Annotated in this window: 40 protein-coding genes and 1 other RNA gene (1 of these 41 only partly in view); 8 read left to right on the forward strand and 33 right to left on the reverse strand. The window is 60.0% G+C overall.

Features of this window, described 5'->3' with window-relative positions:
- Positions 1-15 precede the first annotated feature (15 nt).
- From AAY81_RS10645 to AAY81_RS08705, 8 genes are all read right to left on the reverse strand, one after another.
- The gene (locus AAY81_RS10645; RefSeq protein ID WP_205630826.1) at positions 16-3,237 is read right to left on the reverse strand and encodes a hypothetical protein; all 3,222 of its coding nucleotides are present in this window, start codon (positions 3,235-3,237) and stop codon (positions 16-18) included.
- Positions 3,238-3,365: 128 nt separating this feature from the next.
- Positions 3,366-11,669 carry a leucine-rich repeat protein gene (locus AAY81_RS08675; protein ID WP_066664061.1) on the reverse strand — a complete coding sequence of 2,768 codons (8,304 nt, stop codon included), beginning with the start codon at positions 11,667-11,669 and terminating at the stop codon, positions 3,366-3,368.
- Between the two features lie 404 nt (positions 11,670-12,073).
- Complete coding sequence (locus tag AAY81_RS10820; protein WP_066664063.1) at positions 12,074-14,401, reverse strand: ATP-binding SpoIIE family protein phosphatase; 2,328 nt, start codon at positions 14,399-14,401, stop codon at positions 12,074-12,076.
- Positions 14,398-14,934 carry a LytS/YhcK type 5TM receptor domain-containing protein gene (locus AAY81_RS10720; protein ID WP_066664065.1) on the reverse strand — a complete coding sequence of 179 codons (537 nt, stop codon included), beginning with the start codon at positions 14,932-14,934 and terminating at the stop codon, positions 14,398-14,400. Before AAY81_RS10720 ends, AAY81_RS10820 begins: the two co-directional genes overlap by 4 nt.
- 204 nt (positions 14,935-15,138) lie before the next feature.
- Positions 15,139-15,684: a glutathione peroxidase gene (locus tag AAY81_RS08690; RefSeq protein ID WP_082867955.1), complete on the reverse strand. Its 546-nt coding sequence runs from the start codon at positions 15,682-15,684 to the stop codon at positions 15,139-15,141.
- A gap of 749 nt (positions 15,685-16,433) precedes the next feature.
- Positions 16,434-17,849, reverse strand: a complete 1,416-nt coding sequence (locus tag AAY81_RS08695; RefSeq protein WP_177168497.1) for a sodium-dependent transporter — start codon at positions 17,847-17,849, stop codon at positions 16,434-16,436.
- Positions 17,850-17,948: 99 nt separating this feature from the next.
- Positions 17,949-19,325: an MFS transporter gene (locus AAY81_RS08700; RefSeq protein WP_066664071.1), complete on the reverse strand. Its 1,377-nt coding sequence runs from the start codon at positions 19,323-19,325 to the stop codon at positions 17,949-17,951.
- 117 nt (positions 19,326-19,442) lie between these two features.
- Positions 19,443-20,999 (reverse strand): helix-turn-helix transcriptional regulator, encoded by a 1,557-nt coding sequence (locus AAY81_RS08705; RefSeq protein WP_240480574.1) that lies wholly within the window; start codon positions 20,997-20,999, stop codon positions 19,443-19,445.
- Positions 21,000-21,270: 271 nt separating this feature from the next.
- Here AAY81_RS08705 and AAY81_RS08710 point away from each other — a divergent pair, with 271 nt between their 5' ends.
- The gene (locus tag AAY81_RS08710) at positions 21,271-22,917 is read left to right on the forward strand and encodes an FAD-dependent oxidoreductase (protein ID WP_066664073.1); all 1,647 of its coding nucleotides are present in this window, start codon (positions 21,271-21,273) and stop codon (positions 22,915-22,917) included.
- Between the two features lie 186 nt (positions 22,918-23,103).
- Here AAY81_RS08710 and AAY81_RS08715 read toward each other — a convergent pair whose 3' ends face one another.
- From AAY81_RS08715 to ffs, 17 genes are all read right to left on the reverse strand, one after another.
- Positions 23,104-24,336, reverse strand: coding sequence for a glycosyltransferase family 4 protein (locus tag AAY81_RS08715; RefSeq protein WP_066665183.1), 1,233 nt, complete (start codon positions 24,334-24,336; stop codon positions 23,104-23,106).
- A 177-nt stretch (positions 24,337-24,513) separates the two neighbouring features.
- Entirely contained in the window at positions 24,514-25,590 is a 1,077-nt protein-coding gene (locus AAY81_RS10565) for a zinc-ribbon domain-containing protein (protein ID WP_066664076.1), read from the reverse strand.
- A gap of 230 nt (positions 25,591-25,820) precedes the next feature.
- A complete protein-coding gene (locus AAY81_RS08725) occupies positions 25,821-27,110 on the reverse strand; it encodes a homoserine dehydrogenase (RefSeq protein WP_066664079.1) in 1,290 nt (429 codons plus the stop codon).
- A gap of 40 nt (positions 27,111-27,150) precedes the next feature.
- Positions 27,151-28,509 carry a diaminopimelate decarboxylase gene (gene lysA, locus AAY81_RS08730; protein ID WP_066664082.1) on the reverse strand — a complete coding sequence of 453 codons (1,359 nt, stop codon included), beginning with the start codon at positions 28,507-28,509 and terminating at the stop codon, positions 27,151-27,153.
- Positions 28,510-28,655: 146 nt separating this feature from the next.
- Entirely contained in the window at positions 28,656-30,311 is a 1,656-nt protein-coding gene (locus AAY81_RS08735) for an LCP family protein (protein WP_240480575.1), read from the reverse strand.
- A 108-nt stretch (positions 30,312-30,419) separates the two neighbouring features.
- Positions 30,420-30,869, reverse strand: coding sequence for a 23S rRNA (pseudouridine(1915)-N(3))-methyltransferase RlmH (locus AAY81_RS08740; RefSeq protein ID WP_066664084.1), 450 nt, complete (start codon positions 30,867-30,869; stop codon positions 30,420-30,422).
- A gap of 73 nt (positions 30,870-30,942) precedes the next feature.
- A complete protein-coding gene (locus AAY81_RS08745) occupies positions 30,943-31,338 on the reverse strand; it encodes a molybdopterin biosynthesis protein (RefSeq protein WP_066664086.1) in 396 nt (131 codons plus the stop codon).
- A 29-nt stretch (positions 31,339-31,367) separates the two neighbouring features.
- Positions 31,368-32,798 carry a Sapep family Mn(2+)-dependent dipeptidase gene (locus AAY81_RS08750; protein WP_066664087.1) on the reverse strand — a complete coding sequence of 477 codons (1,431 nt, stop codon included), beginning with the start codon at positions 32,796-32,798 and terminating at the stop codon, positions 31,368-31,370.
- 177 nt (positions 32,799-32,975) lie between these two features.
- Positions 32,976-34,094, reverse strand: a complete 1,119-nt coding sequence (locus AAY81_RS08755) for an aminotransferase (protein ID WP_066664089.1) — start codon at positions 34,092-34,094, stop codon at positions 32,976-32,978.
- 80 nt (positions 34,095-34,174) lie between these two features.
- A complete protein-coding gene (locus AAY81_RS08760; RefSeq protein WP_066664090.1) occupies positions 34,175-35,626 on the reverse strand; it encodes a basic amino acid/polyamine antiporter in 1,452 nt (483 codons plus the stop codon).
- A 178-nt stretch (positions 35,627-35,804) separates the two neighbouring features.
- A complete protein-coding gene (locus AAY81_RS08765; RefSeq protein ID WP_066664092.1) occupies positions 35,805-37,028 on the reverse strand; it encodes an arginine deiminase in 1,224 nt (407 codons plus the stop codon).
- 791 nt (positions 37,029-37,819) lie between these two features.
- Complete coding sequence (locus AAY81_RS08770; RefSeq protein ID WP_066664094.1) at positions 37,820-39,064, reverse strand: deoxyguanosinetriphosphate triphosphohydrolase family protein; 1,245 nt, start codon at positions 39,062-39,064, stop codon at positions 37,820-37,822.
- Between the two features lie 105 nt (positions 39,065-39,169).
- Positions 39,170-39,766, reverse strand: coding sequence for a recombination mediator RecR (gene recR, locus AAY81_RS08775; protein WP_066664096.1), 597 nt, complete (start codon positions 39,764-39,766; stop codon positions 39,170-39,172).
- Between the two features lie 18 nt (positions 39,767-39,784).
- Positions 39,785-40,090, reverse strand: coding sequence for a YbaB/EbfC family nucleoid-associated protein (locus AAY81_RS08780; protein ID WP_066664099.1), 306 nt, complete (start codon positions 40,088-40,090; stop codon positions 39,785-39,787).
- Positions 40,091-40,127: 37 nt separating this feature from the next.
- Positions 40,128-42,251 carry a DNA polymerase III subunit gamma/tau gene (gene dnaX / locus AAY81_RS10805; protein WP_066664101.1) on the reverse strand — a complete coding sequence of 708 codons (2,124 nt, stop codon included), beginning with the start codon at positions 42,249-42,251 and terminating at the stop codon, positions 40,128-40,130.
- Position 42,252: 1 nt separating this feature from the next.
- Positions 42,253-42,921 carry a VTT domain-containing protein gene (locus AAY81_RS08790; RefSeq protein WP_066664103.1) on the reverse strand — a complete coding sequence of 223 codons (669 nt, stop codon included), beginning with the start codon at positions 42,919-42,921 and terminating at the stop codon, positions 42,253-42,255.
- Between the two features lie 90 nt (positions 42,922-43,011).
- Positions 43,012-43,105: signal recognition particle sRNA small type (gene ffs, locus AAY81_RS08795), an RNA gene on the reverse strand.
- 206 nt (positions 43,106-43,311) lie between these two features.
- Between ffs and AAY81_RS08800 the strand changes: the two genes are divergently transcribed.
- Positions 43,312-43,800 carry a phosphatase PAP2 family protein gene (locus AAY81_RS08800; RefSeq protein WP_066664105.1) on the forward strand — a complete coding sequence of 163 codons (489 nt, stop codon included), beginning with the start codon at positions 43,312-43,314 and terminating at the stop codon, positions 43,798-43,800.
- 51 nt (positions 43,801-43,851) lie between these two features.
- Here AAY81_RS08800 and AAY81_RS08805 read toward each other — a convergent pair whose 3' ends face one another.
- From AAY81_RS08805 to alr, 3 genes are read right to left on the reverse strand one after another with little or no spacing between them, the layout of a single operon-like run.
- Positions 43,852-45,198, reverse strand: a complete 1,347-nt coding sequence (locus AAY81_RS08805; RefSeq protein ID WP_240480576.1) for a bifunctional folylpolyglutamate synthase/dihydrofolate synthase — start codon at positions 45,196-45,198, stop codon at positions 43,852-43,854.
- 25 nt (positions 45,199-45,223) lie between these two features.
- Positions 45,224-45,796, reverse strand: a complete 573-nt coding sequence (locus AAY81_RS08810) for a uracil-DNA glycosylase (RefSeq protein WP_066664107.1) — start codon at positions 45,794-45,796, stop codon at positions 45,224-45,226.
- Positions 45,797-45,805: 9 nt separating this feature from the next.
- Complete coding sequence (alr, locus tag AAY81_RS08815; protein ID WP_082867958.1) at positions 45,806-47,083, reverse strand: alanine racemase; 1,278 nt, start codon at positions 47,081-47,083, stop codon at positions 45,806-45,808.
- Positions 47,084-47,264: 181 nt separating this feature from the next.
- Here alr and AAY81_RS08820 point away from each other — a divergent pair, with 181 nt between their 5' ends.
- From AAY81_RS08820 to AAY81_RS08840, 5 genes are all read left to right on the forward strand, one after another.
- Entirely contained in the window at positions 47,265-48,149 is an 885-nt protein-coding gene (locus tag AAY81_RS08820; protein ID WP_066664109.1) for a methionyl aminopeptidase, read from the forward strand.
- A gap of 48 nt (positions 48,150-48,197) precedes the next feature.
- Positions 48,198-49,451, forward strand: coding sequence for a molybdopterin molybdotransferase MoeA (locus tag AAY81_RS08825; RefSeq protein ID WP_066664115.1), 1,254 nt, complete (start codon positions 48,198-48,200; stop codon positions 49,449-49,451).
- Complete coding sequence (locus AAY81_RS08830) at positions 49,451-50,011, forward strand: MogA/MoaB family molybdenum cofactor biosynthesis protein (RefSeq protein WP_082867959.1); 561 nt, start codon at positions 49,451-49,453, stop codon at positions 50,009-50,011. Before AAY81_RS08825 ends, AAY81_RS08830 begins: the two co-directional genes overlap by 1 nt.
- Before the next feature lie 251 nt (positions 50,012-50,262).
- Positions 50,263-50,517, forward strand: a complete 255-nt coding sequence (locus AAY81_RS08835) for a helix-turn-helix domain-containing protein (RefSeq protein ID WP_066664117.1) — start codon at positions 50,263-50,265, stop codon at positions 50,515-50,517.
- Positions 50,517-51,800 carry a HipA domain-containing protein gene (locus tag AAY81_RS08840; RefSeq protein WP_066664119.1) on the forward strand — a complete coding sequence of 428 codons (1,284 nt, stop codon included), beginning with the start codon at positions 50,517-50,519 and terminating at the stop codon, positions 51,798-51,800. Before AAY81_RS08835 ends, AAY81_RS08840 begins: the two co-directional genes overlap by 1 nt.
- 5 nt (positions 51,801-51,805) lie before the next feature.
- Here the strand turns inward: AAY81_RS08840 and AAY81_RS08845 are convergent, their stop codons facing one another.
- Positions 51,806-53,587 (reverse strand): ABC transporter ATP-binding protein, encoded by a 1,782-nt coding sequence (locus AAY81_RS08845; RefSeq protein WP_066664121.1) that lies wholly within the window; start codon positions 53,585-53,587, stop codon positions 51,806-51,808.
- Positions 53,588-53,768: 181 nt separating this feature from the next.
- Here AAY81_RS08845 and AAY81_RS08850 point away from each other — a divergent pair, with 181 nt between their 5' ends.
- Positions 53,769-55,142, forward strand: a complete 1,374-nt coding sequence (locus tag AAY81_RS08850) for a sodium-dependent transporter (RefSeq protein WP_066664124.1) — start codon at positions 53,769-53,771, stop codon at positions 55,140-55,142.
- Here the strand turns inward: AAY81_RS08850 and AAY81_RS08855 are convergent.
- The 4 genes in view from AAY81_RS08855 to AAY81_RS08870 are tightly spaced (at most 4 nt apart) and all read right to left on the reverse strand, a layout consistent with a single transcriptional unit that may run on beyond the window.
- The gene (locus tag AAY81_RS08855; protein WP_066664126.1) at positions 55,139-55,771 is read right to left on the reverse strand and encodes an ABC transporter ATP-binding protein; all 633 of its coding nucleotides are present in this window, start codon (positions 55,769-55,771) and stop codon (positions 55,139-55,141) included. The two genes, AAY81_RS08850 and AAY81_RS08855, sit on opposite strands and share 4 nt — an antisense overlap.
- A complete protein-coding gene (locus AAY81_RS08860) occupies positions 55,761-56,735 on the reverse strand; it encodes an oligopeptide/dipeptide ABC transporter ATP-binding protein (RefSeq protein WP_205630827.1) in 975 nt (324 codons plus the stop codon). The genes AAY81_RS08855 and AAY81_RS08860 overlap by 11 nt, the downstream gene beginning before the upstream one ends.
- Before the next feature lie 4 nt (positions 56,736-56,739).
- On the reverse strand, positions 56,740-57,618 hold the full coding sequence (locus AAY81_RS08865) for an ABC transporter permease (protein ID WP_082867960.1): 879 nt from the start codon (positions 57,616-57,618) through the stop codon (positions 56,740-56,742).
- Positions 57,611-57,671, reverse strand: the 3' portion of a protein-coding gene (locus tag AAY81_RS08870) for an ABC transporter permease (RefSeq protein ID WP_240480577.1). The gene runs 932 nt beyond the window's last position; 61 of the gene's 993 nt are visible here — the last part of the coding sequence; the start codon falls outside the window, past its right edge; its stop codon occupies positions 57,611-57,613. The genes AAY81_RS08865 and AAY81_RS08870 overlap by 8 nt, the downstream gene beginning before the upstream one ends.

The following is a 57,671-nucleotide window of genomic DNA, read 5'->3' on the forward strand; positions in this document are numbered from 1 at the left end:
CCCAGCCCGAGAGGGTTAGCCTGCAGCTACGCCATACCAGGCAGTGCCCTCGTCATGCCAGCCCAGCTTCACGAGGTTCTTGTGCTCCTGGAGGCTGGTGGTGTAGTTGTGCGAGCCCGACTGGGCGTTGGGGTTGTACTCGCGGTAGAGCTTTACCGTCTGGGCGTCGTCGGAGTACCAGCCGATGCCCTCGTAGTTCCAGCCGAGCGAGACCAGCCAGTCACGCTCCTCGGCGCTCATGGTGTAGTGATGGTCACCGCCGTTGGGGTTGTACAGGCGGTAGACCGGCGTGTCGCTCGTCTCGGGGGCTACCCAGCCGGTGCCCTCGTACTGCCAGCCAAGCTTCACCAGGCCATCGCGCTCCTCGTCGCTGGCCGTGTAGAAGTGCTCGCCGCCGTTGGGGTTGTACAGGCGGTTCATGGCAACGGTCGCCACTTCGGGCGCAGGGTCGACAACGTTGAACGTCGTCGTCGCGGAACTGCCCACGTAGCGATTGATGCCCGTCACCGTGGCGGTGGCAGTACCCGCCTTCTCGGTGTCGGCGAACTCGATAACGTAATCGGTGCCAGCAACAAGCTGCTTGCCATCCAGCGTAACCGTGGCGTCGGGCGTAAGGGCCTCACCCGTTGCTGTCTGATCGGCCACGGACACAACGGCCTTGCTCAGGTCGCCAGGATTAACCACCAGATACGCATCCGTGGGGTTCGGCATCATGGTGATGGAGAACGTCACGGGAATGAGCCCATCAATCGAAGAGGAGATCACGCGGAACGTATTCACGCTCGCACCCTCAGCCGCAACGTTCTCGGCGGCAACATGATCGGCGCCATAGGTGATGCCGGCAATGTAGCCATTGCCCTCGTCGGTAGGCGTGATGTCGATGGCATAGCTGCCCGCCGCTTCGGTAATGGTCGCTTCGGCTTCGATGAACTTGCCGGCCATGGAAGCCGTGCCGTCGCTCGTCTTCACGAAGGCGATGGGCGCGGAAGACGTAAACTGAACCACCATATCGGCCGAATCGGTGCGCATGGTGGGGCCAGCCTGATAGGTGAACGCAACCGGGGTCACCGCATGCAGGGCGGATTCGTCCACCATAACGGCCCAATAGCCAGCGGCGACTTCGTCGGCGGCACTGTTGCCAACCGAAAGCCCCTTCATGAGCGAGGCGCCCTTGTCGTTGAACGCAACTACGGCCATAACCTTGCCGTCGGCATCAACTTCGGAAAGCCCCAGCTCACCCGTGGAGAATCCATTGGCCATGGAAACGCTCTGCGAAGAGAGGCCCTCGTAGGTGCCCGTGGTGTACCAGGTGGACTTTGCCGTACCCGTAAGCGCCGTAGCAACCCGCTCAGCCGCCTTCAGGCGCTTATCGGCAGCCACCAGGCTCTCAGCGTCGCGGTTCTCGTCCTCCAGAGCGCTATTGGCTTCAGAAATCGCCTTGGTCAGCAGCGATGCGCCCATAGGCTGCAATTCGCCAGCAGCCAGCTCCTCAGCCGCAGCAATATCCCCCTGAAGCGCCTTGCTAGCCTCAACCTGCTCCTGGCTTGCCACCACGAACGTCTTGACGATCGACCCTGCGGCAAAGTTCTTGCCCGTGGAAACGACCTTCAGCGATCCGCCCGCCTCGTATACTTTCAAGTCGCTCACGGTGTAGTCGACGCCCTCGACAAGCGTGTACGGCTCGCCATTCACCGTTGCGGTGACAACAGGGTGAACCTCGCTAACGCCAGCAACCTGATCGGGAACGGACACGCTTACCGTAGTCTCGTCGAACGAAAGCTGCGCGATGGAAAAGTCAACGGACTTCGTGCCCGTGAAGCCATCGCCGCCCTGCGCCGTTACGACCATCGTGTAGGAGCCCGCATCGACAACCTGGTCAGCAGACACCTCTTCGCCGGCAGCATTGAGGTACGTCGTGGTGGTGAGCACCCCGCGCAGGTCGAACGTGGCGTAAGAGCCATACGTATTGATGTAGGCGTACGTGCAATCGGCCATCGAAAGCGGCTGGGGCTGGCCCGTAAAGCTACGGGACGCAAACCCGCGAAGAACCGCGCCGGAAAGATCGACCGTGTCGGGGGTGATGGTGAAGCCCAGCAACGCTTCGCCTTCGTATCCGCCTATGCCCGTTACCACGACCGTGGGACGCACTGCGGGATCACCCGCAACATCCCCTTCCTTGACCAGCAGATTGTCAGGCAGCCAGGGGTCGACGTTATTGCGATAGGACACAACGTAGTCAACGCCCTCCTGCAGCGTGTAGCCCTCGGAAGTCGCATGCACGGACGGCGTAATCGCCGAACCCGTATACGGATGCGACATCAAGTTGGAAACGCCTCCCAGCGAATCGTACGTGACGACCTTCGAGATATCGCACTTCGCCACCTGGAATTCCGCCGAAGTAGAGCCAGCGTACACGCCCATGCCCGTCACGATGACCTTGGCGGTTCCCACCAGGCAGTTGTTCTCGTAGGAGACCGAATAGTCAACGCCTTCGGTAAGAAGCTCCCCGTTCATGGAAACGGAAAGGTACGGCAGCGTAACGGGGTTGCCGCCGTTATACGAAACCGACTCGTCGACGCCATTGAGCGTGGCATCGGCAATCGAAAGAGGCTCATCCAGAATGGAGAACGTCATCGAAGCGCTATCGGTCACATTGCCCGTAACGGGCGTGCAGGTCACCGTATACGTTCCTGCGTCCACCGGCTCGACTTCCGCACCCGAAGCATCGGTGTAGGAAACCTTGTAGTCCGAAGCGGGAAGGATCTTTCCGCCATCCCACATCTTGAACTGGGGAGTGGGGGTAATGACGGAGCCCGTCTTCAGGAACTTGTTGCCACCCACCAGCGACATATCGACCACGAAGTTATTGGGGTCGAGGCTCGTGGGCGCAATGGTGAACGTTCCACTCACCGTGCCCTCGTACGAACCAATGCCCGTTGCGGTGTACGTTGCCGTACCCGCCTGCACGTTGTTCTCGTAGGAAATCGTGAAATGCGTGCCGGGCGTAAGCACGTTGTAATTCTCGTCGTATACGCCCTCATCGAACGGACGAATCTCCTGACCCGTATACGATGGATCGCTCCACAGCTTGCCATCGAACCAGCTCTGCTGGAGCTGCGTGGCCGCCCACGCCTGCGGGGCGCTTACGAGCAGGGCGAACAGGGCAAGCACGAAGACGGCAACGCCCAGCGCACCGCCCTTCACTCCCCCGTATTTCATTCCCACGTTTGTTTGCATAAGACCTTCCTTTCCCTCGAGGCGCCCACGCGCCTCGCCTTTACGCATATACGGAAGTGGCCCGCGCCTTGCGGCGTGGGCCAGGAGGAACAAGGCGGGGAGCGCATGTGCGCACCCCGCCCGATTCGTTATTTCATGCCATACCAGGCGATGCCTTCATCATTCCAGCCGGCGGCAACGAGCATTTCAGCTTCGCTCTTGCTGACGGTGTAATGATGCGCACCGGAGGAGGCATTCGGGTTATACAAGCGGAACAGCGGCGTACCCTGGGCATCGTCGGAGTACCAGCCAATGCCCTCGTAGTTCCAGCCGAGCGCCACAAGGCCCTTCATCTCTTCCTCGCTCACCGTGTAATGGTGGTCGCCGCCATTGGGGTTATACAGGCGGTAGACCGGCGTATCGCTGGTGACCGGGGCATTCCAGGCGCTACCTTCGAACGTCCAACCAGCCTTCACGAGCGTATCGCGCTCGGAAGGGACGGCCGTGTAGAAGTGCTCGCCCGAATTCGGGTTGTACAGACGCAGCATCTCGCACGTCTCGACCTTCACCGGGGCCGCAGTGCCCGATTCGTTGAAGGCGGCCATCTCGCTTACCAGCATCTCGTCGTGAGCATCCACCTGCGCCTGAGTTGCGCTGGAGCTAGATGCCACCGACTCGGCAGCGGCGATGGCGGCCTGCAGTGCAGCGTATGCGGCATCGGACTTGTCGCCCTGCTGAATAGCGCGCGCTTCCTCGATGTGGCCATTAAGCACGTCCTTGTCGACGCTTGCGGCCTCAGCGGCCTGCAGGGCCTGGAGGCTGGAAGCGGAAACGTACGACTTGGCGTTATCGGACAGCGCTTCGTATGCCGCACGAGCAGCAATGACGTCTGCCTGAGACTGAGCGCCAAGCGTGCTGGACAAGTTGGCGATCAGCTGCGTGGCATACGCAGCGCCTACGGCATCGAGCTTGGCAACGCTGTCAGCGGAAACCGCAGCGCGGGCCTGCTCGGACAGCGAGGCGTAACCATCTTGCGCGGCCTTGACATCGGCGCCGTTCGCAGCGGTTACCGCATCGGCTTCCGGCAGGGCGGCAATGGCGGCCTCTACCGTACCCGACCCAGCAGTCAGCTGGAAGTCGGCAATGGCCTGCTGCAGCGCAGCCTGGGCAGACTTGATGTCGGAGCCCTGCGCATGATCGTTAGCGGCAACAGCCTGGGCATCATCGATGGCCTGCTGCAGCGTCTGGTAGGCGCCCGCACTCGAAGTGCCCTGCTCGATGGCCTGCGCCACTTCAAGATCGGTCTGCAGCGCAGCCAGGTCCTCGCTTGCGGCGGCAGTCATCGCCTTCACGACGCCTGCGGTCTCAACGGTAAGGCACGACGCATCGCGCACTTCCGCGGTAAGCGTCTGGCCCGTAGTAATAGGCGTCCAATTCTCGCACACGTTCGACGTAGACCAATCCTGCACGGTCATGGTCTCGCCATCGGGAAGCGTGCTCACGAAGCGATACTCCTTCGAGCCGGCAACACCACCCGCAACGTCTACGTACACCTTCTGCTTCTTGCCAGGCTTCACGACACCGCCGGCTTCAACGGCATCATCGGACGTAGCAGATGCGACCGTAAGACCCGTCGACAGGGTGCCATTCTGAGAGTCGGAAATCATGTTGGCAACAGCCTGCTGGTCGAATTCGACATCGCAGCTCTGCTTGGTGGTGATGCCGGAGTACGACAGCGAGAAATCGACAACCTGGCGGCTTTGCAGCTGCTCAGCCGTGAGCGTTGCGAAGTAGTTATCGCCATCCTTCTCCATGGGCGCACCGCCGATGCTCATGCCAATGATCATGTCGGCATACATGCTGTTCGGGGCAAAGATTACGGTATAGGTTCCGTCGCCATTCGAGAAGGCGGTCGTAGAGGAGCCAAGATAGGTACCCACCGAAGACGTTTCGTCGGAACCGGTCTTGTACCAGCTCACGCCTACCGCATAGGTCTTCGCATCGCCGGTTTCCTCGCCCGTACCGCTGTTCGAAGGCTCGCCCACATGCAGCGTCGCAGACAGCGGCTGGTAATCCACCAAATGCGTAGTGCTCACGCCCATCGACTTCAGCGTCTTCTCGGCAACCTGCCAACCAGAGGTCACATTGCCCTCAGCGTCGGTCTTGGGCACATACACCTTGAAGGAGAGCATGCTAGACCCCGTGGGGGAAGACAGCTCAAGGGACTCGAGGCTTGCAGGCAGAACAAGCGTGCTCGGCGCCTCGTCATACACGATGGAAACCGTCTTCATACCTTCGCCGAAGTACGCGGAGCGCATACCCTCGAACCCGCTGTAATCCATGCTGTCGAAGAACGCACCCGTCGGGAATTCGCCCTTGGTCAGGAAATTGTCCTCGGTAACAGTCGAACCCGTCTTGCCACTACGGACAACCAGATGTTCGGGCATATTACCCATGAATGAATTGCTCGGGATGTACGCGACGCTGGCCATGTCGACCGTGGTGAGCTTGTCGGTGCTGTAGAAGCCCGTCACATGCTCCAGGCTTTCGGGGAAGTTAATTTCCTCGAGGTTGGAGCAGTTATTGAACGAACCTGTAGCCAGGTTGCGAATGCCTTCGGGCAGCGTAACCTTGCGCAGGGAGCTATTGCCGCGGAACGCCTGCGCGTCAATAGACACCGTGCCCTCTTCCACCGTGTACTCAGTGAAGGTACTGCAGGGCAGGGACAAGATGAGATGCTTGCCAGGATACTGCGGGTCAACCTCAGCGCTCATTTCGCCATACAGCACGTTGTCGACGACATGATAGACCGGGTTGTTCTCGGATACGGTGATCTCGGTCAGGGCGAAGTCACCCGTGAAGGCGCCCGCCATCGAACCGGTCATGCCCGCGCCGATATGAATCTTCTTCAGGTTAGGCATGTTGGCGAAGCAGCCACCGCTGATGGAAGTAAGCGTATCGGGGAAGATGAACTCGGTAAAGCCCGTATCCTCGCCGAAGGAGCCATCTCCGATCGATTCCAGGCGCGTGCCGAAGTCGAAGGACGTGAGGCTCTGGCAGTTGTAGAACACGTACGTGCCAATATGCTTGGTTCCGCCCACCTTTACGCTGGCGAGGAACTGGTTGTTCTGAAATGCGCCATTGCCAATGGTCTCCATGCTGCTCGGCAGGTCAACCTCGTTCAGCGAGCCTTCCACGAAGCAGTCGGCGCCAATCTCGCGCAGGCCTTCGGGGAACGTGACATGCTGCGTCGACGTAGAGGCAAAGGCATAATCGCCCAGACGCTCGGTACCCGCGGGCACATCGTAGCTCGAGCGCTTCGCGCCCTCGTTCACGGTCACGAGCGTCTTGCCGTCACCGCTGAACAGCACGCCGTCTACCACCTTGTAATTAGTCGTAGCAGGGGAAACCTTGTATTCAGCGCAATTGAGGTTGTAGGCAAAGGCTCGCTCCAAGGAATCGGCCGGAACGCCAGCGCCCACGGTGATCGACTTGCAATTGCGCATATTGGAGAATGCGCCTTCTCCCACGCTCGTCACGCTATCGGGAATGACCATCTGGGACGCACCGCACGCCTGGAAGGCCCCCGCGCCAATCGTCTCCAGCCCGTCATTGAGCGTGAAGTTCTTGCTGGATACGCTCGAGAAGGCCATAACGCCCACGCTCTTCACGCCCGAGGGCAAGGTGATGTCCGTATTGCCAAGGCTCGTGCCCGAGAAGGCGCCATCCGCAATAGTGGTCAACGCGGAAGGCAGCTGGCCATTCACTACCGAGCCATCGGCCTTCACCACGCTGATGGATCCCAGGGAACCATCGGAGCTAAGCGCCTTGTCGCCGATCTCCGTTACGGCATCGCTCATGACAACATCCTGAACCGAGCAGTAATACAGCGTCTGAGCAGGAATCTTCGTGAGGCCGTAGGGGAAGGTAACCTTCTTCACGCTCGAGGTATTGAACGTGCCACTGCCCAGGTTTACCAGATTGCGAGGCAGCGTGATTTCGTCCAGCTTCAGATCGTAGTAGAAGACATTGTCTTCCATCGTGGTCAGACGGCTGGGATTGGTGTCGGAGTCTTCGAAGTTTACGGTCGTGAGGTTGGGCATATGCTCAAACGCGCCGTACTCGATCTTCTCCACGCTTGCGGGAACAGTGACGGTCTGGCAGCCCGTTTCGGCAAACGCTTGGGGCCCAATAACCTCAACGTTGTCGGGAATGGTCACGTTCTGCAAGGATCCGCCATAGTACAGCAAACGCGGACCTTCGGGGTACGTTTCGTCGATAACGAAATCGGCGTAGTTGTCCTGACGAACCTTTACGGTCATATTCGCCGTGTACGTGGAGGATTCTCCCGTTGCCGCGTCAACATGAGTCAACGTAGCGGTAAGGGTGGCGTTACCCGTGGTATTGCCAGCGGTGATCGTGCCCGTAGCAACGTTATCGCTACCTGCGGATGCGTCAGAGGAGTCCTTGACCGTCGCAATCGACTCATTGCTGCTGCTCCACACGATGCTATCGGAGGCATACGCAGGGGAAACAACGACCTTGGCGTCGTAATCCGACCCAAAGGACACCGTTGCCTCGTTCGTCTGCATCGCAATGCCCACCGATTCGGGAACCTCGGATACATGCACGGTGACGGTGTCGGACACGGAAGCATCGTACGTCGACGTACCCGTAATGGTAACGTCGCCCTTGGCATGGGCCGTCACAACGCCCTTGCTGTCAACCGAAGCGACGGTGGAATCAGCGCTTTCGTACGTGATGCCCGTTTCCGTTGCATTGCTGGGGGTAAACGCACTGGAAAGCGTCACGCTCTGACCCTCGTACAGCGTGCTCTCATCAGGCGTGATGTCAACAGCGGTAGGAGCGATCTGGTTGATGACAATCGTTTCCGGCGAGCCGCCATTCAGGCCGTAGTCATACGCATACAGCGCAACCGTATCGGGCATCGGGTCGACGAGAGATGCCTCATCGGCAACGCCCTGCCACGCGGAGCGCAGATTGCTGATCGGAATATCGAAATGCCAGGTACGCGTGCCGTCCTCGTTCGTGACGTACTGCTCTTCCGACGCCTCGCTCACCGTGGCGCTGCCATTGCCGTCCTTGTCGTCGGCAAGCTGACGCAGGAAGTAGCCCTGATGCACGGTGTCGTAGAACTGTACGGCGGCAAGCCAGCTATTGTCGGTGACGTCGAAGCTCAACACGCGCTCATCGCCCTGACCGGAATACGAGATGTTGGAAATAACCGGCGCCTGCGTATCGTAATAGAACGAATCGGTCTGCTTCTGAACGGCGCTGCCATCGCCACCGGCGGTGGTAGCCGTCTTCGTCATGGTGTACGTACCCTGCGGCAGGTAATTGCCCGTATCCTCGTCCTGGCCAGAGAATGCGAACGGACCCGTCCACTGCTCGCCATAGGTCATGCCGTAGTTGGAAGCGTAACGCGACTTCACCTGGTATTTCTGATCGAACGAACGCACGACCTCGCCCTGTTCGTTCGTGTATTCCACCGTATACTCGTTCAGGTTGCGGCGCAGGCCCGTCATGGGGCTGGCGCTATTCGGGCTCGAAGAGTACGGCGTGCTCGAAACCACCTGCTTGCCCTGATGTACGAAATTGGAGTAGTCGCCATCAACGGCCAGGCTCGTGCCGCCATCCAGCGGGTTGATGCCCAGAGGCAGGTTGGTCGTGCCACTCGTAAGGGCGGTACCGATTACGTGGGAACCCGTAACTACCTCTTCCCCGTTGATGGTCGTCTTGGAGGTAGAGCTGTAGCTATCGGAGTCAAATGCGGGGACGGCATCCCAATCGCCGTAGAAGCCGCAGAACGGCGTGGACAGATCGGGGTTACCCGAGCCATCGGCAGCCTTCAGCAGGGCAAAGCCCTCAACGAACGTACCGTTCGGCGTATTGGCCGCAGCCCACTCGGTGAATGCGGAACCGCAGGAGATGTTCACCGTGTAGGAGGCGGAGCCATTGGCGGGAACAACCACGGCGCCATCGGTAAGGCCCGTGTAGCTCACGTCGATGCCCTCACCCGTCCAGTCCTTGCTTGCCTGCTGGAACAGGCCATTCGCCACCGTATCGGAAATGGCGTGCGTATCGGGCGTATAGGAAGCTTCCGAATCACTGAAGTTATGCAGCGTAACCTTGAAGCTCCAGGTGCCAGTAGCGCTTTCGCCCAAATCGGCCTTCGGGCGATCGGCCACCTTCGCGCCATCCACGGTTACGTACACGGGAGTAGATACCGCAGCTTCCACGTCCGCCAAGCCAGCACCCTGCTTGCGCGGGGAATAGTAGCTCGCGGAATCCGCACTGTTCACGATGGGGCGTGCGGTGCTCATAAGAAGCTGGCTGACCAGGCTATTCTTTTCGTCCTGAGACTTCCCGGAAAGTGCGGGATTCGCTTCGATGTACTGATGCACCTGAGCGGTAATGCCGGCCATCTGAGGGGTGGCCATGCTCGTGCCGCTCATGTACGCATAGGCATTGCTGCTTCCGCTCACCGAGCTGTAGATGTTACCACCCGGAGCGGTGATTTCGGGCTTGATGTCCATTTCGGGGGTGGTTCCCCAGCTACTGAAATCGCTCATGACGTAGTTTTCGAACGTTGCCGAATCGGCCTTTGCGTCATGTACGACCTTGATCTGGGCAGAGCCCGACTCGATGGCCTGCTTGATGCTCTCGCCAGCTTCCAGGGAAATGCCCACCGAGGGGATTTCCTGGGCGGTGGTAAAGCCGAAGTTCTGGTTCGTGCCAGACGCGTTATCGTAGAAAACGACGGCTACGGGATTCAGCGACGCAACGTTCTTGAGCTTCTGCTCGAACGACAGCTTTTCGCCGTTGTCCTCGCCGCCACGCTGAATGAGAACCATCTTGCCGGCAAGCGTTCCACCCTGCGCTTCGGAAAGCACGGCAACGTCGGCCGCGGAGCCAATGCCGCCGTCGACGATGTCGTAGGAGCCTTCGTCCAGAGCGTTGAACAGGGGAACCTCAGTGCCATCCTTCGCGGTAACGTCGCGATAGGCAACCTTTTCATCGGCGAAATAGAATACCGAGCTACCCTCCGCATTGTTCACACTTGCCACGGCAAAGGAGTTGTCGAACGACGCGGGGCAGGAAATGATCTCGGCATCGGGGTCGGTCGCGTACGGCAGATTTTCGCCGGACTTGTTCCCGTAGGCCGCGTTATACGCATTACCAGCAGCAACGTTCACCACGATACCCTGGTCTTCCAGAGCGTTCACCGCATCGGCATACGTCTGGCGAGAGCCCTCGGCACCAAAGCCATTGTCGCTGCCGAGCGACATGTTCACGACATCGATGTTGTTGCCGCTCGCTTCGCCCGCCTTGTCCAAGGCGGCTACATCGTCCATGGCAGCAATCAAGTTGCTGTCGTAGATGTTGCCCTGCAGGTCGTCGCATACCTTGAACATCATGATCTGCGCATTGGGGGCGGCGCCTTCGATTTGGCCGCCATTCGCGGCAGCGATGCCGGCCACATGCGTGCCATGCGTAAGGTCGGTATAGGTGCCAGGCGTAACCTCGTTATCGTTGTCCGCGTAGTCGTAGCTAAACACGATCTTGCTGTCGGTGTACACGCCCGACTTGCCAGCGGCGAGGTTCGTCTTGGCGGCGTTGATCTCGTCTTCCGTCCAAGCAACATCCACGCCGCTCATATCGCCATCAAAAGCCTCGTGGTCAATCTGCAGGCCACTATCGATGATGGCGATGGTCTGGCCATCGCCGCGATAGGCAACGTCATCGGCATTCGTCATGTCCAAGCTCGATTGGTTCAACGCATTGGTGGACTGAATGCCCATGTCGGAAGGAATCGAATACGACTGCTCGACAAACGCGTTCTTCACGCCATCGAGATTCTGAATGGCCTCGAGGGCGCTTTCGGGCGCCTTGATGGCAAAGCCGTCGATGACGTTGTAGTAATCGGCGATTTCCTCGATGGAATCGTCGGATGAACCGTCATCCGTAGAGAAGAGCTGCAGGCCACCTGCATTGCCAGAACCCTGGCTCTCCCCCGCAACCACATTGCGGATTGCGTCGCGCATGGAGTCATGGCGCGATTCCGAGCTCGGCGCGCCAAAAGACAGGCCGAACAGTTGCACGCCCGAATTCCAGTTGTCCTCAAGCTGAACGATGATAGTGACTTTATCGCCAGACGTCGGCGTCTGGTCCTCGATGGCATTGCCCGTAGCAACGTCCGGACTTGAAGCGCCCAGCTTGGTGAGCTGCTGCTCCAGGGACGTATCGGCAGTTTCTTCCACCTGCTGCTGTGCCTCGGCAGGCACGTCGTTTTGAGACGCAGTCTCATCGGCGAATGACACACCGGCCAGGCCAGTGCTCGCAGCCAGCATGACAGCAACGCCCGTAGCGGTTACGCGCGTGAGCATGCCGGAGCGACGCCACGGGGCTGCATCCCCGTCTTGTACCCTCATACCCTTTCCTTCCTTTGGGCCCCTTGCGGCACCACTGGATACAGTGGTGCCATGGTTAAATTTGCGAGAATGGTACCAAAGAAAGTAGGTAAGCCTAATTTGTGCTTACGGAGGATAATCCATTCGGACCAACGCGCTGTTTTACGACGTTTTCCCAGTTGAAGAGCGAGTCGCTCATAGGCAATACGACCCCACTGGTTTCATTTCCCGCATTCCTCATCCGAATGGGTTGACAGAAGTTAGACTTCTTAAACTGTTAGTTCGCCCTAATTCAAGTCCTTTTGGGCTGAAATGAGCGAGCCAGTCCTCCACGTTTCCCACACAAGATGCGAAATAGGCCATAACGCACTGCGACCCGCCGAACGCATCGACGGGTCGCAAGAACCACTCTGCGAGAACGACTCCTAAATATACTTCACGAGGCGAACTATGTTCTTACCCTCGACGCGTTCGTATGTGAGCTCATCCACGCACTTCTTCGCCATGAGGATACCCAAGCCACCAATAGAAACCTGATCGATATCGTCGGGCACTTCGGAAGTGGGCTTCTGCAGCGGATTGAACGATACGCCCTTATCGACAATGGAAATCATGATGGAGGCGGGGTCCGTATTACATGCGCAGCTCACGCATACCGTACCGGGATTATCCTCAGTTGCGCGCGGATATGCGTAGTGACATACGTTTACGAACATCTCCTCAACCGCAATGTCAATCTTGTGGCACACTGCGCTGGGACAATCGAGCGCCTCGAGCTTACGATGGATGAACTCATCGACTTCCTCGAGCTTTTCGTCGGAAGCAGGCAGCTCAATCTGCTCGAAGCTCTCGGGGGGCACGCCCACCTTCAACACGAGCATAGTGATGTCGTCGGACTGCTCGGCGCCCTCGGCAAAGCGCGAAACGTCGGCGCGCACGGAGCACAACAGCTGACGCGGCGAATAGCCCGCGCGCTCCTTCACGAAGTCGATAAGGCGGTCGGGACCATACAGGTTCTCTTCCACGTCCATGGCCTCGGTCACGCCGTCGGTGTACAGCAGGAACGTATCGGAAGGCGAGCATTCAATCTCGTAGGGCATGTAGGGCATGTCCTCGAAGAGCCCCAGCGGCAAGCCCGAACGCTTTTCCAGCCATTCGCATGAACCGTCGTTCAACACGAGCGGCGGATTATGACCCGCATTAACGCAGGTCATACGCATGGACTTATAGTCGAGGACACCAGCGAACGCGGTAACGAACATGCCCGCTTCGTTGCCCTCGCACAGCTCGCGATTCGCGCTTTCCACGGCAAGCCCCAGCTCCATACCCGATTCCATGTAGTAGCGAATCTTCGACTTCGCCGACATCATGAACAACGCCGCCGGCACGCCCTTACCGGACACGTCGGCAATGACGAAGCCTAGCTTGCCCGCTTCAGAATTCGAATCGCCAATGAGGAACAAGTCGTAGAAGTCGCCGCCCACCTGCTTGGCCGCATTCATGTCGGCAAAGATGTCGAACATCTTGATCTCGGGGAACGGAGGGAACGCACGCGGGAGGGCGTTTTCCTGAATGGCCCTGCCTGTTGCAAGCTCGGTATCCATGCGCGATTCCGCTTCGGCAATCCAACCCTTCAGGGCACTGACCGTATGGTTGATGTCATCGGAAAGCGACGAGAACTCCGTAATGCCACGCACGTTCACCTGCGTGCTCAAATCGCCACCCGTGATGCGGCTAAGCGCCCCATTCACGTGCCAGATATTGCGCACCACCAGGCGCTTGATAACGAAGTACACCACCAGGAACAGGATGGCGAATACGAGGACTTCCATGAACGACGTGATGAGCACCGCCACATCGAGCGAGAACCGTACTTCGGATGTGGGATGCACGGCAATGATACGATAGCCCTCTACCTCTTCGTACGTGGCATAGCACTCTCCCCCATTGAATGACGTGGTGAAGAGCTCGCCTTCCTGAATGCCATCGGCGTCGGAAGAAAGCGCGCGAGCATCCTGCACCCTCACGTCATTGCCGGCACTCACCACGTTGCCCGTGGCATCGAGCACGACAACCTGGCCATTTTTCCCCACATGGCGATTCCGAACCGCCTCTTCCACCTGCATGGAAATATCGTCAACGAAGTTTTGGGCGTCGTAGCCTACCTGCACGAAGCCGCCTTCGACCGTAACGCCCGCATACTTGCGCCACGTCGTTTCGTCGTACGCCATGGGCTGGTACGACTGCACGTATTCGGTTTCGCCGCCCCCGGGAAGCAGGCACAGAAATGCGCGAGACTGGTCGCCCGATGACATGTCAAAGCCGATGAAGCTAGTATTCGAGCTGGCAATTACGATGCCATTGCCGTCGACCATACATACCTCGGCAACGTCGAGGTCATCGGCAACGCGGGCACACTCCTCATTCGTTGCCCCCTGCGCCGAAGGCAGGGACAGCGCCGCCTTGTTGGTGAGCATGAGCAGGTTTTCGTCCGAAGCGTCGGCAATGGCCCCACGCACATCCGACACATTGAGTCGCAGCAGCGATGCTTCGTCGGAATACATAAAGCTCGACTGCAGTATGGCTGTGAACCCCACGGTGATTACGAACACCGCAAACACCGACACGAGCAGATACGCTTGAACGACCTGGGCAATCCCCCGCTGACCGCGCGGCATAATCGAAGGCCGGTGATTCACCCGAGCCAATGCGATGGCGGAAAGAGCCACGGAAATGCCCACGCACGAGATCATGGGCAAGGCACAAGCTTGCACCACCTGGAAGGCGCGCACCGACTGGTCGAAATTGGTGAGGAAGACGAGAAGCAGGTGAGGACCTCCACCACCAAACCCGTCGCCATCGCCATAGGCCATGAGGGCATGCGACTATCGAACAGATACTTGTGAAGCAGCGCCGCATAGACACCGGCGGTGATGGTGCCCAGCGAGCATGCCAAGCGCGTGAATTCCCCGGCGCCCCACAAAACGGCGAACCAGCGCTCTATGCCGCCAATAAGACCAGCTATAATGCCCGCCGGCCCGCCAAAAAACAGACCCGCAGCCAAGGGGGCTGCATCGCGCACGTTCATGGTGGCGCCATTCGTGGGGATGCCGACCTCGGTGCCGTACACCGCGATGAGCCCGAAAACGAGGCCCGCGATAATCTGCCACCAAATCTTTGGGATACGCATAATGCATCGAATACGGCGCAAAAGCGTAAGCCCGACGCAAGCGATTACGGGCAACAACGTGGCAAATGCAAACTGAGCAACAACGAGAGCATCCATAAGGCACGGCCCTTCCCCCAGACACCTTGCTATCAGTGTACCAACCCAGGAGCGCATTGTGCCCGTCAATCTGCGTGAACGCACCCCGTCCCTTGCTCGCGTTTGGAAGGCAAAAGAAAACCGGCCGAAGAACTCGACCGGTTTAAGAATCCGCCTTGGGCAGCGGGGCCCCGCAGCCGCCCAAGGGGTTTCGAGGATTGTTAGCTAGATAAGCTCGGCGACCTTGGCCTCCAGCTTGCCCATATCAGCAGTGGGCTCGAAGCGGGCAACGACATTGCCCTCGCGATCGACCACGAACTTCGTGAAGTTCCACTTGATGTCGGGGTTCTTCTTGTAGTCCTTATCGATCGCCTTGAGCATGGCGCTCATGGCAAGAGCTTTCGGCCCATGCCCGAAGCCCTGGAAGCCCTGCTGGCTCTTCAGGTACTCGAACAGCGGAAGCGCGTCTTCCCCGTTGACGTTCGACTTCTTCATCTGGGGGAACTGCGTGTTGTAATTCAACGAGCAGAACTCGTGAATCTCTTCGTCGGTACCCGGCGTCTGGCCGTTGAACTGGTTGCACGGCACGTCGATGATCTCGAGGCCCTGATCATGGTACTTCTCGTACATAGCCTCAAGCGGCTCGTAATGCGGAGTAAAACCGCAACCCGTAGCCGTGTTAACCACGACAATGACCTTGCCCTTGTAATCGGAAAGCTTCAGCTCTCCGCCGTCAACCATCGGTACGCTGTAATCGTAAATGCTCGCCATAGCAAACTCCGTCCTATCCATTTTGTGTAATTCGATTGTACACAACTGAATTAGAAAAAGTCAAACGCCCTTTCATGACAAAACGGTTACGAACGCCCCTCCCCTCAACCCGGAAAGGCGAGTTTTCGGCGCAGCCGAAAACAAGCGGGACCACCCCACCCCACGACCCGGAAAGGCGCATCCCGCCCGCAGGGCGGGACAGCGGGACAGACCCCCACGGCCCTCGATAGCAAATCCCGCCGAAGGCGGGAAAGCGGGCCCAACCACCAACCCGAGGCGGCGAGCTTTCGCAAAGCGAAAGCGAGCGGAACCACCCCACCCCACGACCCAGGAAGACGCCTCCCGCCCGAAGGGCGGGACAGCCCCTCGACGACCCGAGGCAGCGCATTCCGCCCGAAGGGCGGAACAGCGGGGGCAAGCGCCACGACCCGCCCCGACTCGCATGCCGGTTAAAAGCGCAGCCTTGCCTCACTCGGGATGGGGCTCGCGGGGACTGGCGGCCCCTGGGGCACCCTGTGAACACCATACAAAAGCGCTGTTCACGGGGTTGGGGCTGGGACGGGGAGGCAACGAAGGCGAAGCCGAAGTTGCATCACCGTCCCAGCCCCAACCCCGTGCAGCGCCAGTACAAAACTGCTGAACAGCGCAGCGCACGAGCGTAGGTTTCGGCCCGTGCGGGGCCGAAACCACGCGAGCAGCGGAGCGAGGCGTGCCCCAGGGGCCGCCAGCCCCCGCGAGCCCGGGACGGATTACCCAAGCAAGGCTGAGATTTTCGGCACATACCCCATGATGAAGATGATGATCATGAGCACGGGAATGCCCCAGGCGCACCACAGGCGCAGCTGAGGCGGGAACTTAATGCCTTCGCCCGCATCGGCTTCGGCGATAAAGCGATCCCATCCCCAGCCCAGGCGCGTGCTGCAGAACACGGCAAACACGATGCCGCCCAGGGGCAGGATGTTATTGGACACGATAAAGTCCTCCACCGACGAAATGTCGCCCAGACCAGGCACCACAACATCGGAAAGCACATTGAAGCCCAGCGCGCAGGGAATGCTCAGCACGGCAAGGGCGATGCCATTGCACAGAACGGACCGCGTGCGACTGATGCCCCAGCGATCCATGCACCAAGAAACGATGGTCTCGAACACGGCAATGACCGTGGAAAGAGCGGCAAAGCCCATGAACACGAAGAACAGCGCACCCCATACGTTGCCCAGCGGCATGCTGCCGAACACGATGGGCAGCGTAACGAACACGAGCGAAGGACCCGCATCGGGGCTTACGCCAAAGGCGAAGCAAGCGGGGAAGATGATTAGACCCGCCATGAAGGCAACCAGGGTATCCAGACCGGTAGCGGAAAGCGCCTCCGTCGTCAGGCTACGCTCCTTGCCAATGCGCGAACCGAAGATTGCCATGCCGCCCATGCCCACGCTCAGGCTGAAGAACGCCTGGCCCATGGCCGCGTAAACGGCATCACCGAACGTGCCAAGCTGTTCCGGTAGGGAATCGCCCGCGAACAGGCGCGAGAAGTCGGGCTGCAAGTAGAAGGCGATGCCCGCATCGGCTCCGGGCAGCGTAACCGCACGCACGCACAGCGCAACCATGATGACGAACAGGGCACCCATCATGAACTTCGAAACGCGCTCTACGCCATTGCGCAGGCCACCGATGGTAACGGCCACGCCCACCGCAACGGAAAGGAGCATGAACAGCACCAGCTGCACGGGGTCGGCGATAAGGGCGTCGAACGAGGCGGCCGCGGCATCCACGCCCGCATTCGTGAACTCGCCCGAGGCAAGGCGCGGAATGTAGGCAAGCATCCAACCGCAGATGGTGGTATAGAACATGAGCAGCAGCATGGAGCCCACGTAGCCCCACCAGCTGAACCAGCGAAAATCGCGCTTGGACGGAAGAATATGGAACGCCCGCGCAGTACTGCTCTGACTGGCCCTGCCTACGGCGAACTCCATCACCATGACGGGCAGCCCCAAAATGACTAGGAACAGCACGTAGATGAGAATGAATGCGCCGCCGCCATACTGCCCGGCGATGTACGGAAAACGCCATACGTTGCCCAAGCCAATGGCACAACCTGCCGCAACCAGAATGAACCCCAGACGAGACGCGAAATGCTCGCGCTCTTCAGCCTGATGCTGCTCCATATTCAAACTCCCCGTCGTATGCATGCAATAACTCGCACATGATACCAGAGACGCATGATGCGGCGGCGCCTCACGGGGCATTTCGCACGAGCGCGCAGGCTACTTTCGCTCGGGCGAACGATAGAACAGCATGATGACCAGGGAAAGCACGTTGACCCCCGCCACCGCTACAAGCTGAGGCACATAGCCAACGCCACCCATGCCAGTCGTTGCCAGGCTAATAAGCAGGGCCGGGGCAACCGTCGTGCCCACCTGGCGGACAAGGGCGATAGTGGCGATGGCGGAACTGGAGTCCTCTTCCGAGGTGTTTTCCAGGATCATGTAATTGAGCGGCGTGCCCATGGCGAATCCCATGCCTAGGCCAACCACGGCCAGGCCCAGGACGAGCCCCACCACGGAAGGGTTCGGCGCCACCACGAACGCCAGAACGGCAAAGCCAATAGCCATGACCCCCAAACCGCCAATGAGCACGGGCTTCGCGCCGTGGCGATCGATGATCTTGCCACCCACGGGCGGGCCTACGACGGCAAAGATGCCCATGATGGCCATGTAAAAGCCACCCGAACCCAAGGGCAGGTCAAGCGCCGCTTCGGCGAATTCAGGAATCAGCACCATACTAATGATGACGCAACCCACCAGGAACGACACGACCATGGTGATTACGATGCGCGCATTATGCAGGTATTCCAAATGGAAGATGGGGTCGCTCGCACGGCGCTCCCACGCACGAAACAAGGGGAGCAGCACAAGGAACAGCGCCAGGGGAACGAGCGTGCGAATGCTCTGCAGCCCCGCATTCTCCACGGCAAACAGTGTATGGAGCAGCGAGAGAATCATGACGGTGAACAGCAGCGAACCCACCACGTCGAGCTTACCTTCGTGAGCAACCTCACGCTTGGGCAGCCAGGCGCTCGCGCCCACCATGAGCAGCAGGCCAACGGGGACGGCCACGAAGAAGGCCCAGCACCAATTCTCGGCACCCACCAGGGCGACAATGCCACTGCCGGCAGCAGCGCCAACCACATTCGAAAGACCCGCCACGGCAGCCGCCATGCCCAGCCACATGCCACGCTTACCCTCGGGCGCCGAAGCACCCATCTCGGCCGTGGCTACGGGAATAATGCCACCCGCGCCAATGGCCTGCACCACGCGACCAACCATGAGCAGCGGGAAACCTCCCGCAAACTGGGCCAGGCCGCACAGAAGGGAGCCCATGGCAAAGATGCCCATGCACCACGTGAAGACGCGCTTGCGCCCCAAGCGGTCAGCAAGCTTGCCCGTCGTGGGAATAGTTGCAGCATAGAAGAGCGTGTAGACGTTCACCATCCAGATGCCCAGGGAATTGTCGATTCCCATGTCGGTCTGAATGACGGTTCGCAGCGGCGCGATAAGCCCCACGTACAGGCCACCCACCAGCAGGCCTATAAGATACACAGCAGCAATGCGGCCAAAGCCGCGCGATTCGTTGGCGGTCATACCACTCCATCCCTCACTTGCACATGTGGCAAGTATATGCGGCGACATAATTGGCAGCACGCAATTGAGTTGCAAGTCATACGGTTCCCAGAAAAAGATACAGCGAAAGGTGTATACCTATTCTTCCTCGCCCATGCCCAGCAGGTCGAAAAGTTCGGCGCGGCTATGGATGTCCATCTTTCGATAGATGTGCTTGACGTGGGTCTTTACCGTATCCTTCGATACTACCAAATCGGTTTGGATCTGCCCCACCGTGCGCCGACGAGCGAGCAGCTGCAGCACCTCACGCTCACGTGGGGAAAGTCCAAATTGCCCCGCCAGCTCGTCGCAGCGAAGCGCACGGTCCTCGCGACGCATGCGCGCCAAGTCGGCCTGCGAGGCGCCTTCCGCACGAAACGAGACACCCCAACGACTGGAGAAGTCTTTCTCACTGGTGAACAGCAGCGTTCCAATGACCACAAGCGCCACGGTAATGACGCCGATGATGAGGGCATTCGTGTCAGGGTCGCCCACGAGCGCAAGCTCCTGGGCCGTATAACGACCACCCATGGCGAACAGGGCGCGCACGCCACGCTCAATGCCGAACAACCACACGGCGCTCATGCCGTAGCGGTACGACATGTTCGCCAGGATAAGCATGATGAGCACGGAAAACGCCGTATAGCTGGCCGTGGCGAAGCAATCGGACACCACCTCGTTGAGCGTGCCGAACGCGGGAAGCACCAAAAAGGCGCCCATCATGAGAGGCAGCGCCACGCGGTAGAAATACGAGAAATCGAACGTGCTCCCGCGCAGGTATATCCACAGGAACAGAAGCACACCCACCACCAGGGCGCCCGGCGACGAATGGGGGCCGATGCCCATGTCGTATTGACTGAGCTCGCGCAGGCCGTAGGCAAATGCATACACGGCCATGATGAGCACAGGCTTCCAGGGAAAGCTAAAGCGCGCCGTGGAGGCATGAGGGCGCTCGGCGGGTGGCAAGCCTATGAAGCCCAAGGCAACGAACGCAAGCGAGCCCAGCGGCAACAGCATGGCCATGCCAAATTGCCAGGGAAGCAGCAGACCACGACAGAGATACAGCACGCAAGCGGCAGCCACGATGGAGGCCGAATAGTACAGGCCCACGCGATACGGAGAAAGCGATGCGTACAATTCCGACCAGAGCAAGATAATGCCCGCCGTACCTACGCCGCCCGTGACCACCGAGAAAATGCCACACGCGCGCGAGGCATGCCCGTACAGGCCCGCGAACATGCCCACCGTACCGGCAAGCATGAACACGGCAACGGCTACGTAGAAAACCCTGCTCCGGAAGATGGGCTCGATACGCCTATGTAAAGCCGCACATAGGAACAACGTGCAGATCATGGCGATGTCATAGTAGTTGTGAATAGCCGAACCGTCGTAGGGAAATGGAATGAACGAGCCCACGTAGATGAGCTCGATCCATGCGCGGTACAGGGCCAAGCCCAGAAACGCAAGCGGGACATAGGGCATCTTGTCGACCACCCAGGCCAGGGGCAGACGCTTGCTGCCCGACATGCCATCCTCGTAGGCAAAGGAGGCGAAATTCGCCTCGGTAAGGGCCATGGCACTATCGAGGGAACCGCCCTCGTCGCGACCTTCCTTGCTGCCCGAGCGTCCCTTCGCCCCGGGAACTTTGCTCCCCATCTTCCCGTGTGATTCCACGCGACCTCCCAACCACTTTTCACATAGGGGTATTATACGCAATCACGCCCTCACACCGCATGGAGCCCTCTTTGCGTTTCCCCAGTTGAACCCAGGGTGATACCCCGGGGGTGATAGCAATCCCCCACCCAATTCAAAAACAGGCGAAGACCCCAGCGGGCGCACGGAAGTACATTGTGCGCAGCAAGGGCGCCGCATCGCAGCATGCGAACGCAGCGGCGCTGAACATCGCATCATTGGAGGGATGATAGGTATGGGACAGTCGTTTAGCAGACGAGATCTATTCAAGCTGGGAGGCGTAGCCGCGGCAAGCGTGGCAGGCGCATCGGCTCTGGCCGGATGCGGAGCCAAGAGCGCCGAGGCGAAGGGGTACGGCGGCGCCACCACCACGGGAACCACCACCGAAGCGGGTCACTTCCGCGATGGTCTGCCCGGATTCCTGGCCAATAAGCCCGAACCGATTACCAAGATTGCCGAAGAGCGCGATTACGACGTCGTGGTCATTGGCGCCGGCAGCCCCGGCGTTCCCTGCGCCCTGGCGGCGTTGGAAGCAGGCGCAAGCGTAGCCCTACTACAGAAGGAAGCCGAAGCATCCGCTCATGGTAACTCCGGCTCGGGCATCGACCTGGAAAACAGCGACCCGTCTCATGTTGCCCACCTCATCGGCCAGCTCATGACCGACAGCCAGCATCGCCCCAACCGCGCCCTCATCGAAATGTGGGCCCAGAATAGCGGCGAGGCCGTGAAGTGGGTCATCGAGAAATCCGCAGCCGGCGGCGCGCAGGTCATCGACCAGGGCAACGCGCAGCACATGCCCCTCATCAAGAAGTTCGGCTACAACATGTCCTTCGTCACCTCGTTCTTCGGCCCCAAGCCCTACTGCGTGGGCGACGGCATGAAGGCCATGTGCAAGCAGGCCGAAAGCGAGGGCGTGGAAATCTTCTACAGCACGCCCGCAAAGCAGCTGGTCACCGACAAGGATGGCCGCGTCACCGGCGTCATCGCCCTTATGCCCGACCACACCTACGTGAAGTTCAACGCCCGCACCGGCGTGGTCGTTGCCAGCGGCGACTACCAGAACGACGAGGAGATGTTGAAGTATTACCTGCCCGACCTGCAGTATCTGGACCAGAAACAGCACGGCCGCACGGGCGACGGCCACAAGATGGTGGTATGGGCCGGTGGATGCATCGAAGACTTCGGCCACACCAAAATGCTCCACGACTTCGACGCGGGCCCCGCTTCCATGTGTGACATGCCCTTCCTGCGCATGAAGATGGATGGCGAGCGCTTCTGCCGCGAAGACACCGAGATGTCGCTCATGAACTGCTACCTTCGCAGCGAGAAGGACCGCGGCAACTACATCGAGGTCTTCGACTCCGCCTACATGGAAAAGGCCGCCGCCTTCCCCGGCAAGCTGGTAGACCCCGAGGGCCTGCGCGTGTACATGCCCGAAGAGGACGTCGAGCGCAAGGCGGTCATCCCCACGATGATCGGTACCTACAAAGCCGACACGCTGGACGAGCTGGCCGAGAAACTGGGCGTCACCGACGTTTCCAACTTCAAAAAGACCATCGCCCGCTTCAACGAGCTGTGCGCAAACGGAGCCGACGTGGACTTCGGCCTGAAGCCCGACTACCTGAAGACCATCGACACCCCGCCCTACTACGGCATTCATCGCCACGTGCGCATGAGCGCCCTGTGCTCCGGCGTGAAGGTGAACGATGACCTGCAGTGCGTTACGCCCGAAGGCGAGGCCATCCCCGGCCTGTACGCCATCGGCAACGTAGCGGGCGGCTTCTATGGCGGCATCGATTATCCGCTCACCGTTTTTGGCCTGAACCTGGGCCACAACTACACCCAGGGCTACGTGCTGGGCAAGCGCCTAGGCGCCATGTAGCCAATCCCGGTCGCGTACGCCCCACGCGACGTATCTTACGCAATTCCGCGCTGCGCACGGACCCCCTCCCCGTGCGCAGCAGGTTCCAAGAAACGAACCCGCATTGGTCTGCAGCCCAATGCGGGTTCTTCCCATTCCGGGCATGAAAAACGCCGCCCGTAGGCGGCGCAACAAGCAGGAGGGGTGCTATTCGGAAAGCAGATTGTCGACGAGCTTGACAATACGCTGGTAGGCAACCGGGCGATCGAACTGCTCTTCGGCAATGCGGCGGGCAGCAGCGCCCATACGGGCACGCACCTGAGGACGTTCTTGCAGCTCGAGAATGGCGGCAGCCAGAGCATCGGGGTCTTCCGAAGCAATATTCACGCCAAAGCCGTCGTTAGTGACCTTGCGCGTAAACTCCTCGTTCGCCAGCGTATTGATCATGGGCTTGCCCGCAGCCAGATAATCGCCAATCTTCGAAACGATGCTCTGCGGGGCCTTCTTCACGAAGGAGTTCACCAGCACGTCGGAGGCCTGCAGGTACGCAGCCATCTCCTCATGGGGGCGATACCCCAAAAACGTGCAGTTGCAGCCAAGTTGCGCGGCAAGTTGGCGCAGTTCGGGGGCAAGCGGGCCGTCGCCCAGAATGACCATGCGCACGTCGGCATGCCCGCAGCGCTTCAAATGATCGGCAGCAAGCACCATGGTGCGAATGTCGTAGCTAGTGCCAATGGTGCCCGCGTAGGTAACCCAGAACTCGTCTTCGGGCTTACGCACCAAGGATGCATGTGCGGCAGCCTCGGCATCGAAGGCAGACACATCGTTGCCCACATACACGGTGATGTGCGGAATGACGTGATTCATATACTTGCTGGGACGCAGCGCGTACTCTTCCGAAGTACCGATGGCGGCGGTGGTGCGCGCGTAGACTGCTTCGGCATCGCGCTTGAATCCGCGGAACAAGAGCGGGCTGAGCAAGGGCACGTCGAACACCATGCGCATGGCTTCGGGCCACAGGTCGTTCACGTCAACCACGAAGGGAATGCCCGCTTCTTCAGCGTATTTTGCGCACACCAGGGCCATATCGTTCGGCGGAACCTTTGCCAGAACCAGGCCATAGTCGTTGTGGCGCTTGAAGTATTCGGCCAGACGACGCGAGACGATCGTATGATTGCGCACGCGGCTGGGCGTTACGTTCTTGGAATAATTGGGCGCATCGATAAAGACGACGCGATACCCATGCGTTTGGTACGCAGGGTCGGCCGTATTGCGCTGAGCCTTATCCCAGTGCTGGAACGAGCTGGTAATAAGATCGACCTCGTAACCCGCATCTGCAAGCATGCCGGCGATGAACGCCGTGCGGTCGAGGCCTTGCGTTTCGCCGGGCAGACGCACATCCATGGTAACCAGCGCAATCTTGCGATTGACTCGTTCCATTACCATGTACCTCTCCCTTCGGCGGCTCGATTCAATAGTGAACCGATTCTAACATGCCCGAATTAGAGGCCGCGTTACGCCTACGTTACGGCACAAAGGCAACAAGTCGCGAATACGCAAAAGGGCCGCCCGCATACGCGGACGACCCAGGCAAGCTTGACTATGCGAAGCGAGAAACTACAGGTTCATACCACCGTAAATGAGATCGGAAAGATCGCTTGCGGTGAGAGCGGGATACTCGATATCCCAATCGCCCAGGTTGTTTTCAACGTCGATGTCGAGCGTGCGGGTAACCACGGGCGTGCTGTCCATGGACTGCAGCATGAGAGCGCCAATGGCCTGATACGCGCTGTCCATATCGGAGAACGAAGAGTAGTCGAGGTTATTGACGGACGTCTGGAAGTCGGTCATGAAGTAATCGAAGTCACGCGTGGTGATGCTGCACGTAACGGTACCTTCGCCGTCCTCAACCGTAGCGCTCGTGGCGGTGCCGCTCAGGTCGCCCACGAGCCACTTGGCAAACTGATTGGGGTCAACGCCAATCTGGGAAAGGCCGAAGCCCGTGCTGGAGCTGAAGGAGCTATCGATTTCGCTAGCCAAGGTGGAAATCTCGCTGTCGGAGAACGTCAGGTTGGTATCCAGATAGCTCTGCACGGAAGCCATGGCAGCAGCCTCGTCGTCGGAAGACGGCGTCGAAGGCGTTGCGGGCGTATTGATGCTGGAGCCACCGTTGCTATTGAGCAGGCTGGGATCGGCAGAAGAGACCATAGCCAAGATGGTAGCCGAGAAGATGGTAGCCGAGAAGATGATAGCGATTACGATCCACAGGACAGAAATGACCAGACCAACGATACCGCAGGTCTTGCCCGTCTTGGCGCGGGACTCCTGCGTCTCGCGATAGGCGCTGGAACCGATGGCGATCGCCACGATGCCCAGGATGAGGCCCACGATGGGCATGAAAAGCGCGAAGATGATGGACAGGATACCGCGGACGAACGCACCCGTTACCTTGCCATTGGAAGGCTGGGAAGCAGGAGCGGTGCCAGGCTGCGTGTAGCCCGCGGGAGGAACCGTGCCGGTCACGGGCTGCGTAGGAGCCGCAACAGGCTGAGTGGGGGCCACGGCAGGCTGAGCGGGAGCAGCAGGCTGCGCCACGGTAGGCTGGGCGGCGTCAGCACCAGAGAGTTCACTGCCGCACGAAGTGCAGAACTTCGTTCCTTCCAGCTGTGAAGCACCGCATTTCGGACAAATCATATTCATACCCCTTTCGAGGGACGGCACCTGCCCTCCCCATAGACGAAACGGCTCAATACTACCACACTAGCCGTACGAGTAAACACGCGAACCATTAGGTTACATTAATCTATGAACAATAGTTCCCGCTGGGAACGATATTACTCCCACTACGTACATAGCAAAAGGTCACGGCACGAAAAAGGGCGCCGCCTTTCGACGACGCCCGAGCAAGCACAGAGAGTACGCGATTACTTCTGCACGCGAATGACCGTAGGTTCCTGACCGCTCACAAGCACGCCGTCGAGCGCGCGAATATCCTGGATCGCCGCTCGAATATCGCGCTCCTGCGCGGTATGCGTGATGTACACCAAGTCGACGCCGGAAACGTTCTCGTTGCTGCCACGCTGGATAACCGAGTACACGCTCACATCGTGGTCGGAGAACACGCGCGCCGTGGACGCGAGCACGCCGCGACGGTCTTCCACCACGAAGCGAATGTAATAGCGCGTGGTGAGCTCTTCCATGGGCACCAGGGAAAGCCCGTCGTTGCCGGGAATGACCTGGTTGGTGCAGCCCTGCTGCACGTGGCGCGCCACTTCCAGCACGTCACCCATAACGGCGCTAGCCGCAGCGCCCGCGCCCGCACCTTCGCCGAAGAACATCGTCTCCCCCACGGCGTCGCCCACGACGTAGATGGCGTTGAAGACGCCGTTTACCGTGGCCAGCGGATGCGACAGCGGCACCATGGTGGGGTGCACGCGCACGTCGATGCCAGCGTCGGTGCGATTGCCAATGGCCAGCAGCTTCACGCAGTAACCCATTTCCTTGGCAGCGGCAAGGTCGGTGGGCATGATGTTTCGAATGCCCTCGGTATACACATCGTCCAAGTTCACGGGCGTATTGAACGCAATAGTGGAAAGGATGGCAATCTTCGCCGCAGCGTCGAACCCGTCGACGTCGGCCGTGGGATCGGCCTCGGCGAAGCCCTTCTCCTGCGCCTCGGCAAGCGCATCATCGTACGTGGCGCCCGTTTCGCTCATGCGCGTGAGCATGTAGTTCGTGGTGCCATTCACGATGCCCAGCACGCTGGAAACGCCATTGGCATGCAGGCCGTGCGTAAGGGGGCCAATGATGGGGATGCCGCCACCAACGCTCGCCTCGAACGCAACCTCCAGGCCCTTTTCGCGCGCAAGCTCGAGGATTTCGCTGCCATGGGTGGCCATGAGCGCCTTGTTGGCGGTAACTACGTTCTTGCCCGCACGCAGCACACCCATAACCAGGTCGTAGGCAGCGGTGGTGCCGCCAATAAGCTCGATGACGATATCGACTTCCGGATCGTTGATGACGTCGTTGAAATCGGTCGTGAACAGATCTTCCACGCCATGGGCAGCAGCGGTTTCGGAATTGCGCGAGCACACGCGCACCAGCTCGACGTCGATGCCGTTCAGACGCTTGAAATCGTCACGATGGGCAGACAGGATATCCAGGCAGCCGCCGCCGACCGTACCCGTGCCTACCAGACCAAGTTTCACCGTCATGCCAATTCCTTTCCCGCAGTGCTACGCGTACCTGTATATGTTAATCGATGTCGCAAGCCAGAAGGTCGGCGTACGTTTCGCGACGCGTAACCAAGCGCGCCTGGCCATCTTTCACGAAGACCACGCCCGGACGAGGCTGGCCATTGTAGTTGCTGCTCATGCTGCGGCAGTACGCACCCGTGCCGAACACGGCCACGATATCGCCCAGCTCGGGCGTCTGCAGCGAACCATCGAGCACCACGGCGTCGCCGCTCTCGCAATGCTTGCCGCACAGCGTGACGATCTCGGTGCGCGGCTGGTCGGCCTTGTTCGCGATAACGGCCTCGTAATCGGCGTGGTACAGGGCAGTACGCACGTTGTCGCTCATGCCGCCGTCGATCGCCACGTACTTGCGAATGCCGGGCAGCGTCTTCAGAATGCCCACCGTGTACAGCGTGATGCCAGCGGAAGCGGCAATGCTGCGACCGGGTTCGGTAAGGACGCGCGGCTCCTTCACGCCGAACTTCGCGCACTGCTCATGCAGGGCGTCTGCGGTAATCTGCGCAAATTCGCGAATGGTTGCCGGAGCGTCGGTGGCCATGTAGGCGATGCCCACGCCGCCGCCGATATCAAGATCGTCGATTTCGAAGCCATAGCGCTCCTTGATGCGGGCAATGAGCTCCACGCCCACCGCAATGGCCTCGCCAAAGGGCTGCAGCTTGAAGATCTGCGAGCCAATATGCATGTGCAGGCCGCGCAGATGCACGTTTTCGGCCGCAAGCACGTCGCCCACGCAATTGAACGCGAAGTCCTCGCGCATGGTGAAGCCAAACTTGCTGTCTTCCATGCCCGTGCGAATGTATTCGTGCGTATCGGCTTCCACGCCAGGGGTGATGCGCATGTAGACGTCCTGCACCTTGCCCAAGCGAGCGGCGATCTCGTTCACGCGATCCAGCTCGATGCGGCTATCGAGCACGATGCAGCCCACGCCCGCGGAAATGGCCTCTTCCAGTTCCTGGGGCGTCTTGTTGTTGCCATGCACGAACACGCGCTCCATGGGGAAGCCCGCAGCCTGGGCAATGGCAAGCTCGCCACCACCGGAAACGTCAATGTTCGCGCCCTCTTCGGCAACCAGCTTCGCCATGGCGCGATTCAGGAATGCCTTGCTTGCGTAGATAACTTCCGAATTGGGATACGCCGCGGAAAATGCCTCGACGTACTCGCGAATGCGAGAACGCAGGTCTTCCTCGTCGTACACGTACAGGGCCGTACCCTGCTCGCGAGCCAGCTCCACCATGTCGACACCGCCGACGTAGAGATGACCGTCCTTCACGGTGGCGGTGCGCGGAAGCACCGATCCCAGTTCGACGGTGGTACGGTTATCGGCTTTCGCGTCCGCCTTGGGTGCTGGCAACGACATGTAGACCTCCCTTCCGCCCGCGCGTGCGCGCGTACGAAGCAGTTGTTTTGCACTGCATTGTAACAAGTGCACACCCAGAAAAAGAAACGTGGCACTTTACCACACGAAAGTGCCACGGAGACGGAGTATATAGCAGAGGCCCGAATCTACGAGGTAGTGTTTACGTACGTCGACCCCACGATAACCAGGAAGTCGCCTGAAATGCTGTACGAACCATCGTTCTTTTGCGCGGATGCGCTATGTCCAATGGTTTCGGCAATGGCTTTTGCCTGGGAGGCGCGCGACGAATCGTTGTAGAGAACGACCGTGTTCTTGTAGTCGAAGTTATCGGCATTGCCCGTGCTGGAAACCGTATAGCCCGCGCTCGTAAGCGTATTGGCCACTTCCGTTCCCAACCCCGTATAGCCCGAACCGTTCCTTACGACGATGGAGCCATCCTTCGACTCCGCCGCCGCAGAGGCCTCTTCGGCGGCACCATCCCCCGCCGACGACAGTACGATACCCGTTGCGCTATCTATCTCGGAGGATTCCGTAGGCGAAAGGCCCTGGTCCACGCGACTCATCATGGTCTTCCACTCGCTCGTGTTCACCTGCTCGATCCACAGTCCGTCGACGTAAGCCGACGTGGTGGGCATAGTGGCGCTGTAAATATCGGTGGAAGCGTCGAGGCCCCGCATAACCTGGGCAAGCCCCACGATATCGGAAACGGAAAGATCGGTCTGCACGCACTCGGAAAGCGCCGTGACCGTACTGGCAATGGTGGCAGGGTCGGACGCGAGCAGTTTCTTCGCAATAGCCGAGATAACCAGGCGCTGGTTGGCAGAGCGATACTCGTCGCCATTGCCGTACTCATCGTAGGCATGACGGCTGCGCGCCAGGATGAGCGCCTGCTCGCCGTTGAGCGTCTGCAAGCCGGCGTCCAAGTGGCCGCCCGCCATGTCGTCATCGATTTCCATGGGCACGTCGACCTCGATGCCACCCAGGGCATCGACGATTTCAACCACGCCATCCATGTCAACAAGCGCGAAGTGGGAAATGTCCACGTCGGCCAGGTCGGAGATGGTGGAAACGGCCAGTTCGGCGCCACCGTAGGCATAGGCGGCATTCAGCTTATGCTCGCCATACGAGCCCATGCTCACGTAGCTATCGCGCGGCATTGAAATAAGTGTGACCTTCTTGTTCACTGGGTCGATGCGCGCCAAGATGATGGTATCCGTTCGATACGTGCCATCCGTCGTGCTGTCGGTTTCGCGCTGAATGGATTCGTCGGTACCCAGGAGCACCATGTAGAAGGGTTCCTTGGTAAGGTTGGTCTGCACGAGCACGTTATTCAGGCCGCTATCGAGCCCCGCGGAAAGATTACCGTTGATAACGCCAATGTATATCGCGGCGGCAGCACCCACGCAGGTAAGAAGCGCGGCAAGCGCAATGGCCACGCGCTTGATAATGCGATTCCTGCGATGCTTGGGGTTCACCTGGTCGGCATAGCGCGTGTTCCCGCGACGAGAATACCGGGCGTCTACGGTACGCGGCGTTTCGGCGGCATCGCGCGAACGGGCGCCACGCGTACGAGCATGGGAATGGGTCGATTCCTGCGCGTGGCCTACGCGAGTCGAACGGCGAGATTCCGCCTCGGGTTCCTGCGCACCATTGGCCATGCGCTCTTCCAAACGAGCGCGCGCGGCACGCTGGCGATACGATTCGGCGTTGGACCGGCTGTAGCCCCGGGCATCATGAGAAGAAGCGGCACCATGGGCCGCATGAGAGGGGCGTGCTGAATGTCTGCTGCGATGTTGCTCCATACCTTCATTGTGCGGACGAAACAGGCACCTTGCAAGCATCTTTTCGTTAAGAACAGAACTGCGGGGGCGCACGGTTGCAGGCAATCCGCCGCCCCTGCGCGTCCACCACTACTTATGGTATGGCTCGTGGCGAATGATCTTGTACGCACGGTAAATCTGCTCGAGCAGCACCACGCGCGCAAGGTTATGCGGCATGGTAATGGGGCCGAAGCTCATGCGTTCGTTGGCCATCTGGCGCACCGCCGAGCCCACGCCATCACTGCCGCCAATCACGAACACCACGTGCGAGTCGCCCTGAACGGCAAGCTGTTCCAACTTGCCGGCAAGGCCCTCGCTCGACGTCTCCTTCCCGCGGATGTCGAGCAGGATAATGTGAGCGCCCTTTGCCGCCTGCAAGGCAGAAAGCTGCAGGGGCTCTTCCCGCTCGCGCGTGCTGTCGGGAATCTCCTTCACCTCCACCTGAGCATATGCGCCCAAGCGCTTCAGGTACTCCGCGCAGGCATCCTTCCAGAAACGCTCCTTCAGCTTGCCCGTAGCCACGATAGTTACCTTCTGCATGCTCAACCTCCCGCAAATAGAGGGTGCTGCCGCCTAGGCCCCGCAGGGCCCCTGGCGACAGCACCCGCAATTGCTATTCCACGTATGCTTCCGCTTCCACCACGAGCTCGTTCTTGATGGTGCCCACCAAGAACGTAAGAGCGTCGATGACGCGAGGACGAATGTCGCCACCGATGAGCACGTACATAAGCGAGCCGCCAACGGGCACGGAGCCTTCCGCCAGCCACACGCGGGCATAGTAGATGCCCTCGCGCTCGAGCGTCTTCGCGATGGCCTCCTGCACGCCTTCGGCGTTGTACGAGAAATCGACGCGCTCCACAGCGGGAAGGCCCTCTTCCCCACCGCGCACCTGCGCCTTGGGCGTAGCGCGCACCACGCCGTTATGGAAAAGGTACATACCGCACTGGCTGGCCTGCGGGTCCTGCTTGGCCTCGGCAAGCCATGCATCGAGAGAGGGTTCCTGAGACATATTCGTTCCTTTCGTTGCGTTTCGCACGATTATCGGGCAAGGTCGGGGTATTCGGCAACCCAATCGACCTGCATAAGGCGCTCTATCGCCAGTGCATACACTTTAAAGGCCTGCTTCAGATTCGCTTCCGACGCACCCTCGTCGGCGCCATGCATGGGGCCGACCCAGCTGGGATGCTGCGCGCCATGCACGCCCGCGCCGAACGCCACGGCATGCGTGAAGTGGCTGGCATACGTACGACCGCCCACCGTGTAGGGCTCTTGCATGTCGCCCGTGATATCGCGGTATGCGGAAACGAGCGTACGCACGAACGTACCATTCGGGTCCTGGAAGAAGCGCGGCGAAATCTTCGTGGTATGCCAGGTAGCACCCGCGCGCTTGGCAGCGCGCTCGAGCGCAGCCACGACCTCGTCTTCGCTGATAGCTGCAGGGCAACGTATGTCGACGGTTTGCCCAAGCTTGCCTTCGGCCATACGGGTCATGCCACCCACGCAGGTAAGCGCGCCGAACATGTCGTCGGAGCAGGCAAGGCCAATGCCCGAACCATCGGTTACGCCCAACAAGGCATCCATAAACTCGAACCACGAACGCTCGGCTTCCGTGCACGCATTCGAAGCAAGCACGACCTTCGCGAGCTCGTGAATGGCATTCACGCCACCTTCGGGGAACGCAGCATGCACCTGCACGCCGCGTGCAACCAAACGCGTTCCGCCTTCTTCCGTGGGCTCAACCGATACGCGCTCCGTGGCCTGGAAAAGCGACGGGTCGGCATCCAGAACGGCCGTTGCCGCGCCAGCAACGGCGTTATAGGCAAGGCCGCCCTGCAGGGAGCGAACGACGCCATCCTCGATGGGCGCGCTTTCGAAATAGCCCCTCACATGCCCCTTCTCGCCAAAGCACAGCGGAAAGTCCTCGTCGGGGGAAATGGTCACCATGGGTTCCTGGTAGCGAGCAAGGTAGTACTCAAGGTCGCGCATGCCGGTTTCCTCATTCGCGCCCACCAGGAAGCGCAGAGTATACGGGAACGCCGTGCCGCGCTCGCGCAGAAACTTCGCCGCATGTAATGCCACCACGAGCGGCCCCTTGTCGTCCACCGTGCCGCGACCGATGAGGTAGCCAGCCTTGCGCGTCACGTCGAACGGAGGGTAATGCCAGCCGTCGCCCTCGGGCACCACGTCGGAATGGCAAATCACGCCAATCTGACGGTCGCTTTCGCCCGGAATGTCGGCCGTGCCAATGTACCCTTCCAGATTCTGCGAGCGAAAACCCAGTCGCTCGGTAAGGGCAAGCGCCGCTTCCAACCCCTGGGCAGGCCCAGGACCATACGGTGCGCCGCTAGCCGCCTGTTCCATATCTTCCACGCTGCGCACGCGTACGAGCGACGCAAGGTCTTCCACCATGTCATCCCAGTGCTCATCGAGATACGCATCGAGCTCACGTTCGAATTCTTCCGAAACCATCCGTGCTCCTTTCTTTTCGCCCATTATATTCGCGCTACCAAAAACGAAATCCCTGCATGACGCGAAACCCTTGAGCAAACGCCACAAAAGAGAAGGAGATCCTAGGGGAAATAAAAAGCCGTCCCGCGCAGCGGGACGGCCGAAAAGCGATTGTGCAGGTGCGCGTCTTGGCGCCGGCTAGTCGAACTTGCGCAAGTAGCCACTCAGGCGCTTCAAGCCCTCGCGCAGCGTAGCCTCGGGAGCGCAATACCCCAAGCGAGCACCGCGCGGCAGGTCGAACCTGCTGCCCGGAACCAGAAGAACGCCTTCGTCGCGCAATAGATCGAGACAGAACTTCTCATCGTCCTCGGGAATATCGAGCCTGATGTAGCTTACGGACACGCCCTTCGGCGGTACCCAGCTCACGCGCGGTTCGGAATCAATCCACTCCTGCGTAATGGCGCGATTCTTCCTAATGATGGACAGGTTGCGCTCCACGATTGCCTCGCGATTGCGCAATACGTACGTGGCGAGTGCATCGTTGAACACGCCACTGCAGATCATCGTGTAGTCGCGTAGCACGCGCATCCTATCGGCAAGCTCCTTGTTGCTTACCGTCCAGCCGCAACGCGCTGCCGGAACGCTATAGTCCTTGCTCACGCTGTTGGTGCATACGCCCTTGTCGTACAGGTCGACGATGCTCGTGCACGTATCGGCATCCTCCAGCGGGAAGAACACTTCGTCGCACAGCACCCACGCTCCAACGCTGCGAGCGATTTCGACGATTTCCTCCATCACGTCGGTGGTGATGAGGGTACCCAGGGGGTTGCTCGCGTTGTTCACGCAAATGAGCTTCGTGTCAGGGCGCACGAGCTTCTTCAACTCGTCGAGGCGCGGCTGCCAGCCATCCTCTTCGTGAATCTGCCAATGCTCCACTTCGGCGCCAAGCGCTGCGGGCAAATCGTACAGGGGCTGATAGGTAGGATACTCGGCAACCACATGGTCGCCAGGTTCCACCAGAGCCATAATCGCATTCAAGTTGGCGCCCGTACCGCCATTCATCTGAAGGACGTTATCGGGGTCCACATTGCGATAGAGCTTTGCGACTTCCTGCTTGAAATCGGCAGACCCTTCGATCCAGCCATAATTCATCTTCTCGCGATTCAGCTGCTCGTAGAACGTTTCGCCCTGCTTGCCATCGAGCTCGAGGATTTCCGCCATCGTAAGGCTTGCGATAGTGGACTGGGCGATATCCCACGTGGCATCGTGCTCCCAGATATTCAGGTACTCTTCAACACCGATTGTCTTAATGTGCATACGTCCTCCTTATATAGCGGAAGGGAAGGCAACCCGCGCAAGTCGCCTTCCCTTTTCCCAACCCCCTATGAAAGTTCTAATTAGAACACGGGAATGAAGCCAATGGCCGTAAGCGGAATGCTGATGATACCCACGATGCTGATGATAACAGCGCCGATCTTCTCGCCCTGGGTGAATTCCTTGCCAGCTTCCTTACGCGCCTTGGCGTAGAAGAAGAAGCCGGGGATGTAGCCCAGGCAGGCCAGCAGCAGGAACTGCCAACCGGCGAGAACCATGCAGAGGATCTGGAACGCAACGGCGATGAAGCCGAAGACCATGTTCTTGGTGTCGCCCGTTTCCTTGCCCAGCTTCACCTGGTAGGCAGCAGCCAGAGCCCAGGAGATCATGATGGTAACGGTGCACATGCTAATGGCGAACGTGTAAGCGTCGGCAGCAGCGAAGGCGACGATCAGGAAGACCTGCGTGCAGAGGCCAACGATGAGGAGGGCCATCTGAGGAGCGTTCTTCTTGTTCACCTTGTTCCAGGAAGCCGGCAGCAGGTGGTCGTCGCTCATGCCCGAAGAGGTCTCAGCGGGGAGCATGGTGAAGGACAGCCAAGAACCCAGAACGCTGATGATGATGGCGATGGAGATGAACGTACCGCCCCAACCGGGAGCCAGGTACTCGAACACGGTGATGGTTGCGGGGCTTTCGGCAGCGATGAGCTCCTCGTAGGGCATAACGCCATAGGGAAGCACGGAAGCGCCAATGTAGAGCACCAGCAGGACGATCAGACCGATGATGGTGGCCTTGCCCACGTCGGACTTGCGCTCGGCACGCTTGGACATAACCGTAGCGCCCTCGATGCCGATGAATACCCACATCATGGCGATGATGCAGTTGATGATCTGGTTGGTAATGCCGCCCAGTTCAACCTCGCCCTCGCTCAGGGCCATAACGGCCGCGTTGCGCTCAAGCTCGCCCCAGAAGTCGGCGGTGAACACGCCAGCGTTGAAGGCGAAGAGGCAGAACAGGATGAACAGCAGGATGGACACGACCTTGACCACCATGACGATGGCGTTCAGGAACGCAGCGCTCTCCACGCCGTTGATAACCAGGAACGTGATGGCCCACAGGAAGATGGACACGATCACGATGCTCAGGATGCCAGCGGGATCGGTGAGCGTAGCATCGAAGGTCCCCGGGAAGAGGCTTCCCAGAACCTGCACCACCATCGTGGCGAAGCCGATGTTACCCAGCCATGCGGACAGCCAGTAACCCCAGCCGGAAATGAAGCCGGCAAAGGGGCCGAAGCCTTCCGTGGCGTACTGATAGAGGCCGTCGATTTCGGGCTTCTTGGCACCCAGGTTGGCCAGGGACAGAGCCAGGAACAGGAAGCCTGCGCCTGCAAAGACCCAGCCGATGAGCGCGCTACCCGGAGCAGCGGCGCCGGCGAGCTGACCGGTCAGGGCGTAGACGCCAGAACCGATGCAGGAGCTCACCACGAGTCCGATGAGGCCAAAGAGGCCTACACCCTTGATTTTTTCTCCCATGAGAAATCCTCCTTTACATATGCAGACCCGCCAGGGTTCTGCCAGTTTTACGGTCCTGCGTCACGCAAAAGAATCTGTTGCGTCACGCAGAATGCCCTGGCGGTTCAGGAGCCCCCTCCACTTGCGCGCGCGGAGAGGGCGTCCTAACAAAAGTAAGTGTGGCGGCGAAGCCTAACCCCTACAGGTCTTCGCGCCAGGCCGGCATGCTCATGCAGCGCGGGCCACCACGGCCGCGAGACAGCTCGCAGCTGGGGATGACGACCAGTTCAAGACCGTTCTTGTACAGGAAGTCGTTCGTGACGTTGTTGCGCTGGTAGACGCAGATCTTGCCAGGCTCGATGCACAGCGTGTTGCTGCCGTCGTTCCACTGCTCGCGCTCGGCGGCGATGCGATCGCCGGCGCCGCACTGCAGCAGCTGGACGGGCTGGCCCACGTACTTCGTGAGGATGCTCTCGAGGTCGGAGTCGAGGCGCTTTACCTTCACTTCGCCTTCCGCGCCCTTGGTGAGCTCGAAGACCGTGAGCGGGCCCAGGATGCCCGGGTGAATGGTGAACTTGTCGTGGTCGATCTGGGTGAACACCGTGTCCAGATGCATGAACGCGCGGCTGTTCGGGATGTCGAACGCCAGAATGGTGTCGATGCTGGAGCGCTCGTCGTGGAAGATGCCCTGCGCCAGCGTGTCGATGGCGTCGGGCTCGGTGCGCTGGCTGATGCCAATGGCGAGCACGTGGTCGTTGATGTTCAGGATGTCGCCACCCTCGATGTGGAAGGCGTTGTCGCGGCTGTAGTACTGCGGCGTGCCCTTGAAGTCGGGATGGTTGTCGAAGATGTACTTGCCGTACATCGTCTCGCGGTTACGCGTGACGGAGTACATGCGGTGGATGGTAACGCCATTGCCCACCATCGCGAACGGGTCGCGGGTGAAGTACAGGTTGGGCATGGGATCGCACACCATCTTGGTGGGGCTGGAAACCTGGTCGATCAGGCTGTTCGAGCGGTCGACTTCCAGCTCGTCCAGATGAATGCCCTCCATGGTCTTTTCGACCAGGGCCTTCGGATCGGCGTAGTTGGCATCCAGGTACTCGTGGAGCAGCTTGTGCCACTTCGGAGTGTGAATGTCGGCCTCTTCCAGCCACTCTTCGATGAACTGGCTGCGCAGAGCCGCGTTGTCGCGAATAACGTCGGCCATGAGGTCTTCCAGATAGACGACCTCGACGCCATTGTCGCGCAGAGCCTGCGCGAAGGCATCGTGCTCCTGCTGAGCGATTTCCAGGAACGGAATGTCGTCGAACAGCAGACGCTCGAGCGTGTCGGGGGTAAGGTTGAGAAGCTCCTTGCCCGGACGATGGAGAATGACCTTCTTAAGAGGTCCGATCTCGCTCTTGACGTTTACTCCGGTCATGAACGCCCTCCTTTTCTTCTCGCCCCAGGGGCGATGCGTTGAAGATTACGAAACGTGTCCGCAGGTCTCTCACCTCCTACGTACGCGTCTCCACATACTCTACACGCCGCATACCGTTACGCAATTGTGAACGGTTTATTGAGTATGAAAGTCGGTAAGCGGTATCTTTTATGCCGCAAAAGGTACTTGATTTTTGATGATTTTATGATTAGGGGTACTATAGCCGAGTGTAGTGGTTAATTCCCCTCCCTTTTGACCAGGGCATATGCAAAACAATGTATAACGTCGATTTTGTCAAGGGGTTTTTTGATATCCAGTCAATCGGATATTTGCTTGAGAACATGCATAAGACGGCCCTCTTGGGGGCTAAACATGCATTTTTATAAAAGGAACCCCAGATGAATCATTTGCGAAAATGAATACGAGAAAAGCCCTCATTTATGCAATGCGTTTACAAACCGAAAACCATTCGAAGCAATAAAAAAGCTCGCGGCTGGATCCTCCCCGAACCAGCCGCGAGCAACGCCACCCTATTGGGTTGGTGGCAAACCCTCCTAGACAATGAAAAAGAGCCTTGCTCCCTCCAGTGCAAAACCCTCTTTCAGCGTAGAACGCTTAACCCGACGTGGTATTATACCTGCCTTTGCAGAAATTGTGAATATATAAATTCCGTGAGCGGCAAAGGTAATGAGATTACCCTTACGAACTGGGAAAACGCATCGTCGAAACCCCTGAAAATCAAGCGCCGAAACGGCCTTCGCGCGTGTCGTACGCAACACGCAGCGCATACGTTACTCGTGGAAGTACGGAACGTACAGTTCCTCCTCGCTTACGGCCTCTTTGGGATACAAGTAATTAAACAGGCTGATGAAGTACTCGTCGGTCATGCTCGCAATGTAATCGACCACGATGTCATTCGGATCTTGGTCCGCATACACCGGATTGCTGCGCATCATCCACGCATTGATGTGATGGCGGAAGATGTACGAGCTCTCGTCGCCCGCCTTCACGTCTTCCAGGAAACGGTCGTACAGACGGTCCATCATGGGATGCACGATGCCCGTAAGCTTTTCATGCGCTTCCTGAGAAAGGTAGATTTGACGGCTGTTCAGCTCCTTCGCATCGATGATGGCCTGGAACACGTCTTCGTCCATAGCCAGATAGGGCTTCTCGATGCTGTTCTTGATGATGTTGGCCGTGGCATTGTGGATGAACTCGGAATTCGTGGAGCCCAGCACGCTGTCTTTCAGCGGGTATTCCTCGGGCGTAAGCACGCGCACGGTAAGGGCGTCTTGCCTGTCCTTGCCCAGATAGGCCAGGATGTCGCAGATGCGCACCACGCACCCCTCCAGCGTGGAGGGTCGCAGAAGCTGGCTCGCGCCCTTCTGCGTATAGCACGTCTCCATCATGTCATCCAACTGCGCAAACGTATCGCACGGCGCAGGATGGTATTCCGCAAAGGCCTTTTCGCCGCAATGACAGAGCATGCCATTGAGCGCCTGCAGGGAAAGATTGCGGTACGCCACCGTGCGCAGCAAACGCACGCTGTGCACATTATGGTTGAAATAGCGTCCGGGCTTACCCGACGCAGACGTATGACGGTGATACGCATCGGAAAGCGCGTATTCCCCCTCGTGGCCAAACGGAGTATGCCCCATGTCGTGCCCCAGGGCGATGGCCTCGATGAGCGCGATGTTCAGGCGCAGGGCGGCGCCGATCTTGCGCGATATCTGGGAAACCAGCTGCAGGTGAAACGAGCGCCTGGTGAGGTCGTCGTTACGATAGAACGGAAAGACCTGCGTCTTGTCCATGCAGCGGTTGTAGAAAGCGTTGTTCAGCACGCGATCCACGTCGCGCACGAAAGCGGGGCGCACCAAATCGGTGTCTTCGTCTTGCCAATCGGGGCGCTCGAATATGGCCTGGCTATCACGCGTAGCATACGGGGAAAGCAGGGCTTCGCGAGCGGCAAGCCCTTCGCGCACATAGGCGCGCTCATCTTCGGTAAACGTGAATTCGGGATTGCTCGCCACGGCCATTGCGCTCCTGTTCCTTTCCGCCGAAACGCAGCGCATAAAGCGCCCGTTCATTTGCTCTTGCATGCACCTGCATACGGGGCAACGCGCGGCGCGAGGGCATGTAGCCTACAGTGTACGCCTTGTTTCGATGGCGCGGCCAAGCGTTACCTCGTCGGCGAATTCCAGGTCGCCACCAACGGGCAAGCCGCTGGCCAGGCGCGTCACGGTAATGCCCAGCGGGCGAATGAGGCGCGCAAGGTAGCTGGCGGTGGTTTCGCCTTCCACATTGGGATTGGTGGCCAGGATCACCTCGTGCACCTCGCTGCTGGACAGGCGCGCCATGAGCTCGCCGATATGCAGGTCGTCGGGACCAATGCCCTCGAGCGGGGAAAGCGCCCCGCCGAGGACGTGATACAAGCCGGAAAACTCGTGCGTGCGTTCAATAGGCGGAATATCGCGCGGTTCGGAAACCACGCAGATAACGCCCCGGTCACGGTCGGGCGATTCGCATATCTGACAGCAATCGCCCTCCGCGTAGTTGAAGCACGTCTTGCAGAAATGCACCGAATCCTTCACGTTCATAATGGCTTCCGCCAAGCGCTCGGAGGTGGCGCGATCGGAATTCAGAAGCCAGTAGACGATGCGCTGAGCCGACTTCGGGCCAATGCCGGGCAGCCGGGAAAACTCATCGAGCAGCGTCTGTATGGAAGGAGCGGATTGCATGTCTGAGCCTATTGCAGCCTAGAAGCCGGGGATGTTCATGCCGCCGGTAACGCTGTTCAGACGGGCGGAACTGATTTCGGCCATGCCGCGCAGGGCCTCATTCGTGGCAGCCAGAACCATGTCCTGCAGCATTTCCACGTCCTCGGGATCGACGGCTTCGGGGTCGATGGAGATGGACTTGACCATCATTTCGCCCGTGACCACGACCTTCACCATGCCGCCGCCAGCGGTGGCCTCGTGCTCCATGTCCTTGATCTCTTCCTGGGCCTGGGCCAGCTGCGCCTGCATCTTCTGGGCCTGGCGCATCATCTTCTTCATGTCCATGAATGGTCTCCTTTTCGCTTCGCCACGAGGGCGTTGTCTATTCGTCTATCTGCTCGAACACGATGGACGAGCCCATCGTCTCCGAAAGCATTTTACTGAAATCGTCGGCCGTTTCGGGCGCGGCGCCACCTGCCGGGGCAGGCGCAGGAGCCGCCGCAGGCATGGGAGCGGCAACGGGGGCATCGTACGCAGGTGCTTCAGTTGGCACGACGCCTTCGTATGCGTCGAGCGGAACGTCGTCCACCGGGGGCGCGGGAGCCGCAACGGGCGTGGGAGCCGGAGCCGGACGCGGAGGAACGACGGGGGCAGCCGCAGGGCGAGCAGGCTGAGCAGCGGGCGCGGGAGCCGGAGCCGCAGCAGCGGCCTGAACGCACGTAAAGGGAACATCCACGCCAGCTACCTGGACGAAGATGCGCTTGAGCATATCCTGGAACTCGGGTTTCTGAGCACGCGAGAACGCAAATTCGTTGCCCGGCGCAAATTCAATGCGCACGCCCGTATTGCCGGGCTCGGGAGCAACCTTCACCGCGATGAGGAACACGCCATACGCGGGTTTTTCCTTCTTGACCGCCGCCACGACCGAACGCCACATGCGCTGAAGCGCTGCCGGGTTCGACACGACGCTGGCCAGATCACCACCGGCCTGCGTGGGAGACGCCGCCGCGGGAACGGCCGGCGTAGGCTGTGTGTACGGACGGCTCAGCGCAGGCTTGGGAGCAGTGCGAGCCGGAGCTGGCGCGGGCGCAGCAGCCACATTCGCATGGTTACGCGCCTGTTGAGCGCGAGCTGCAGCAGCAGCCGCTGCAGCACGGGCAGCCTCATGACCTGAAAGCGGCTTCGAGGGGGCAGCCTGCGCGGGCGCAGGTGCAGGAGCCGGAGCCACGGGAGCCTGCGAAGCAACCGGAGCGGGTGCAGGTGCAGGAGCCGGGACGGCAACCGGCACGGGTGCGGGAGCCGCAACGGGCGCAGCTACGGGAGCCTGCGCGGGCGCGGCCACGCCAGAGCGCGCGGGCAGGGCGGCAGCACCGCCCTCGAGCGCCTCCACGCGCTCGGCCAGCGAAGCGAGCGTGAGCTCGGCATCGGGACGCACCAGGCGCGTAAGGGCGATTTCGAACAAAAGACGCGGATTCGTGGAGCTGCGCATGTCGGATACCACGTCGCCCAGAACGCCAAGCATGTTGGCCAGGCGATCGCTTCCGAACATTTCCAGCTCGCGGACGATTTCCCGGCGCTCGGCGTCGGTGATGTCGATAGCGGCATCGGCGCCAGCCAGCGACATGACGTACATGTTGCGTACGTGCTGCGCCATATCGCGCACGAATTGCGCCAGGTCGGCACCCGTTTCCATGTACGTGGCCGTCCACGTAAAGCACGCGGCAGCATCGCGCTTGCCAATGGCGTCGATGATTTCGGCCATGTCGGAAGAATCCAGGGAACCCAGCAGATCCTCGGCGCCCTTCACCGTAACCTTGCCCTCGCCAAAGGCGATGAGCTGTTCCAGCGACGTAAGGGCATTGCGCATGCCGCCCTGAGCTCGATGAGCGATCAAGTCGAGTGCGTCGCCCTCGAATTCAACGTCCTCGGCTACGCAAACGGCGCCCAGGCGAGCCACGATTTCGTCATTCGAGATGCGATGGAAATCGAAGCGCTGGCAGCGCGAATGAATGGTTTCGGGGACCTTCTGAGGGTCGGTAGTACACAGTACGAACACCACGTGAGACGGGGGCTCCTCGAGCGTCTTCAGCAGCGCGTTGAACGCGGCCGTGGACAGCATGTGGACCTCGTCGATGATGTAGACCTTCTTGCTTCCGCTGGTGGGAGCATAGTTTACGCGGCCGATGATCTCGTCGCGCACGTTTTCGACGCCCGTACGACTTGCCGCGTCGAGTTCGTATACGTCGGGGTGCGTGCCGTTTGCCACGGCCTGGCATTGCTCGCATGTGCCATCGGGCGTGCTCGTGGGGCCGTTTTCGCACAGCAAGGCCTTTGCGAGCAGGCGCGCCGTGGTGGTCTTGCCCGTGCCACGCGGGCCGCAGAACAGGTACGCGTGGCTGACCTTATCTTGCTCGATGGCATTCTTCAGCGTGCGCTCGATGTGATCCTGACCGACCACATCTTCGAATACCTGCGGGCGATATTTGCGATATAGAGCCTCTGACATGCTATTTCGCTTCCTTCTTCTTCGCGCGGGCGGCAAGTGCGCCCTTCACCGCGCCAATGAGGGCGGGGAGCACCGACACTCCCACGATACCCAGAATGATGACTTCGAAATGCTCCTGCACGAACGGGATGCCACCGAAGAAGTAGCCCACCAGCACGAACAGGCTGACCCAGGCCACGCCGCCAATGGCGTTGAACACCGTGAACTTGCCGAAGTTCATATGGCCCGTGCCCGCCACGAACGGGGCGAACGTGCGGAAGAACGGCATGAAGCGCGTGATGATGATGGTAAGACCGCCATACTTCGCGAAGAAGTGATCGAGCTTCGCCATGCGCTCGGGCGTGAGGGCCTTCACCTCACCCGAGTCGATGATGCGGCTGCCGAAGAAGCGCGCGATCCAGTAGTTCGACGTATTGCCCAGAATGGCCGCCGCGTAGAACACGATGAGCGTGGCGAAGATGTTGAGCCCACCGCCATCGGCCGAGAACACGCCCGCGGCGAACAACAGCGAGTCGCCGGGGAGGAACGGGAACACCACGACGCCCGTTTCCACGAACACGACCAGGAACAGCGGCGTGTACACCAGACCAGGGCCAAGCGTGGCAATCCAGCCAGCAATGATGGTGCGCGGATCATGCAGCAAGTTGACGATGAAGTTAATGAAATCCATGCGAGCCTTTCGCGTCGTTTCGCGTATAGCGCGGGCCAAGCCCGCAGCCCCCTCAGCAAACCGCCGAAGCGGTGGCATATACATGAGTACCCCGAATAGGCATGGGCGCTCGTCAGCGGTCCCTTATGGCTGCTTCCTCCCGGACCTGACCAGGTTCGGAACTTGGCGCCGCCCAAGCCCATTCGAGGTACTTTCGTTCCGCCTATGCTGGCGGATAGCGCCATTCAGTATAGCGGTTTCCCCGTTCATGCGGCAATAACGGACGTGGGAGCAACGAAACGAACATAGGGACGCAACGCACCCCTCCGCGAGCATGCCGTGCCGCTCATTTTGCCTTGTCGCAGGCAATGGGTACAATGTTCGAAAGCCAATCCCACCCGAAAGAACTCCATGTACGCAGATTTTTACGAACGCATATCGAAACCCTACGAGCATCAGGCGGCCAAGCTCGCGCTGTTCGACCGCATACTGGTATACCTCGTGGCCGCAGGATACGTCTTCGTGCTTGGATGGCTGCTCTACACGGGCGATGAGCGCTTCCTGCGGGTGCTTTTGGTATGCGCCATCTCGTTCGCGCTCTGCACGCTCGTGCGCGGCGCCATAAACGCCCCACGCCCCTATCAGATGTATTGGATCCACCCGCTGATCAAGCGCAACGAGAACGGCAAGTCATTCCCCAGCCGCCACGTATTCAGCGCTACGATCATCGCGTGCGCCATGTTCTACCTGAACCCCTTCGCGGGTGTTGCGGCCTTTTTGCTCACGGCCATCATCGCATGGGTACGCGTAGTGGGCGGCGTTCACTTCCCGCGCGACGTGGTGGCAGGCACCATCTTGGGCCTGGCCTGCGGTGCCTTCGGATTCCTCCTCATTCCGTAGCCGAATCCCCAACGGTACGTTTGCGCGGGCCATCGAGCCCAAGCCAGCTGTCTACCCCTGCATCTTACGCAGGGAACCCATGATGTCGGCAATGGAATACAAACTGCCGAACGCGCACACCAGGCCACTGGCCCCGGCAATGTCGCGTGCACACGCCACGCCGCTGGCGATGTCGTCGGCGACGTGCAACTCCACGTCGCCCGCGCAACCCGGTACCTCGTGCGCAATACCCGCAATGGCCTGGGCAAGGTCGTGGGCGGGAAGGGCGCGGGGGTTGGGCGGCTGAATGCACACGAAGGCACTGCCCAGCGGAACAACCTGACGCAGCATGGCGGGATAATCCTTGTCGGCAAGTACGCCCACCAAAAACGTGACCTTGCGACCGGGGAAGACGCTCTTCAACGATTCCACGAGCACGCGTGCGCCCTGTGGATTGTGGCCACCATCCACGATGAACGTAGGCTCGTGGGCAACAATCTCGAAGCGCCCCGGCCAACGCGCGCTAGAAATGCCCTGGCAGATGGCCTCATCGGATACGTTGAAGCCACGCGCACGCAGGGCCAGGCACGCCTCGATAGCAAGCGCCGCATTCTGCGGCTGATACGAACCCAGCAGGCGCGTTGCAAGGTTGGGAAAGCCCGCATACGAAAAGGCACGCACGGGAATGGCATGGCCATCCTGCACGAGCTCTTCCAAGCGCGAATCGGAAAGAGCGGCGGCATTCACCCAGGTGACAGGCGCATCAAACGCGGCCGCGGCCTGCTCGATCACGCGCTTCGCCCCTTCCGCCTGACAAGCGCTCACAACCGTGGCGCCAGGCTTGATGATCCCCGCCTTCTCGCGAGCGATGGCTTCGACGGTGTCTCCCAGCAGATGGGTGTGATCAAGAGCGATGGGAGCAAGCACGCACACCTCAGGATGGGCGAGCACGTTCGTGGAGTCCAGGCGACCTCCCAGGCCAACCTCGATGACCGCGCATTCACATTCCGCCTGCTTGAAGGCGACAAACGCCACTGCCGTCATCAGCTCGAACTCGGTTGGGTGGTCACTCATGGTCTCGGCCACGGCGCGAACCTCCAACGTGGCACGCATAAGGGCCTCGGGCGAAATGTTGCACCCATCGATGCGGATGCGATCGGAAAACTCGATGATATACGGGCTGGTGAACAGCCCCGTACGATACCCGGCCGCCTGCAGCACGCTGGAAATATACGCGCAGGTAGAGCCTTTGCCGTTCGTACCCGCAACATGCACCACGCGCAGGGAATCCTGGGGGTTTCCCAGGCGTTCCATGAGCTGCGTAATACGGTCGAGTCCCATGCGGCTTTCCTGCCAGCGCGGGGTATTGATGTATTCAACCGGGTCGAAACCGGCAAGCGCTTCCTCTACCATGCGCATTCCAATCAGTATTCGTAGCCGAAGGCTATTTCTTCAACAGTTCGCCCAATGTGGCGAAATCCTCTTCAAGCGCAGCCTGCTTCTTCCTGTCGTAGATGGCAGCGGCGGGATGATAGATGGGAAACACCTTGAACCTGCCAATCTGCTGAAGCTGACCGTGCAGCTGCGTAATGCCCACTTGGGTTTTCAAGATGTACTTCGTTGCGAAGTTTCCCAGCGTAACGATAAATTCCGGGTCGATGGCGCGCGTCTGGTCGCGCAGGAACGGCGTGCACTGCTCGATTTCCTCGGCGCGCGGGTTCCGGTTTCCTGGCGGGCGGCACTTCAGCACGTTCGCGATGAACACCTCTTCGCGCGTAAGGCCCGCAATGGCCAACAGCTTGGAAAGCGACTTGCCGGCAGCGCCCACGAACGGCACGCCCTGGGCATCTTCATTCTTGCCCGGAGCCTCGCCGATGATGAGCACGCGCGCATGCGGGTCGCCATCGCCAAAGACCACGTTCGTGCGCCCGTCGGCCAGCGGGCAGGCATGGCACGCCTGCACCTGAGTACGAATTTCCTCGAGCGAAACGCCCTCGTGACGTGCGGAAGAGCTCATTACCGCAACCTACACGTACACGCGCGGCAGCCTGTGGCTGAATGCGATGGCAAGCTCGTGCTCGATGGTATGCAGGGTGTATGCCATCTCGGTGATGGTGGTAACGGCATCGCCCTGCTGCCCCACGACGGTAACCACGTCGCCAATTTGCGGATCGAGACGGCGGCGCGTACCGTACGTGCGCATGTCCACCTCGAACATACACTGGTCCATGCAAATATTGCCAACCTGCGGCACATAGGTACCGTCGAGAATGAAGTTCACGCGACTGGAAAGCGCGCGATTCAGACCGTCGGCATAGCCAATGGGTAGCGTGCAGATCTTCACGCTACCGGTGCTGCGGTAATTCAGACCGTAGCTTACGCCCTCGCTCATGGGCACCTGCTTGCATTCGGTAATGCGCGCATAGACGCTCATGGCGGGCTTCAGGTTCACCGTGCCACGCGTTTCGTTGCACGGATGAAAGCCATACAGGGAAATGCCCAGGCGCGCCATGTCGAAGTGCGTTTGGGGATAGCGCAGCAGTGCGGCGGAATTAGCCGCGTGCACGGTGCCGGGGTCGATGCCCGCAACACGCAGCGCGTCGATGGCCTCGGTAAAGCGATGCACCTGAATGGTGAAGTCGATGTTTTCCGGCATGTCGGCCGTGGCGAAATGGGTAAACGTACCCACCTGCTCCAACGCGCGGTGGAAGCTCACCGTGCGCTCGAAGTCGATGATTTCCTCGGCACGCACGCCAATACGGTTCATGCCCGTATTCACGGCCAGGTGGAACGGGGCCTTCATGCCATGCGCATCGGCCATTTCGGCATACGCCAGGGCGAATTCCGGCGTGTAGACCGCCGGCATGATGTGATACCCCAGAAGCAGCGGAATGGAAGAAGCGGGAGGCTCGGCCAGCACCAGAATGGGCGCATGGATGCCCGCCTTGCGCAGCTCGACGCCCTCGTCGACAGTGGCCACCGCCAGCTCGTCGGCGCCGCTATTCAACGCGGTGCGCGCCACGCGCACGGCACCATGACCGTAGGCGTCGGCCTTCACAACCGCCATAAGGCGGCAACCCGGGCGCAAGCGACGCTTCGCCTCGAGCACGTTATTGCGAATGGCGGAAAGGTCGATTTCCACCCATGCCCAACGACGGCCGGACGAAGGCATTTCGTCGAGCTTCTCCAAATCGAAGGGCACTTCCCCATGGGGACTGCTCGCTTCGGCCGAACGAGAATACTGGAAGCTGCTCTTCTTCCGGTTGAAGCCGGTAAATCCATTCAACGGTTCTTCGTGCGCCACAACATGCCTTTCTTTCATATGGAGGTTTCAGTATAGCGCGCTACGCGCGTGGCACGCCGCGCCCACACGTGAGCAACACGTGAGTTACCGCACTCCGTCAAACGCGAGCATTATTCCCGTATTTGGATTATGATTGCACGAATACAAAGGAGCGGCACCTGCCGCCAATGAAAGGAATCCCATGTTCGACGGACTCATCTCCCCGAACCGCAACGACGAATGCTGGTGCGGTAGCGGAAAGAAATACAAGAAATGCCACCTGCGCAACGACGAGCGCATGCAGGAACTCTACGACCAGGGCAACGAAATGCTCTATCGCAGCCTGCTGAAGACACCCGAGGAAATCGAGGGCATCAAGTACTCGGCCGAGGTCAACGTGGGCTCGCTCGACTACGTGGCCGAGCACATCGGCCCCGGCGTCACCACCGCCGAAATCGACAAGTGGGTCTACGACTACTGCATCGAACACGATGCCATCCCCGCCGACCTGGACTACGAAGGCTTCCCGAAGAGCGTCTGCACGTCCATCAACAGCGTGGTCTGCCATGGCATTCCCTCGGAAGACGACGTGCTGCAGGAAGGCGACATCGTAAACGTGGACATGTCCACCATCCGCAACGGCTACTTCAGCGATTCGTCGCGCATGTTCTGCATCGGCGAGGTCAGCCCCGAGCGCAAGCGCCTGGTGGAAGTCACGAAGGCCTCGGTAGAAGCGGGCCTGGCCGCCGTGAAGCCCTGGGGACACCTGGGCGACGTAAGCGCCGCCGTGAACAAGGTGGCCACGGAAGCCGGCTACTCGGTCGTGGCCGAATTCGGCGGACACGGCATTGGCCTGGAATTCCACGAGGATCCGTTCGTGAGCTTCGTGGCCGAGGCGGGTACGGGCCCCATCCTGGTACCGGGTATGTGCTTCACCATCGAACCCATGGTGAACATGGGCGGCGCAGCCATCGACATGAACGACCCAAATGGCTGGACGGTGCGCACCGCCGATGGCAGCGACTCCGCCCAGTGGGAAGTGCAGATCGTCGTCACCGAAGACGGCTACGAGCTGCTCTCCTGGTAATTCGCCCCACACAATCAACCACAGGCGCATTCACGCGAAAGGATTGCCATGCCTGAAATGATTTCCCCCGAAGAGGCTCGCGAGCTGGTGCTTGCGGGCGTACATGCGCTCGACGTCGAGCGCGTTCCCCTGCTCGACGCAGTCGGTCGCGTTGCGGCCGAGCCCGTAACGAGCGACATCGACATCTCGCCCTTCGCCCATTCCGCCATGGACGGCTACGCCCTGCATGCGGCAGAGCTCGAAGGGGCCACGGAAGAGAACCCCGTCACGCTGCGCGTCATCGCCGAAGAAGGCGCCGGCAGCGTATTCGAGGGCACCATCGGCGCAGGCGAGTGCATCCGCATCATGACGGGCGCGCCCCTACCCGAAAGCGCCGATGCCGTCGTGAAGTACGAAATCGTCGGCATTGTGGAAGGCGACGGCAAGACGGGGAGCATCGTTTCGTTCACCGCTCCCACCAAGCCGCGCAACAACATTCGCGAAGCAGGCGAGGAAGCCAAGGCGGGCGAAACGGTCGTGCAGGTGGGCGAAGTCATCAGCGCTGCGGGCATTGGCTTTCTAGCCAGCTGCGGAGCCATGGAAGTGGCCACGTACCGCCGCCCCCGCGTTGCCATCATCGCAACGGGCAGCGAGCTCGTGCCGCCCAGCGAAGTGCCCACGCCCGGCAAGATTCGCAACTCGAACAGCTACGCCATGGCCGCCTGCGTGCAGCAGGCCGGCGGCATTCCCCAGGTGCTCCCCATCGTGGAAGACACCTACGAGGCGCTTGCCGAGGCCGTGCAGGAAGCAGTGAAGACCTGCGATTTCGTAATCACCACGGGCGGCGCCGCGAACGGCGACTATGACTTCATCAAGCCCGTCGTGGATACGCTCGGCGACCTGCGCATGACCACCGTAAACATGCGCCCGGGCAAAGCCCAGACGTTTGGCCTGGTAGACGGCGTGCCAGTATTCGGCCTGCCAGGCAACCCCGCAGCTGCCTACATTGGCTTCCACGTACTCATTCGCCCCGCGCTGCGCAAGATGCAGGGCTACACGCACTTCGAGCACACCAAGGTCATGGCGCGCCTTTCCTGCAACATGAAGAAGAAGGACCCGCGTCGCATCTACACGCGTTCCACCATCGTGCGCGAAGGCGACGACTACGTGGTAACGCCTGCAAAGAATCAGAGCAGTGGCTTGTTCGGGCCCATCCAGCGAAGCAACTGCATGGCCATCATGCCCGAAGGCCTGGAAAGCAAGCAGGCAGGCGACCTGGTAGAATGCCTACTTTTGGACATCCCCGAGGAGTTGGTGCTGTAATGACGAACGCAGAACAGTTCGATCCGCAAGCCGCGGCGCAGGCCGCCCACGCACACGATGCGGCCCACGGCAAGGCGCCTCATCGCCATATTCCGCGCGTGGCCATCGTAACGTGCTCCGACACGCGCACGATCGACCAGGACACGGCAGGCGCCGCGCTCATCAAGCTCATCCTCGCCGAAGGGTGGCACGTGGCAAGCCGTGTCATCGTTCCCGACGACCGCGAGAAGATTGGTCAGGCCATCGTAAACGCAACCGACGCCCTCGACGCCGACATCGTTCTCACCTGCGGCGGCAGCGGACTTTCGCTACGCGACGTAACGCCCGAGGCAACGGCCGACGTATGCGACCGCTACGTTCCCGGTATTGTGGAGGCCATGCGCGCTCACAGCATCGCCATCACGCCCCACGCCATGCTCTCGCGTGCCGTGTGCATGCAGCGCGGGCGTCACCTGGTAATAAATCTGCCGGGCAGCGAAAAGGCAGCCCGCGAGAACTGGGACGGCATCAAGGCCGCCCTACCCCATGCCGTCTCCATGATGGCAGGCGAAGGCCACTAGGCCGCCAAGCCATATCTGTACGCCTAGCGGCTGGACGCATCACGCGCCTAGCCGCTTTTCATATCTTGAACAGGGTGTTTTCCCATTCGGGATAATCCTGGCGTATGTGCATACTTTTTTCCCAAATGGGAAAATAGCGACCGTATTACGAAATTTTTCCCAAATGGGAATAATTTGCCAATCCTGCTATAATTTTCCCAATTGGGATATTTTCGAAACCCACAACCCGAGATTCGAAAAGAAGGCATGCGATGGAGTTCTTCCTACCCGCAAAACCACGTAACGTCGACGGCAAACTCCGCGACGCACAGGATCTGGGCGCAATCATTAGAAAGCGCCGCAAGAAAATAGGCCTTACGCAGGGCGAGCTTGCCGCCGCATGCCACTGCTCCGTGCGCTTCATCAGCGAGCTCGAACGCGGCGAAGCCGGAGGAAACATAAAACAGGTCATCCGCGTGTGCAAGGAAATTGGCATTGACCTCTTTGCGAAAGTAAGGGGCGAGTGATGAAGCTTGCCGTGTATCGAGACAAGGAAGACGGGAAAGAGCTGGTCGGATGCATCGTTTTCGAACGAGGCGCGTACTCGCGTTTTGAATACGACGCATCATACGCTACGAAGGCACGCGAAAAAGGGGAGATCGGCATTTCCGAGCGCCTCCCTCTCTCCGACAAACCCTACGAAGACATCGAGATAGCTCCTTTCTTCCAGGGGCTACTGCCCGAAGGAGAGGTCCTCGCCAACCTCGCAAGCGCATACCAAGTTGCGAGAAACGATTACCTCACGTTGCTCGAAAAGCTCGGCTGCGAAAGCATCGGGGCGCTCACGTTCATTGCCGAGACAGCGGACGCAAGCGATTACGCACCCGACTATCAACCCGTCACCGAGCATGCCATCTCCGAAGCCTCGGAAGACCCCATACGTTTCGCCACCACCGTAGCAAGCGAAACGCGCCTGTCGCTTGCTGGCGCGCAGTCAAAAGTCGCATGGTATCTGCCCGAGGGCCTCAACCCCAACGAAGCGGAAACGGACGATTGGCTCGTCCCGAAAGGCACGGCACCATCAACCCACATCGTTAAGATCTCGCGCAGCGGCGAAGAAGAGCTCGCCCTGAACGAGTTGGCCTGCTCTATTCTTTCAACGTCGTGCGGAATAGAAACGGCCGAGGTAAGTCTTCTCCCCGACATTCCCGGCGCCATCGCCGTGAGGCGATACGACAGAGAATGGATCGAAGAAGGTCGTCTACTGCGACTCCACCAGGAGGACATCTGCCAGGCGCTTGGGCTTCCGCCCATATACAAATACCAGCCCGAAGGCGTTGATGCGGCTTACATCATGCACGCCTCCGACCTCCTAAGGGACACGGTCGAGCAACCCGTTGAAGACGCAATCGAATTCGCGAAACGACTGGCATTCAACTACGCAGTGGGCAATGCAGATGCGCACCTGAAGAACAGCTCGCTGCTATACGATCGGGAATGGAAAAAGAGGCGACTGGCACCGATGTACGACGTCACGTGCATCCCGCTCAGCGGCTACTCGACGCAAATGCCCTTCGATTTCGGGGCGCATCGCGCCATGGACGACATCGACGAGCGGGACATCATGTCCATTGTGCTTGACGCCGACGTAAGCCTGGCGGCTTTCGACCATGCCATCGAAAGCATCATCAAAGGTTTCGAAACGCCCGCAGTCGAGGGAGCAGACGAAGACACGCAGCGTATGCTAGCGCGCATCATCGAGAACTCGGCACCGAGGATTCAGGTCCTAAAGCGCTATGCAGGCAGGTAAATAACCTACTCCAGGAACGCGCCGGTTTGGCGGTTCCACAGGTTGGCGTATTGGCCGTTCGCCGCAATGAGCTGGTCGTGCGGGCCATCTTCCACGATGCGGCCATGGTCGAGCACCACGATGCGGTCGAGGCTCGCCACCGTGGAAAGGCGATGCGCCACCACAATGGCAGTACGCCCCGCCATGAGCGTTTCCAGGGCATCCTGCACCGCCGCCTCGCTTTCGCTATCAAGCGCGCTCGTGGCTTCATCAAGCACCAGGATCGGGCAATCGGCCAGGATGGCACGCGCGATGGCAATGCGCTGACGTTGGCCGCCGGAAAGCTTCACGCCACGCTCGCCCGTAACGGTATCAAAGCCCTGGGGCAGCTTTTCGATGAATTCGAGCGCATTGGCGCGACGCGCCGCCTCGCGAATCTCCTCGATGGTGGCATCGGGGCGCCCATAGGCAATGTTTTCCGCCACGCTGCGGTGAAACAACAGCGATTCCTGGGGCACGTAGGCAATCTGCCTACGTAGACTCTGCTGCGTCGTGCATGCCACGTTCTGCCCGTCCACCAGAATACGACCCTCCTGGATGTCAGACAGACGCAGCAGCAGTTTCGTGAGCGTGGTCTTGCCCGCGCCGCTCACGCCCACCAAGCCCACGCGCTCGCCAGGCTTGATATGTAGCTCGAACTGATCGAACACCTGCGTGCGCACGCCGCCGTCCTCGTAGAAGAAGTCGATGCCCTCGAAGTCGATAGCCCCTTCCGTAACCACGAGCGGTTGGGCATTGGGCACGTCGTCTACCAGACGCGGCTCGTCGAGCACGGCGGTCATGCCGCTCGCATCGCCCAAGGCACGGTTCAGGCGCTGCAGGCCCGTATTGATGAAGTTGAACTGGTTCGTCACCGTATTCGTGTAGGTGAACATCATGACGAGCGTACCAGCGGAAATGCCGAACCATGCGTTGCCGCCCGCAATGAACACGGTGACGACGCTCATGATGACCACCGTAATGGCCGCCGTGACGATGCCACGCATCAGCGACGAATGCATGCGCTTGCTATCGCGCGCCACCACTTCCCTGTTATAGCGATCGAACAGGCCGCGCTCGTACTCCTCGCGCCCGTACGTCTTCACGGCCAGGATGTTCGCCACCGAGTCGGAAAGCTCGCCCGAGAGCTGGTTCTGCGCACCGGCGGCCTCTGCGTTCAGATGCAAGATGCGCTTGTACATGTAGTACGAAATGAGCGCATATGCCACGAGCAGTACCATGAGAATCGCCACGTACAGGGGCACGCGCGGAATCAGAATAGCGCACGTCATCACGATGGAAATGACCACGGGCATAAAGGGGAACATAAGCGCTTCGAGCAGCTGGTTATACGCATTCATAAACTTGGTAGTCTGAGACACGAGCGTTCCGCCAAACCGATTGGAATGGAACGACATGCTCTGATGGCACAGCGCGTCGAAGCACACGGTAGCCAAGTCGTAGCTCACGGCAATCTCGAGCTTCCACAGCGCATAGTCCTGCAGCTTGCTGCAAGCCTGGCCCACCAGGTTTATGGCAATGAGGGCCAGCACGTAGGGGCCAAACACGGAAACCAAGTCCTCCGCCGCAACGGCGCCAGCGCTTACGCGGTCGACGATAAGGCTCATCACATAAGGGTTTCCATAGGAAAGCAAGGCGTGAAAGCCAATAGTCGCCAGCACGAGCGTAAGGAAGAATCCCATATGCTTGCGCGTAGCGAGCCAATAGTAATGAAGCGTTCTCCTGGTAACCGACTGCGAACGAGCCATGGTGACCGCCTTTCAAACCCCAAACACCATGCAAACCCGCACAGCGTACCGTACATATCGAATGAAGCACGAAGCCAGATGCCGCGTGCCCATATTTCCCACTTTGGAAAGAGGCGACCGAAGAATGGCGGCATAGCTTGTGATAGTCTGCTAACCACTGTATACGCGACAAAGGACATCCATGGCAAAGCAAGCACCTGTAACCGAAGGGTTAACGCACAACGACACCCACGCCAAACGCGACAGCTTTCGCTCGCGCAGGGGCTTCATCCTGGCATGCATTGGCTCGGCTGTGGGCATGGGCAACATCTGGCTGTTCCCCACGCGCGTTTCCGCATATGGCGGCGGCACGTTCCTCGTGCCGTACCTCATCTTCGTCGTGCTGATCGCCTCCACGGGCGTCATGGGGGAAATGGCCTTCGGCCGTGCCACGCATAGCGGGCCGGCAGGGGCATTCGGCTTCGCCATCCGCGAGCGCTTCGGAGCCGCACGCGAAAAGTACGGTCGCGCGCTGGGGCTGTTCCCCGTCATCTCGTCACTGGCCATGGCCATTGGATACACCGTTGTGGTGGGCTGGATCCTGTTCTATGCCGTGCAATCCATTACGGGCGGCATGGTCGGCATGCAGAGCGCGCAGGAGTTTGGCGGCCTCTTCGAAGGCGTGGCAGCCGACAACACGCTCTGGCAGGTTGCGGCGCTCATCATCGCGTTCGGCATCGTGTCCTTTGGCATCGGGCGCGGCATCGAATCGGCCAACAAGGTCATGATGCCCCTGTTCTTCCTGCTCTTCGTCGTGCTGGCCGTCTACGCCGCGATGCAGCCCGGCTCTTCCGCAGGCTACGCCTACCTCTTCACGCTCGACCCCGCTGGCTTGGCCGACCCCATGGTATGGGTATTCGCCCTGGGCCAGGCGTTTTTCAGCCTTTCGGTAGCGGGTAGCGGCACGCTTATCTATGGTTCGTACCTCAGCGACAAGGAGGACATCCCCAACAGCGCCAAGTACGTCGCCATCTTCGACACCTTGGCGGCCATCCTGGCCTCCCTCGTAATCATCCCAGCCATGGCATCCGCCGGGCAGACGCTCTCGTCGGGCGGCCCGGGCCTGCTATTCATCTACCTACCCACCCTCTTCGCCGGCATGCCCATGGGCAATGTCGTTATGGTGATCTTCTTCGTGGCCGTGCTCTTCGGCGGCCTTAGCTCGCTTATCAACCTCTACGAGGCGCCCATCGCCACACTGCAGGAACGCTTCAAGCTGAAGCGCACGATGGCCTGCCTCATCATTGGCATCATCGGGCTCGTCGTGAGCCTGGTCATCCAGCAGATCGTCTCGCCCTGGATGGATGTCTGCTCGGTCTACCTGTGTCCCATTGGCGCCGCCATGGCGGGCATCATGTTCTTCTGGCTGCTGGGCGGCGACTTCGTAAAGAGCCAGATGAACAAGGGCAGGAAAAAGCTCCTCTCGCCCCTGTTCTTCTCGCTCGGGAAATACGTCTACTGCTTCGTGACGCTCTTCGTGCTTATCGCCGGCTCCATCTTGGGCGGCATCGGCTAGGAAGCCGCGCCTTCGAAAGCAACCACGCGATCGCACAGGCGCTCGGCCAGGTACGCGTTGTGCGTAATAACCAGCACGCCCATGCCGCGCTCTTCGGCCAAGTCCATGATGGCCTCCCATATCTGCGCCTGCGTAACCACGTCGAGCATCGTGGTGATCTCGTCGCAGACGAGAATGCGCGTCTGAGGCGCAAGCGCGCGCATCACGCAGAAACGTTGCAGCTCACCACCGGAAAGCTCGTTGGGAAAGCGCTTTTTCCACGCAGGCTCGATGCCGAAGCGCTCACGCAGCTCCGCAGGGGGATCCCACGACTCGAGCAGCGTCTTGCCCAGGCGCCAGCGCGGGTTCACCGCCCGTTCCGGATGCTGGTGGACCATCTGCACGGGCAGAAACCCAGTCGAGGGCAAAAGACGCGCCTCGTTCGGCAACGCATCCGCGTTATCCCACGTCACACGACCGCTGTCAGGCTTGAGCAAGCCGCATAGCACGCGAGCAAGCGTGCTCTTCCCGCAACCGCTAGGACCAAAGAGAGCAACCTTCTCGCCTTCGGCAATCTGAAAATCGACATGGCTTAGAATGGGCTCGCTCGCATGGTAGGCGAACGAAACGTCATGCGCACTAAGAAGCATGATGGCACCTCACTTCCCCGCCACGCAGGGGGCGCAAGGGAACGGCGCCCTGCAAGCATTCCGACGTGGCCTGGGGGCATCGATCCGCATACAAACAGCCCGCGGGCAAGTTACCCGCATACGGCTGCGTACCAGACACGGGCGTGAATCCGTTCTGCGGAAGGGCACGCCACAACGCCTTGCTATACGGATGGCGAAGCGCTTCGGGATGCTCGCGAAAATCAGCCGCCGGCGCCACTTCCAACGTAGAGCCCGCATAGAAGACCACTACGCTATCGGCAACATCGTAGGCCAGGTCCAGGTCGTGCGTGATGACGACCACGGCTTTGCCGTTATCGGCCAAGGCCCGGAACTCCGACATGGCCTGCACGGCCATGTCATGCGTAAGGCCCGGCGTGGGTTCATCGGCTATCACGACCTCGGCATCCTCGATAAGCGCCGTGGAAAGCAACACGCGGCGCGACATGCCACCTGACAGCTCGAAGGGATACATGCGCTCGGCCCGTTCGGGCAAGCGATAGCGCTTGAACAGCGCGCGCTGGCCTTCCCGCGTTCCACGCGTACCCCGTACCTGAGCGCCCGCGCGCATAAGCGGGTCAAGGCACTCGACCGACTGGGGGACAAAGGCGATATGCGTGCCACGTAGCTGTTCCTGCACTTCGGACGTCATATCCACGCCTCGATAGCGGAGCATGCCGGTAACCGTGGCGTTTTCCGGGAGCAGGCCAAGAATGGCGTGCGCGAGCAGGCTCTTCCCCGAACCTGAGGAACCAACCACGGCCACGATCTGTCCCGCATGGGCCGTAAGCGACAAATCGCTGATCGTCTGCAACGACGTACGATGCAACCCACGCCCATACCGCTCGAAGCGAATGCTCAGGTCGCGCACTTCCAGCATGGGGGCGTTTTCGTCCCACTGCGATTCCAAAAGTCCCATGCGAACTTCAGCTATCCTCTTCATCATGGTCCTATCCTTGCGCCGTATGCGGGTCGATAAGGCGCTTCACGTCGTCACCCAGGGCGTACACGAGCAGCACGATGAGCACCATCATGAGGCCAGGGAAAAACGCAAGCCACCACGCGCCCGTGACGATGTACTTCATCGACTCGGAAAGCACCGCGCCAATGGCGGGCGAATCGAGCGGAAGGCCAAAGCCCAGAAACGTCAGCGCGCTCTCATGCAGAATCGCATGGGGGAACAGCAAAATGGTGCCCACGATGAACTGGGGCATAACGCTGGGGAACACATGATGCACGGCAATCCACGTACCGCTCTTGCCCATTGCACGCGAAGCATGCACGTAGTCGGACGTGCGAATGCGCAGCACCTCGGCGCGAATGAGACGCGTAAGCGATGGCCAGTGCGAAATGGCCACAGCCACGATGACGCCCCATGCCCCGCCACCCAGGGCAAACGAGATGAGGATGAGGAGCACCAGGTGAGGCACCGCCATGAACAGGTCGCAGAGCCACAGCACCGTACGATCGATTACGCCACCATAGATGGCGGAAAGCGAGCCCAGCACCAAGCCAATGCCACCGGAAACAACCGAGGCGGCAATGCCAATGAGAATGGAAATGGCCAAACCGCGAATGGTGCGGCAGAACATATCGCGCCCCAGGTAATCGGTGCCAAACCAGTGTTCCATACTGGGCAGCAGGGACTTCTGCGCATAATCGGGCGCATACGCCGAATCGGGCATGGCAAGGCCTGCGACCAGAACGCCCAGCAGGATGCAGCCCAGAACGCACGCAAGCGCAATGGCACGCCTACGACGGTTGCCCCGCGTACGAGCACGTACGATAACGGGAGCGGCAGGTCGGGAGATAGCGCATTCGCTAGCCATCGATGGCCTCGCTTCCTCGCCTGATGCGCGGATCCACCACGCCGTAAAGCACA

Origin of the sequence: Denitrobacterium detoxificans, from assembly GCF_001643775.1 — a bacterium.
Lineage (GTDB): Bacteria > Actinomycetota > Coriobacteriia > Coriobacteriales > Eggerthellaceae > Denitrobacterium > Denitrobacterium detoxificans.

Excerpts from the sequence above, each read along its gene's own strand:
- AAY81_RS08810 (WP_066664107.1), bottom strand. The coding sequence starts at position 45,796 with ATGAGCTCTTCCGCACGTCACGAGGGCGTTTCGCTCGAGGAAATTCGT.
- AAY81_RS08770 (WP_066664094.1), bottom strand. The coding sequence starts at position 39,064 with ATGGCCGTGGCGAGCAATCCCGAATTCACGTTTACCGAAGATGAGCGC.
- AAY81_RS08850 (WP_066664124.1), top strand. The coding sequence starts at position 53,769 with ATGGCAAAGCAAGCACCTGTAACCGAAGGGTTAACGCACAACGACACC.
- AAY81_RS08820 (WP_066664109.1), top strand. The coding sequence starts at position 47,265 with ATGTTCGACGGACTCATCTCCCCGAACCGCAACGACGAATGCTGGTGC.
- AAY81_RS08865 (WP_082867960.1), bottom strand. The coding sequence starts at position 57,618 with ATGGCTAGCGAATGCGCTATCTCCCGACCTGCCGCTCCCGTTATCGTA.
- AAY81_RS08840 (WP_066664119.1), top strand. The coding sequence starts at position 50,517 with ATGAAGCTTGCCGTGTATCGAGACAAGGAAGACGGGAAAGAGCTGGTC.
- AAY81_RS08860 (WP_205630827.1), bottom strand. The coding sequence starts at position 56,735 with ATGATGAAGAGGATAGCTGAAGTTCGCATGGGACTTTTGGAATCGCAG.
- AAY81_RS08830 (WP_082867959.1), top strand. The coding sequence starts at position 49,451 with ATGACGAACGCAGAACAGTTCGATCCGCAAGCCGCGGCGCAGGCCGCC.
- AAY81_RS08750 (WP_066664087.1), bottom strand. The coding sequence starts at position 32,798 with ATGGTTTCGGAAGAATTCGAACGTGAGCTCGATGCGTATCTCGATGAG.
- AAY81_RS10645 (WP_205630826.1), bottom strand. The coding sequence starts at position 3,237 with ATGCAAACAAACGTGGGAATGAAATACGGGGGAGTGAAGGGCGGTGCG.
- AAY81_RS08755 (WP_066664089.1), bottom strand. The coding sequence starts at position 34,094 with ATGCACATTAAGACAATCGGTGTTGAAGAGTACCTGAATATCTGGGAG.
- AAY81_RS08675 (WP_066664061.1), bottom strand. The coding sequence starts at position 11,669 with ATGAGGGTACAAGACGGGGATGCAGCCCCGTGGCGTCGCTCCGGCATG.
- dnaX (WP_066664101.1), bottom strand. The coding sequence starts at position 42,251 with ATGTCAGAGGCTCTATATCGCAAATATCGCCCGCAGGTATTCGAAGAT.
- AAY81_RS08780 (WP_066664099.1), bottom strand. The coding sequence starts at position 40,090 with ATGGACATGAAGAAGATGATGCGCCAGGCCCAGAAGATGCAGGCGCAG.
- AAY81_RS08790 (WP_066664103.1), bottom strand. The coding sequence starts at position 42,921 with ATGGATTTCATTAACTTCATCGTCAACTTGCTGCATGATCCGCGCACC.
- AAY81_RS08855 (WP_066664126.1), bottom strand. The coding sequence starts at position 55,771 with ATGCTTCTTAGTGCGCATGACGTTTCGTTCGCCTACCATGCGAGCGAG.
- AAY81_RS08715 (WP_066665183.1), bottom strand. The coding sequence starts at position 24,336 with ATGGAACGAGTCAATCGCAAGATTGCGCTGGTTACCATGGATGTGCGT.
- AAY81_RS08805 (WP_240480576.1), bottom strand. The coding sequence starts at position 45,198 with ATGCGCATGGTAGAGGAAGCGCTTGCCGGTTTCGACCCGGTTGAATAC.
- AAY81_RS08835 (WP_066664117.1), top strand. The coding sequence starts at position 50,263 with ATGGAGTTCTTCCTACCCGCAAAACCACGTAACGTCGACGGCAAACTC.
- AAY81_RS08690 (WP_082867955.1), bottom strand. The coding sequence starts at position 15,684 with ATGGCGAGCATTTACGATTACAGCGTACCGATGGTTGACGGCGGAGAG.
- AAY81_RS08735 (WP_240480575.1), bottom strand. The coding sequence starts at position 30,311 with ATGGAGCAACATCGCAGCAGACATTCAGCACGCCCCTCTCATGCGGCC.
- AAY81_RS08725 (WP_066664079.1), bottom strand. The coding sequence starts at position 27,110 with ATGACGGTGAAACTTGGTCTGGTAGGCACGGGTACGGTCGGCGGCGGC.
- AAY81_RS08825 (WP_066664115.1), top strand. The coding sequence starts at position 48,198 with ATGCCTGAAATGATTTCCCCCGAAGAGGCTCGCGAGCTGGTGCTTGCG.
- recR (WP_066664096.1), bottom strand. The coding sequence starts at position 39,766 with ATGCAATCCGCTCCTTCCATACAGACGCTGCTCGATGAGTTTTCCCGG.
- AAY81_RS08695 (WP_177168497.1), bottom strand. The coding sequence starts at position 17,849 with ATGGAGCAGCATCAGGCTGAAGAGCGCGAGCATTTCGCGTCTCGTCTG.
- AAY81_RS08705 (WP_240480574.1), bottom strand. The coding sequence starts at position 20,999 with ATGGGGAGCAAAGTTCCCGGGGCGAAGGGACGCTCGGGCAGCAAGGAA.
- AAY81_RS08765 (WP_066664092.1), bottom strand. The coding sequence starts at position 37,028 with ATGACCGGAGTAAACGTCAAGAGCGAGATCGGACCTCTTAAGAAGGTC.
- AAY81_RS08710 (WP_066664073.1), top strand. The coding sequence starts at position 21,271 with ATGGGACAGTCGTTTAGCAGACGAGATCTATTCAAGCTGGGAGGCGTA.
- AAY81_RS08700 (WP_066664071.1), bottom strand. The coding sequence starts at position 19,325 with ATGACCGCCAACGAATCGCGCGGCTTTGGCCGCATTGCTGCTGTGTAT.
- AAY81_RS08800 (WP_066664105.1), top strand. The coding sequence starts at position 43,312 with ATGTACGCAGATTTTTACGAACGCATATCGAAACCCTACGAGCATCAG.
- lysA (WP_066664082.1), bottom strand. The coding sequence starts at position 28,509 with ATGTCGTTGCCAGCACCCAAGGCGGACGCGAAAGCCGATAACCGTACC.
- AAY81_RS08760 (WP_066664090.1), bottom strand. The coding sequence starts at position 35,626 with ATGGGAGAAAAAATCAAGGGTGTAGGCCTCTTTGGCCTCATCGGACTC.
- AAY81_RS10720 (WP_066664065.1), bottom strand. The coding sequence starts at position 14,934 with ATGGATGCTCTCGTTGTTGCTCAGTTTGCATTTGCCACGTTGTTGCCC.
- AAY81_RS08845 (WP_066664121.1), bottom strand. The coding sequence starts at position 53,587 with ATGGCTCGTTCGCAGTCGGTTACCAGGAGAACGCTTCATTACTATTGG.
- AAY81_RS08740 (WP_066664084.1), bottom strand. The coding sequence starts at position 30,869 with ATGCAGAAGGTAACTATCGTGGCTACGGGCAAGCTGAAGGAGCGTTTC.
- AAY81_RS08745 (WP_066664086.1), bottom strand. The coding sequence starts at position 31,338 with ATGTCTCAGGAACCCTCTCTCGATGCATGGCTTGCCGAGGCCAAGCAG.
- AAY81_RS10820 (WP_066664063.1), bottom strand. The coding sequence starts at position 14,401 with ATGATCTCGTGCGTGGGCATTTCCGTGGCTCTTTCCGCCATCGCATTG.
- AAY81_RS10565 (WP_066664076.1), bottom strand. The coding sequence starts at position 25,590 with ATGATTTGTCCGAAATGCGGTGCTTCACAGCTGGAAGGAACGAAGTTC.